We start from the raw sequence: 42,593 nt of genomic DNA on the forward strand, positions 1-42,593 counted from the left end.
TTCGCATGGGCCAGGGACTCTTTCGTCAGGTCGATACCGCCCAGCATCCTTGCGACTTCTTCTATACGTTCATTCTTGCTCAGTTTTGATACAGCGGTGCGCGTGGCCTCGCTGTCGCGGACTTTGTGGACGAACAGATGCTGATGCCCTTGTGCTGCGACTTGCGGCAAGTGCGTCACGGTCATGACCTGCCCGCGGTCACCCAGACGACGCAGTAGCTGGCCGACGATTTCGGCCGTGGGGCCGCCGATCCCGACATCCACTTCGTCGAATACCAGCGTCGGTACTCTGGATGTCTGCGCGGTGATCACCTGAATGGCCAGACTGATCCGGGATAGCTCACCGCCCGAAGCCACTTTTGCCAGTGCTTTGAGCGGCTGGCCCGGGTTGGCGCTGACCAGCAGCTCTACCTGTTCAAGCCCGTTGGGCAGCAATTCTTTCTCGGGGTTGGCCTTCAGCTCGATGCTGAACCGCCCACCCGGCATCCCGAGGCGCTGGATTTCATGTTCCACGGCAGCTGCCAGTTCCGGCGCTGCGCGATGGCGCAAGTCGCTCAGTTCCCGTGCCTTCTCTTTATAGTGGCGTGCGAACGACGACAATTCATTTTCCAGTCGCTCAATCGCTTCGTCGTTGGCATTCAGTGTTTCGATTTCGTCCAGCAGCTTCTGTTGAAGCGTCGCGACTTCAGTCGGCTGGATACGATGCTTGCGCGCCAGGGTATAGATCGCGTCGAGACGCTCTTCGAGTTGCTGCAGACGGGCAGGGTCGGCGTCGAAATGATCGAGGAAGCGATTGAGCTCACCCACGGCTTCTTCCACCTGAATCTGAGCACTGGACAGCAGATTGGTGGCTTCGCTGAGGGCGGTCGGTGAGTCGTTGACGCTGCCCAGGCGATGCAGGCTGGCAGTTAGCGCATTCAGTACGTTGCCGGAATCGTTTTCGCTGCACTGCTCTACAACCTGACGGCAAATGCTCAGCAGGCTTTCGGCATTGGTCAGGGTTTTCTGTTCTTGCTCAAGTTGCTCCAGCTCGTTTTCGCCCAGGCTGAGGCTTTCCAGTTCTTCGAGCTGATAGCTCAGCAACTGATGGCGGGCGCGTTGCTCGTCGCCGGAGTTGGAGAGCCTGTCCAGTTCCTGACGGGTCTGGCGCCAGCGCTGGGCGGCGAGTTGTACCTGACGGGCCAGATCAGTCGCGCCCGCGTATTCGTCCAGCAGGCGGCGATGGGTGTCAGTCTTTAGCAGCGACTGATGCTCGTGCTGGCTATGAATGTCGATCAGCAGTTCGCCCAGTGCCTTCAAGTCCCCTTGGGGGCAGGGCGTACCATTGATATAGGAGCGAGAGCGACCTTCTGCCGTAATAACCCGGCGCAGGATGCACGGACCGTCATTGTCCAGGTCGCGCTCCTTGAGCCAGGTCTGCGCTTCAGGAATGTCGACCAGATCGAATGTCGCGAGGATGTCTGCCTTATCGGCGCCGGGACGAACCACGCCGCTGTCGGCTCTGTCGCCCAGGGTCAGGCCAAGGGCATCGAGCATGATCGATTTGCCTGCCCCGGTCTCACCGGTGATTACGCTCATGCCACGGTCCAGCTCGAGATCGAGATGTTCAACGATGGCGTAGTTATGTACGGAAAGGTGCACCAGCATGGAGTGGCTCCCAGGCGATAAGTCTGGTTATTTATACAGTGTTTTATTTGTCGATGACAATGCCCGGATTTAGCTCGATTCGTTCGGCTACAAGCTTTTTTTAGTCCATTTGGCGATTTGTTCAAGCGCGATAAGGACTTGGCTTTGGCCGGAAGGTTTGTGAGGACTTTTGTCGATTCGCTGAAATCTGCTCTTGAAGCTGAAAATTCCGCTCCCATATAGGTGGGCAGAAGCGCGATTTGAGCTCGCGGACGTACTTGAAAGGAGAAATCTATGGCTGACGAACAGAATCTGGATGCGCAGACCCAGGACCAGGCTGCCGAAGCAGTCTCCGGTGAAGAATTGGTAACCCGCGTGCAAGTGCTCGAAGAGCAACTGGCCGCGGCACAGGACCAGTCCCTGCGTGTGGCTGCGGATTTGCAGAACGTCCGCCGCCGTGCAGAACAGGATGTAGAAAAGGCTCACAAGTTTGCGCTTGAGAAGTTTGCGAGTGACTTGTTGCCGATCGTGGACAGCCTTGAGCGTGGTCTGGACTTGTCCAATCCGGACGATGAAAGCATTCGTCCAATGCGCGAAGGTATCGAGCTGACGCTGAAAATGTTCAGCGACACGCTCAAGCGTTACCACCTCGAAGCGATTGATCCGCATGGCCAGCCATTCAATGCCGAGCATCATCAGGCAATGGCCATGCAGGAAAGCGCCGATGTTGAACCAAACAGTGTTTTGAAAGTGTTCCAGAAGGGCTACCAGCTCAATGGTCGTCTGCTGCGCCCGGCTATGGTCGTGGTCAGCAAGGCACCATCGCCTGTTCAGCCATCAATTGATGAGCAGGCTTGAAATCAGCTGTCTGGCCCCCATTTATAGGCCAAGCGTTTAAGAGCTACCGCAATTTGTAAACGCAGTTGCGGCAACCAAATTCAAAATTTCGGGAGATTCACAGATGGGCAGAATTATCGGTATTGACCTGGGGACCACCAACTCTTGCGTCTCCATTCTGGAAAACGGCAGCGTCAAGGTTCTGGAGAACGCCGAAGGCGCTCGTACCACACCTTCGATCATTGCTTATGCCAACGACGGCGAAATCCTCGTCGGTCAGTCGGCCAAGCGTCAGGCAGTGACCAATCCGCACAATACGCTGTACGCGGTAAAGCGTCTGATCGGTCGTAAGTTCGAAGAAGAAGTCGTACAGAAAGACATTCAGATGGTCCCTTACAAAATCGCCAAAGCTGACAATGGCGATGCGTGGGTTGAAGTCAACGGCAAGAAAATGTCGCCTCCTCAGATTTCTGCTGAAATCCTGAAGAAGATGAAGAAAACCGCTGAAGACTATCTGGGCGAAGCAGTGACCGAGGCGGTGATCACCGTTCCGGCTTACTTCAACGACAGTCAGCGTCAGGCAACCAAAGACGCCGGTCGTATTGCTGGTCTGGACGTAAAACGTATCATCAACGAACCGACCGCAGCCGCTCTGGCTTACGGTATGGACAAAGCGAAGGGCGACCACACTGTCATCGTTTATGACTTGGGTGGCGGTACTTTCGACGTTTCGGTCATCGAAATTGCTGAAGTTGATGGCGAGCACCAGTTTGAAGTTCTGGCAACCAACGGTGACACGTTCCTGGGTGGTGAAGACTTCGACATTCGTCTGATCGACTACCTCGTTGACGAATTCAAGAAAGAAAGCGGCATGAACCTCAAAGGTGACCCGCTGGCCATGCAGCGTCTGAAAGAAGCCGCTGAGAAAGCCAAAATCGAGCTGTCTTCGAGCAATTCGACCGACGTTAACCTGCCGTACATCACTGCAGACGCGACCGGTCCAAAGCACTTGAACGTGAAAATCTCGCGCGCCAAGCTGGAATCGCTGGTTGAAGACCTGGTTCAGCGCACCATCGAACCTTGCCGTATCGCGTTGAAAGATTCCGGTATCGATATCAGCGCAATCAACGACGTGATTCTGGTCGGTGGTCAGACTCGTATGCCGTTGGTACAGCAGAAAGTTACCGAGTTCTTCGGCAAAGAAGCGCGTAAAGACGTTAACCCGGACGAAGCAGTTGCCATGGGTGCCGCTATCCAGGGCGCAGTATTGGCCGGTGATGTCAAAGACGTTTTGCTGCTGGACGTTAGCCCGCTGACCCTGGGTATCGAAACTATGGGCGGCGTAATGACCGCGCTGATCGACAAGAACACCACGATTCCTACCAAGAAATCGCAAGTGTTCTCGACTGCCGACGACAACCAGAACGCCGTGACCATTCACGTGCTGCAAGGTGAGCGTAAGCAGGCTGGTCAGAACAAGTCTCTGGGCAAGTTCGACCTGGCTGAGATTCCACCAGCACCACGTGGCGTTCCACAGATCGAAGTGACCTTCGACATCGACGCCAACGGCATCCTGCACGTAGGCGCCAAAGACAAGGCGACCGGCAAGCAGCAGTCGATCGTGATCAAGGCTAACTCCGGTCTGTCGGACGAAGAAATTCAGCAAATGATCCGTGACGCTGAAGCCAACACCGAAGAAGACCGCAAGTTCGAAGAGCTGGCGACCGCGCGTAACCAGGGCGACGCACTGGTGCACTCGACTCGCAAAATGATCTCCGATGCTGGCGACAAAGTGACCGCTGAAGAGAAGACGGCGATCGAAGCTGCGCTGGTTGCTCTGGAAACCGCTATCAAAGGCGATGACAAAGCTGCCATCGACGCCAAAGTCGAAGAGCTGTCCAAGGTTTCTGCGCCAGTGGCTCAGAAAATGTACGCCGAGCAGGCAGAGCAACCGGAAGCCGGTGCTCAGGCTGCGAAGGAAGAAGCCAAGCCTGCTGACGACGTTGTCGATGCAGAGTTTGAAGAAGTTAAAGAAAACAAGTAAGCGCAGGCTCACTTGCAAGCCAGTTGACCGTTTTCGGGCGGTCGCTGGTAGGATGTCGCCGCGCGGGAGCTTGCTCCCGCGTTGGCGTGTCTGGAACAGACGAATTTTTTTGGCCTGCGGTATTTACCGCAGGCCGCTGTGGCAAGGTCGTCATGCTCCTGCATGCGGCTTGTTCTGCCGCTTTCCCGGTCAGCCTGACCGGTGAAATGAAGACCAGGATCGTTGAATTGACGTGAGTTGGGTCCGGGCCTGTATGGGGCTCAACGAGTTTGGCGAAGCTCAGGAGGGTTTTGCCGGACGTCCTCAAGAGTGCGGAAGAATTTATGGCTAAGCGTGACTATTACGAAGTATTGGGGGTGGAGCGAGGCTCCAGCGAGGCTGATCTGAAGAAAGCTTATCGCCGTCTGGCGATGAAGCATCACCCTGATCGCAATCCTGACGATAAAGCGTCGGAAGAACTCTTCAAAGAGGCCAACGAGGCCTACGAAGTTCTGTCTGATGCCAGCAAGCGCGCGGCTTACGACCAATATGGTCATGCTGGCGTCGACCCAAGCATGGGTGGCGGCGGTTTCGGCGGTGGCGGGGCTGGCGGTGCGAACTTCTCCGACATTTTCGGCGATGTATTCAGCGACTTCTTTGGTGGCGGCCGCGGTGGCGGCGGTGGTCGTGGCGGCGCTCAGCGTGGCAGCGATCTGCGTTACACCCTTGAGCTGAACCTTGAAGAGGCTGTACGCGGCACCTCGGTCAATATCCGGGTTCCGACGCTGGTCAACTGCAAGCCGTGTGACGGTTCGGGTGCCAAGAAAGGCTCCTCACCGGTTACGTGCCCAACCTGTGGCGGTATTGGCCAGGTTCGCATGCAGCAAGGGTTCTTCTCGGTGCAGCAAACCTGCCCGCGTTGCCATGGCAACGGCAAGATCATTTCCGATCCGTGCGATTCCTGCCATGGCGAAGGCCGTGTCGAAGAGTACAAAACCCTCGCTGTGAAAGTGCCGCCTGGGGTTGATACCGGTGATCGCATCCGTCTTTCCGGCGAAGGCGAAGCGGGCACTCAGGGTGGGCCAACAGGCGACCTGTACGTGGTGATCAATGTGCGCGAGCACGCGATCTTCCAGCGTGACGGCAAGCATCTGTTCTGCGAAGTCCCGATCAGCTTCACTGACGCCGCACTGGGCGGTGAGCTGGAAGTGCCAACGCTGGATGGTCGCGTCAAGCTGAAGATTCCTGAGGGTACCCAGACCGGCAAGCAGTTCCGCTTGCGTGGTAAAGGTGTGGCTCCGGTACGTGGCGGCGGTGCGGGTGACTTGATGTGCCGTGTAGCTGTCGAGACTCCGGTCAATCTGGGCCGTCGTCAGCGTGAACTGCTCGAAGAGTTCCGCTCAACGCTTGAAGGCGATAGCTCTCACTCCCCGAAAGCCACTGGCTGGTTTGACGGCGTGAAGCGTTTCTTCGGCGATTTGTAACGGGAGCAGGACATGCGACGTATTGCTGTGATGGGCGCCGCCGGGCGCATGGGTAAAATTCTGATCGAAGCTGTTCAGCAAGCGCCGGGCGCTGGTCTGACGGCGGCGATCGATCGTCCCGACAGCACGCTGGTGGGTGCTGATGCTGGCGAACTGGCTGCATTGGGTCGTATCGGCGTTCCGTTGTCAGGTGATCTGGCCAAGGTGGCTGATGAGTTCGACGTGCTGATCGACTTCACGCACCCTTCAGTGACGCTGAAAAATCTGGCGTTCTGCCGCAAGGCAGGCAAGGCCATGATCATTGGCACCACAGGTTTCACCGCTGAAGAAAAGCAGCGTATCGCCGAGGCGGGCAGAGAGATTCCGATCGTCTTCGCCGCCAACTTCAGCGTCGGTCTGAATCTTTGTCTGAAGCTGCTCGACACCGCTGCTCGCGTATTGGGTGATGATGTCGATATCGAAATCATCGAAGCGCACCACCGTCACAAGGTCGACGCGCCGTCCGGTACTGCGCTGCGCCTGGGTGAGGTGGTTGCCAATGCGCTGGGTCGTGATCTGGAAAAGGTGGCGGTCTACGGTCGTGAAGGTCAGACCGGTGCCCGTGATCGCCAGACCATTGGTTTTGCGACGATTCGTGCGGGTGACGTGGTAGGTGATCACACCGTCTTGTTTGCTTCTGAAGGCGAGCGCGTCGAGATCACGCACAAGGCTTCAAGCCGTATGACGTTCGCCAAGGGTGCCGTCAGGGCTGCAATGTGGCTTGAGGGTCGTGAAGCGGGTCTCTATGACATGCAGGACGTTCTCGATCTGCATTGATTGACCGCTACAAGAGAGGCGCGGCCCGTGATATTCAGGGTTTGCGCCTCTGTTTTATCCTTTCTCGGGAACTTCTGTCGCATTCCCCCGTCATTTCGCCTCATTGGCGGTAGACCAAAAAAGCCTTTTTCTGTAAGCTACAGCTTTAGTGTGTCCACTAAAAGCGCGCAGATGATTCTATAAGAAAGCGGGGTGACGTAACTACGTCATTCCGCTTTTTTGCAACCTGCGAATGCCCTTTCAGGCTTTACTTACGGGAGGTCTTCTTGACTAAGCCAGCCATACTCGCCCTTGCTGATGGCAGCATTTTTCGCGGCGAAGCCATTGGAGCCGACGGTCAAACCGTTGGCGAGGTAGTGTTTAACACTGCCATGACAGGCTATCAGGAAATCCTTACCGATCCTTCCTATGCCCAGCAAATCGTTACTCTGACTTACCCGCATATCGGTAACACCGGCACCACCCCTGAAGACGCCGAGTCGGATCGCGTCTGGTCTGCTGGTCTGGTCATTCGTGATCTGCCGCTGGTTGCCAGCAACTGGCGCAACAAGATGTCACTGGATGATTACCTGAAAGCCAACAACGTTGTGGCAATCGCAGGGATCGACACCCGTCGCCTGACCCGCATTCTGCGTGAGAAAGGTGCACAGAACGGCTGCATCATGGCCGGTGACAACATTTCCGAAGAAGCAGCCATTGCTGCAGCGCGCGGCTTCCCGGGCCTGAAAGGCATGGACCTGGCGAAAGTCGTCAGCGTCAAGGAATCCTACGAGTGGCGCTCCAGCGTCTGGTCGTTGAAGACCGACACTTGCCCTGAAATCGCCGCATCTGAATTGCCATACCACGTCGTGGCGTATGACTACGGCGTCAAGGTCAACATCCTGCGTATGCTGGTGGAGCGCGGCTGCCGCGTGACTGTAGTTCCGGCTCAGACGCCAGCCAGTGAAGTGCTCGCCTACAAGCCTGACGGCGTATTCCTGTCCAACGGTCCTGGCGACCCGGAGCCGTGCGACTACGCCATCAAGGCGATCAAGGAAGTGCTGGAAACCGACATTCCGGTATTCGGTATCTGCCTGGGTCACCAACTGCTGGCGCTGGCATCCGGTGCCAAGACGGTCAAGATGGGCCATGGCCACCACGGTGCCAACCACCCGGTCCAGGATCTGGACACCGGCGTTGTGATGATCACCAGCCAGAACCACGGTTTTGCGGTGGATGAAGCAACACTGCCAGCCAACGTTCGTGCGATCCACAAGTCGCTGTTCGACGGCAGCCTGCAAGGTATTGAGCGTACCGATAAGGACGCGTTCAGCTTCCAGGGTCACCCTGAAGCAAGCCCGGGCCCGGCGGACGTGGCTCCGCTGTTTGATCGCTTCATCGAAACCATGGCCAAGCGACGCTAAACGGTTGCCTTGAGAATGTGACGCGCAGCGCCGGGCTGGACCTGGATGAAACGTCCGGCGAAGACCGCCCGGTGGCTGCAAAGAAGTTCAAGACGGCTTGCCGACTGACCTACGGATTTGAGTGACAAACCCATGCCAAAACGTACAGACATTAAAAGCATCCTGATTCTCGGCGCCGGTCCTATCGTGATCGGTCAGGCCTGTGAATTCGACTACTCCGGCGCGCAGGCCTGTAAAGCCCTGCGCGAAGAGGGTTACCGCGTCATCCTGGTGAACTCCAACCCAGCGACCATCATGACCGACCCGGCAATGGCCGACGCGACCTACATCGAACCGATCAAATGGCAGACCGTTGCCAAGATCATCGAGAAAGAGCGTCCAGACGCCGTGCTGCCAACCATGGGTGGTCAGACTGCTCTGAACTGCGCGCTGGACCTGGAGCGCGAAGGCGTTCTGGCGAAGTTCGGCGTCGAGATGATCGGTGCCAATGCCGACACCATCGACAAGGCAGAAGACCGCTCGCGTTTCGACAAAGCCATGAAATCCATTGGTCTGGACTGCCCGCGTTCGGGTATCGCCCACTCCATGGAAGAAGCCAATGCCGTGCTCGAGAAGCTGGGCTTCCCGTGCATCATCCGTCCGTCGTTCACCATGGGTGGCACGGGTGGCGGTATTGCGTACAACCGTGAAGAGTTCGAAGAAATCTGCACCCGTGGTCTGGACCTGTCGCCAACCAAGGAACTGCTGATCGACGAATCCCTGATCGGCTGGAAAGAATACGAGATGGAAGTTGTCCGCGACAAAAAGGACAACTGCATCATCGTCTGCTCCATCGAAAACTTTGACCCGATGGGCGTTCACACCGGCGACTCGATCACTGTTGCGCCAGCGCAGACGCTGACCGACAAGGAATACCAGATCATGCGTAACGCCTCGTTGGCGGTACTGCGTGAAATCGGTGTTGAAACCGGCGGCTCCAACGTTCAGTTCGGCATCTGCCCGGACACCGGCCGTATGGTTGTGATCGAGATGAACCCGCGTGTGTCGCGTTCCTCGGCACTGGCTTCGAAAGCGACCGGTTTCCCGATTGCCCGCGTTGCCGCCAAACTGGCTATCGGTTACACCCTCGACGAACTGCAAAACGAAATCACCGGCGGCAAGACTCCGGCGTCTTTCGAGCCTTCGATCGACTACGTCGTCACCAAGCTGCCACGTTTTGCTTTTGAGAAGTTCTCCAAGGCTGACGCTCGCCTGACCACGCAAATGAAGTCGGTCGGTGAAGTCATGGCTATCGGCCGGACCTTCCAGGAATCCCTGCAGAAAGCCTTGCGCGGTCTGGAAGTGGGTGTGTGCGGTCTTGATCCAAAGCTGGACCTGAGCAACCCGGAAAGCATGAGCACCCTCAAGCGTGAGCTGACCGTGCCAGGCGCCGAGCGTATCTGGTACGTGGCTGATGCATTCCGCGCGGGCATGACGGTCGAAGAAATCTTCGCCATGAACATGATCGATCCGTGGTTCCTGGTGCAGATCGAAGATCTGATCAAGGAAGAAGAGAAGGTCAAGACCCTGGGGCTGTCGGCTATCGACCGCAACCTGATGTTCCGCCTCAAGCGCAAGGGTTTCTCTGACGCACGTCTGGCCAAGCTGCTGGGTGTGACCGAGAAAAACCTGCGCACGCATCGTCAGAAACTGGAAGTGTTCCCTGTCTACAAGCGTGTGGACACCTGCGCTGCCGAGTTTGCCACTGATACTGCTTACCTGTACTCGACGTATGAAGAAGAGTGCGAAGCCAACCCGACCAATCGTGACAAGATCATGATCCTGGGTGGCGGCCCTAACCGTATCGGCCAGGGCATCGAGTTCGATTATTGCTGTGTGCATGCGGCCCTCGCACTGCGCGAAGACGGGTACGAGACCATCATGGTCAACTGCAACCCGGAAACCGTGTCCACCGACTACGACACCTCTGATCGCCTGTACTTCGAGCCAGTAACCCTGGAAGACGTGCTGGAAATCGTCCGTGTCGAGAAGCCTAAAGGCGTTATCGTTCAGTACGGCGGCCAAACCCCTCTGAAACTGGCTCGCGCCCTTGAAGCGGCTGGCGTGCCAATCATCGGCACCAGCCCTGACGCTATCGACCGTGCGGAAGACCGTGAGCGCTTCCAGCAAATGGTTGAGCGTTTGAACCTGCGTCAGCCGCCTAACGCCACCGTGCGTAGCGAAGACGAAGCGATTCGCGCTGCTGCCAAGATCGGTTATCCGCTGGTTGTTCGCCCGTCCTACGTGTTGGGCGGCCGCGCGATGGAAATCGTTTATCAGGAAGACGAACTCAAGCGCTACCTGCGTGAAGCGGTTCAAGTGTCCAACGACAGCCCGGTGCTGCTGGATCACTTCCTGAATTGCGCCATTGAAATGGACGTCGATGCAGTATGCGACGGTACCGACGTGGTGATCGGCGCGATCATGCAGCACATTGAACAGGCGGGTGTTCACTCCGGTGACTCGGCTTGCTCGCTGCCTCCGTACTCGCTCCCGGCGCATATCCAGGACGAAATGCGCGAGCAGGTCAAGAAGATGGCGCTGGAGTTGGGCGTAGTCGGCCTGATGAACGTGCAGTTGGCATTGCAGGGCGAAGACATCTACGTGATCGAAGTGAACCCGCGTGCCTCTCGTACCGTGCCGTTCGTTTCCAAGTGCATCGGTGTTTCCCTGGCAATGATCGCGGCTCGCGTCATGGCTGGCAAAACCCTGAAAGAGCTGAACTTCACCAAAGAAATCATCCCGAACTTCTACAGCGTGAAAGAGGCGGTGTTCCCATTCGCCAAATTCCCTGGCGTTGACCCGATCCTCGGCCCAGAGATGAAGTCGACCGGTGAAGTGATGGGCGTAGGTGATACATTCGGTGAAGCATTCGCCAAAGCCCAGATGGGTGCCAGCGAAGTACTGCCGACTGGCGGCACTGCGTTCATCAGCGTGCGTGACGACGATAAGCCTTTGGTGGCTGGCGTTGCACGTGATCTGATCAGCCTCGGTTTCGAAATCGTCGCCACTGCCGGTACTGCCAAGCTCATTGAAACGGCGGGCCTGAAGGTTCGTCGCGTCAACAAAGTGACCGAAGGCCGTCCGCACGTTGTCGACATGATCAAGAATGATGAAGTGACGCTGATCATCAACACGACTGAAGGTCGTCAGTCGATCGCTGATTCCTACTCCATTCGTCGCAATGCCCTGCAGCACAAGATCTACTGCACCACTACGATTGCTGCGGGCGAAGCCATCTGCGAAGCGCTGAAATTCGGTCCGGAAAAGACCGTGCGTCGCTTGCAGGATCTACATGCAGGATTGAAGGCATGATCAAATACCCAATGACTGTCCAGGGCGCGAAAGCCCTGGAAGAAGAACACGCTCACCTGACCAAGGTGGTTCGCCCGAAGCTCAGCCAGGACATTGGTACTGCGCGTGAGCTGGGTGACTTGAAGGAAAACGCTGAGTACCACGCTGCTCGTGAGCAGCAGGGTATGGTCGAAGCGCGGATTCGCGACATTGAAGGCCGGATTCAGAATCAGGTCATTATTGATGTCACAACCATCCCGCACACCGGCAAAGTGATTTTCGGCACCACCGTGGAAATCGCCAACGTCGAGACCGATGAGCGCGTTACTTACCACATCGTGGGTGAGGATGAGGCTGACTTCAAACTCGGCAAGATTTCGGTAGGTTCACCATTGGCCCGCGCCTTGATTGCCAAGGAAGAGGGTGACGTGGTGGCCGTGAAAACACCGGGTGGCATTATCGAGTACGAGATTGTTGAAGTCCGCCACATTTGAGGTAAGTCGCCCGTTTTCAGCGGGCGCATTGACCTGGCAGTTGATGAGTTATCTGGCGTTGGGGGTGTCCGGTTTGCTGCTGGTTTTGCAACCGGCGCCGGGAAGCCGCACCAGGGCGCGCTGAAGCGGCCCTGGTGGTTTGCATCAAACTGCGCGGTGGACGTTTGAGAGCTGCTTGTTTACCTTTGGGTTCTTGCGGTAGATCAGCGCCATCTTGCCGATGACCTGTACAAGATCCGCAGATCCGGCCTTGCACAGTTCGGCAATGGCTTGAAGGCGGCTTTCGCGGTCCAGGATGTTGAGTTTGATCTTGATCAGCTCGTGATCGCTCAGTGCGCGCTCCAGTTCGGCGAGCACACCTTCGGTCAAACCATTGTCAGCCACGATCAATACCGGTTTCAGGTGGTGGCCAATGGATTTGTACTGTTTCTTCTGCTCTTGAGTGAGCGGCATAATCTGACCTCTGCGTCTGATCTTGTAAAAAGCGGCGGCCAGTTTACCCGAGCGAGTCCGGGACCGCCCACTTAATCACGACTCGATTATTTTTGAGGTGCCCCGTGGCCCGTTCCAAGACAAGCCATAACTGGCTCAAAGAACACTTCGACGACAAATACGTCAAAATGGCGCAAAAGGACGGCTATCGTTCACGCGCCAGCTACAAGCTGCTCGAGATTCAGGAAAAGGACAAAATCATCCGTCCTGGCATGACCGTAATTGACCTGGGCGCAGCGCCAGGAGGCTGGTCGCAGGTGACCAGTCGTCTGATTGGTGGTCAAGGTCGGCTGATTGCGTCGGATATTCTGGAGATGGACAGCATCCCTGATGTCACCTTTATTCAAGGGGATTTCACTGAAGACGCAGTGCTGGCGCAAATTCTGGAAGCTGTCGGTAATACACAGGTAGACCTTGTGATTTCCGATATGGCCCCCAATATGAGTGGATTGAGCGCTGTCGATATGCCTCGCGCAATGTTTCTTTGCGAGCTGGCACTCGATCTTGCCGGGCGGGTTTTGCGGCCGGGTGGCGATTTCCTGATCAAGGTTTTCCAAGGGGAAGGCTTTGATATGTACCACAAGGACATCCGCAAGCTGTTCGACAAGGTTCAGATGCGTAAGCCTTCTTCGTCACGTGATCGTTCCCGCGAGCAGTATCTGCTGGGGCGTGGTTTCCGCGGAATTGAAGGTTCGGCGAGCGTTGAGCGCCTTTGAGGTGCAGCGATAGATTTTTTTAAATGGCCTTGTCGATGCAGCATCACCGAGCATCGTGTAGTCAAAGTTTCACAAAGGGTTACAGACGGTGCCTGCCACATCTGCGGGTTCTGTAGTAAGTTAGGCCGGTGAATATCATGCGAGGCACGCTCTGCGTGGAGCTTGCTTCAGAGGGTAGCTAATTGAACGATATGGCAAAGAATTTGATCCTGTGGTTGATCATCGCGGCTGTCCTTGTGACGGTGATGAACAACTTCTCCAGCCCTAACGAGCCGCAGACCCTCAACTATTCCGAGTTCATCCAGCAGGTCAAGGATGGCAAAGTCGAGAAAGTTGCAGTGGATGGCTACGTCATTACGGGCAAACGCACCGATGGCGACTCCTTCAAGACCATTCGTCCGGCTATTCAGGACAACGGCCTGATCGGCGACCTGGTCAACAATAACGTGGTTGTCGAAGGCAAGCAGCCTGAGCAGCAGAGCATCTGGACCCAGTTGCTGGTAGCCAGCTTCCCGATTCTCGTCATCATTGCTGTCTTCATGTTCTTCATGCGCCAGATGCAAGGTGGTGCGGGAGGTAAGGGCGGCCCGATGAGCTTCGGCAAGAGCAAGGCACGCCTGCTCTCGGAAGATCAGGTCAAGACAACACTGGCTGATGTCGCAGGTTGCGATGAAGCCAAAGAAGAAGTGGGCGAGCTGGTCGAGTTCCTCCGCGATCCGGGCAAGTTCCAGCGTCTGGGTGGCCGCATTCCTCGCGGCGTGCTGATGGTGGGTCCACCGGGTACCGGTAAAACCCTGTTGGCTAAAGCCATTGCGGGCGAAGCGAAAGTACCGTTCTTCACTATTTCCGGTTCCGACTTCGTTGAAATGTTCGTGGGTGTTGGTGCAAGCCGCGTTCGCGACATGTTTGAACAAGCCAAGAAACACGCGCCTTGCATCATCTTCATCGACGAGATCGACGCTGTAGGTCGCCATCGTGGTGCTGGCATGGGCGGTGGTCACGATGAGCGTGAGCAGACCCTAAACCAGTTGCTGGTAGAGATGGATGGTTTCGAGATGAATGACGGCATCATCGTCATCGCCGCGACCAACCGTCCTGACGTACTGGACCCGGCGTTGCTGCGTCCAGGTCGTTTCGACCGCCAGGTTGTTGTTGGTTTGCCTGACATCCGTGGCCGTGAGCAGATTCTTAAGGTTCACATGCGCAAAGTGCCAATGGGCGACGACGTTAACGCAGGTGTTATCGCACGTGGTACCCCAGGCTTCTCCGGTGCTGACCTTGCCAACCTCGTTAACGAAGCATCGCTGTTCGCTGCCCGTACCGGTAAGCGCATCGTTGAGATGAAAGAGTTTGAGCTTGCCAAGGACAAGATCATGATGGGCGCTGAGCGCAAATCCATGGTTATGTCCGAGAAAGAAAAGCGCAACACTGCTTATCACGAAGCAGGTCACGCAATTGTGGGCCGTGTGGTGCCAGAGCATGATCCGGTTTACAAAGTGTCGATCATCCCTCGTGGCCGTGCGCTGGGTGTCACCATGTTCCTCCCTGAGGAAGATCGTTACAGCCTGTCCAAGCGCGCACTCATCAGTCAGATCTGCTCGCTGTACGGTGGCCGGATTGCTGAAGAAATGACCCTTGGTTTTGATGGTGTTACCACCGGTGCTTCCAACGACATCATGCGGGCCAGTCAGATTGCCCGGAACATGGTGACCAAGTGGGGTCTGTCCGAGAAACTCGGTCCTCTGCTGTACGGTGAAGATGAAGATCAGGGTTACCTGGGTCGTGGCGGCGGTGGCTCCAGCAGTGGTTTGTCGGCTGATACCTCACGCTTGATCGACTCCGAAGTGCGCAGCATCATCGATCAGTGCTACGGCACCGCCAAACAGATCCTCACCGACAATCGTGAGAAGCTCGACGCGATGGCAGATGCGTTGATGAAGTACGAAACGATTGATGCTGAGCAGATCGACGATATTATGGCTGGCCGTACTCCGCGCGAACCGCGCGATTGGGAAGGTGGCTCGGGTACCCCAGGTACTCCGGTGACACCTCCGGATGTTCGTCCGGAAGCCCCGATCGGTGGTCCTGCCGCTGAACACTAAGGCCTGACATGAATTCTGTGCTGTACCCGACCCGGTTGCCTTGCGGCAACCGGGTTCTTGATTTGTCCCGTACGCATGTTATGGGCATCCTCAACGCAACGCCTGATTCCTTCTCCGATGGTGGTCGCTACACCCATCTCGACGCTGCGATACGGCACGCCGAAGCGATGGTTGCTGCGGGGGCTACGTTGATTGATGTGGGGGGCGAGTCAACTCGTCCGGGGGCGCGTGCAGTCTCGCCTACTGAAGAGCTTGAGCGCGTGGCCCCTGTCGTCGAGGCGCTTGGTCGCGAGCTGGACGTCATCATCTCGGTGGATACCTCCACGCCTGCCGTCATTCGTGAAACCGCTCGACTGGGGGCGGGTTTGATCAATGATGTCAGGGCATTGCGCCGTGACGGTGCGCTGGATGCGGCGGCTGCGACCGGGCTCCCGGTGTGCTTGATGCACATGCGTGGCGAGCCGGGTGATATGCAGGATGATCCTCGATATGACGATCTGGTCGCCGAAGTGGGTGCGTTTCTACGCGAGCGGATGGATCAGTGCGTTGCTGCGGGCATTCTTGAAGAGCGCATCATTCTTGATCCGGGTTTTGGTTTTGCCAAAAGCCTCGATCACAATCTGAGCTTGTTCAAGCATATGCATGAATTGCATCTGCTGGGCCGCCCGCTATTGGTGGGTGTCTCGCGCAAGAGCATGATTGGCGGTGCGTTGGGGCGTCCGGTGGGCGAGCGTCTGTTTGGTGGTCTTGCTCTCGCCGCATTGGCGATGACCAAGGGCGCAAGAATTCTACGTGTGCATGATGTGGCCGAAACGGTCGACGTCGTGCGGATGATTGCCGCGGTTGAAGCGGCGCAATAAGAATACGGAGCATCCATGATTACCAAGAAATATTTCGGAACCGACGGCATTCGTGGTCGAGTGGGGCAATTCCCTATCACTCCCGAATTCATGCTGAAACTCGGTTGGGCTGCGGGCATGGCGTTTCGACGTCTTGGCGCCTGCCGCATTCTGGTAGGCAAGGACACGCGTATCTCCGGTTATATGTTCGAATCAGCGCTTGAGGCAGGTCTGTCTGCCGCTGGCGCTGATGTGATGCTGTTGGGGCCAATGCCTACGCCTGCGATCGCGTACCTGACCCGCACTTTTCATGCGGAAGCCGGGATCGTGATAAGCGCTTCGCATAACCCGCACTACGATAACGGCATCAAATTCTTCTCTGGTCAGGGCACCAAGCTGCCCGACGAGATCGAGTTGATGATCGAGGAGTTGCTCGATGCGCCGATGACGGTCGTTGAGTCGGAAAAGCTGGGCAAGGTTTCGCGTATCAACGACGCTGCGGGCCGCTATATCGAATTCTGTAAAAGCAGCGTGCCGACCAGCACCGACTTTGCCGGTCTCAAACTGGTAGTCGATTGCGCTCATGGCGCGACGTACAAAGTGGCGCCAAACGTCTTCCGTGAGCTTGGGGCTCAAGTCACCGTTTTGTCTGCTCAGCCCAATGGTCTGAACATCAACGAAAACTGTGGCTCCACCCACATGGGGGCGTTGCAGGCAGCTGTCCTCGCCGAGCATGCAGACCTCGGCATCGGTTTTGATGGTGATGGCGACCGCGTGTTGATGGTGGATCACACTGGCGCTGTTGTTGATGGTGATGAGTTGTTGTTCATCATCGCCCGTGATCTCCATGCTCGTGGCCGTCTGCAAGGCGGCGTAGTCGGAACGTTGATGAGTAATCTGGGGTTGGAGCTGGCCCTGGCTGACCTGGATATTCCGTTTGTTCGCGCCAACGTGGGCGACCGTTATGTGATTGCGGAGCTTCTGGAACGCAATTGGCAGATCGGTGGCGAGAACTCCGGCCACGTGGTCTGCTTCCAGCACACCACGACCGGGGACGCGATCATCGCTGCGCTGCAAGTGCTCCTTGCGCTGCGTCGCAATGGGGAGAGTCTTGCGCAGTCGCGTCAGGCCCTTCGCAAATGTCCGCAAGTCCTGGTAAACGTCCGGTTCTCGGGCGGTGTTGATCCGGTCACACACCCGGCTGTCAAAGAGGCTTGCGACCGTGTAACGGCAGCCATGGAGGGTCGCGGCCGTGTGTTGCTGCGCAAGTCCGGGACCGAGCCACTGGTCCGTGTGATGGTTGAAGGTGAGGACGAAGTACAGGTTCGCGGTTACGCCGATGAGCTCGCGAAACTGGTTGCTGAAGTTTGCGCCTGATTTCGGCTTGCCAGTGTTGAAAGTGTTGGGTAACATCTGCGCCCACTTTGACCGACGAGGTACAGCATGCGTCGCCCTATGGTAGCTGGTAACTGGAAGATGCACGGTACCCGCGCCAGCGTCGCTGAGCTGATCGAGGGCCTTGCAGAGCAGGTTCTCCCAAGCGGTGTTGATGTGGCGGTGTTTCCGTCGAGCCTGCACGTGATCCCGGTGGTTGAGGGCTTGCAGGGCAAATCAATCTCTGTGGGTGCGCAGAACTGCGCGCACGAAGCAGGGCAGGGTGCATTGACCGGCGAAATTTCGTCGAGTCAGTTGGCTGATGCAGGTTGCAAGCTGGTACTTGTGGGTCACTCGGAGCGTCGCCAGATCATGGGCGAGGGCGATGATGTTCTGATTCGCAAGTTCGCTGCAGCTCAGGCAAGCGGCCTTACGCCGGTGCTGTGTATCGGCGAAACCCTCGAAGAGCGCGAAGCTGGCAAAACGCTTGAAGTGGTCGGGCAGCAGCTCGACAGCGTCATCGTAGCGCTGGGCATCAATGCTCTCGTGAATGCAGTAATCGCTTACGAGCCAGTCTGGGCCATTGGCACCGGGCTGACCGCTTCGCCTCAACAGGCGCAGGACGTGCACGCAGCCATTCGTGCACAGTTGGCGAAAGAGAATGCTGAAGTCGCACAAGGCGTGCGGCTTCTTTATGGCGGCAGCGTGAAGGCGGCCAATGCGGTCGAACTGTTCGGCATGCCGGATATCGATGGGGGGCTCATTGGTGGTGCCTCCCTGAATGCAGCTGAGTTCGGTGCGATTATTCGCGCCGCGGGAAACTGAAAAAATGCTGGAAACAGTCGTAGTCGTTTTTCATCTGTTGGCCGCTCTGGGCGTTGTTGTCCTGGTATTGCTGCAGCAGGGTAAGGGTGCGGACGCTGGCGCGTCTTTCGGAGCAGGTGCATCAAATACTGTCTTCGGAAGCCAAGGTTCCTCTACCTTTCTTAGTAAGTTTACTGGTATACTCGCCGCAGCTTTTTTCATAACCAGCTTGGGGTTAGGTTACTTTGCTAAAGAGAAAGCTCATGAGCTGACTCAGGAAGGTTTGCCAGATCCAGCTGTAATGGAAGTGAAGCAAAAACCGGCAGCAGATGATGTTCCGGTGCTCGAAGGGCAAAAGCCAGCCGTTGTTCCAGCTGACGTACCTCAAGCTCCAGAGCAGAAGTAAGGTTTCAACAGGCAGTGATGTTTGAGGCTGCCAAAGATGTATTGCCGAGGTGGTGGAATTGGTAGACACGCAACCTTGAGGTGGTTGTGCCCATAGGGTGTAGGGGTTCGAGTCCCCTTCTCGGTACCAATTATCAGGAGAGCCCGCTGTTGCGGGCTTTCTTGTAGGTGGAAGGTTACATTGACCCTGAAACGGATCGGTCGTATACTTCCGCCCCAGCTTTGTCGCGGGGTGGAGCAGTCTGGTAGCTCGTCGGGCTCATAACCCGAAGGTCGTCGGTTCAAATCCGGCCCCCGCAACCAGTTTAAGGAGCCCCTTTTAAGGGGCTTTTTGTTAGCTGGACACTTTCAACGCCGCTGTTCGACGGCGTTTCAAGGATGGGCGTTTCGCCCATTTTTTTATTTTGCATAGCATGCACATACATGCACGAGGGGGTTCAGGTGTCGAGCAAGCTAGAAGAGTTGCAGGCCTTGCTGGCCCCGGTGGTCGTGGCCCTGGGCTATGAATGCTGGGGTATTGAGTTTTCGGCTCAAGGTCGCCACTCAATGTTGCGCGTTTATATCGATAAAGAAGGCGGTGTGCTGGTGGACGATTGCGCCATCGTGAGCCGTCAGATCAGCGGTGTTCTTGATGTTGAAGATCCGATCTCCGTTGAATACACCCTTGAAGTTTCCTCGCCTGGCATGGAACGCCCACTGTTCACTATTGAGCAGTTCGCAAAATTTGCCGGTGAACAAGTGAAGATCAAGCTGCGTTCTCCTTTCGAAGGACGACGCAACTTTCAGGGCCTTCTGCGTGGTGTAGAAGAGCAGGACGTTGTGGTGCAGGTAGAAGACCACGAGTTCCTGTTGCCGATCGATATGATCGACAAGGCCAACATTATTCCCACGTTTGACTGATACGTGCCAAATACTGCGGATCCCGCGGATCCAATGGCTTGCGAAAGGCGAGGCGTACGATGAGCAAAGAAGTACTGCTGGTTGTTGAGTCGGTGTCCAATGAAAAGGGCGTTCCGGCAGATGTGATTTTTGAAGCGCTGGAGTTGGCCCTGGCCACCGCGACAAAAAAACGTTTTGAAGATGAAGTTGAGCTGCGTGTAGAGATCAACCGTCAAACAGGTAACTACGAGACTTTCCGTCGCTGGACAGTAGTCGAAGATGAAGATCTTGACGATCCAGCGTACGAGTTGGCTGTCGATCAGGCTCAAGAGAAAAGGCCAGGTGCTGTAGCCGGCGACCTGATCGAAGAAAAAATCGAATCCATCGAGTTCGGCCGTATCGCCGCGCAGACTGCCAAGCAAGTTATTGTGCAGAAAGTTCGCGAAGCCGAGCGTGCGCAAGTGGTTGACGCCTATCGTGAACGATTGGGCGAAATCATTTCCGGCACGGTCAAGAAGGTTACACGTGACAACGTTATCGTTGACCTGGGTAACAACGCCGAAGCGCTGCTGGCTCGTGAAGACATTATTTCCCGCGAAACCTTCCGCGTAGGTGTCCGTCTAAGGGCCCTGTTGAAGGAAATTCGCACAGAAAACCGTGGTCCGCAGCTGATTCTGTCGCGTACAGCGCCAGAGATGCTGATTGAGCTTTTCCGCATTGAAGTGCCGGAAATCGCTGAAGGTCTGATCGAGGTGATGGCTGCCTCTCGTGACCCGGGTTCACGTGCAAAAATCGCTGTTCGCTCCAAGGACAAACGAATCGACCCGCAAGGTGCCTGTATCGGCATGCGTGGTTCGCGAGTTCAGGCTGTTTCGGGCGAACTGGGTGGCGAACGAGTGGATATCGTCCTTTGGGATGACAATCCGGCTCAATTCGTCATCAACGCGATGTCCCCGGCTGAAGTGGCGGCAATCATCGTAGATGAAGACGCCCATGCAATGGACATCGCGGTCGGTGCCGACAACCTGGCTCAGGCCATTGGTCGTGGCGGTCAGAACGTGCGTCTGGCCAGTCAACTGACTGGTTGGACCCTGAACGTAATGACCGAATCGGACATCCAGGCCAAGCAGCAAGCAGAAACCGGCGACATCCTGCGCAACTTCATCGACGAGCTGGAAGTCGACGAAGATCTGGCGCAAGTGCTGGTAGATGAAGGCTTCACCAGCCTGGAAGAGATTGCCTATGTACCGGTGGAGGAGATGCTCAACATCGACGGCTTTGACGAGGAAACCGTCAACGAGCTTCGTGCTCGGGCCAAGGATCGTTTGTTGACCAAAGCCATCGCTACAGAGGAAAAGCTGGCAGACGCCCATCCGGCCGAAGACCTGCTCTCGCTTGAGGGTATGGACAAGGATTTGGCGATGGAACTGGCGGTGCGCGGCGTAATTACCCGCGAAGACCTGGCCGAGCAGTCTATTGACGATCTGCTCGACATCGACGGCATTGATGATATTCGTGCCGGCAAGTTGATCATGGCCGCCCGAGCCCACTGGTTCGAGTAATTAGGCGCGGCCTGAGGAGAGAAGTGCATGACGCAAGTCACGGTGAAACAACTGGCCGATGAGGTCAAAACACCGGTAGAGCGCCTGTTGCAGCAGATGCGTGAGGCAGGTCTGCCGCACACCGCCGCCGAAGAAAAAGTGACTGACAGTGAGAAGCAATCGTTGCTGACTCACTTGAAAAGCAGTCACAAGGCGAAAGTGGAAGAACCACGCAAGATCACGCTGCAGCGTAAAACCACCAGCACCCTGCGTGTTGCTGGCAGCAAAAGCATCAGCGTTGAAGTACGCAAGAAGAAAGTATTCGTGCAGCGCAGCCCGGAAGAAATCGAGGCCGAGCGCAAGCGCGAGCTTGATGAACGTCGCGCCGTAGAAAATGCTGCACGTCAGAAGGCTGAAGAAGAAGCCAAGCGTCGCGCCGAAGAAGAAGCGCGTAATCAGCCTTCAGCGCCAGCACCTGCTGCCTCTGAAGCCGTAGCTGCGCCAGCTCCGGTTGCCCAGCCTGTTCAGGAAGCACCTGCTGCACCTGCTCCGGCACCGGTTGCCGAAGTGCGCAAGCGTGATGAACAGCGTCGCCCGGACAAACCGCGCAGCGATGATCGCAACGCTCGTGGTGGTGACGGCGATCGCAAGAACGCCCCGCATCGCGCCTCTGTTAAAGAGAAAGCGCCAGCGCCACGCGTTGCACCGCGTACCACCGACGAAGAAAGCGATGGCTTCCGTCGTGGTGGTCGTGGCAAGGCCAAGCTGAAGAAGCGTAACGCTCACGGCTTCCAGAGCCCAACCGGTCCTCTGGTTCGTGACGTGAAAATCGGTGAGACCATCTCTGTCGGCGACCTAGCACAACAAATGTCGGTCAAGGCAGCTGAGATCATCAAGTTCATGTTCAAGCTGGGCACTCCGGCCACCATCAACCAGGTTCTGGATCAGGAAACTGCCCAACTGGTTGCTGAAGAGCTGGGCCACAAAGTGACCCTGGTCAGCGACACCGCCCTGGAAGATTCCCTGGCAGAATCGCTGAAGTTCGAAGGCGAGACGTTCTCCCGTGCTCCGGTTGTGACCGTAATGGGTCACGTTGACCACGGTAAGACTTCCCTGCTCGACTATATCCGTCGTGCCAAGGTTGCTGCTGGCGAAGCCGGTGGTATCACCCAGCACATCGGTGCTTACCACGTTGAAACCGAACGCGGCATGGTCACGTTCCTCGATACCCCGGGTCACGCTGCGTTTACCGCAATGCGTGCTCGTGGTGCCAAGGCGACTGACATCGTGATTCTGGTCGTTGCTGCTGACGACGGCGTGATGCCACAGACCATCGAAGCCGTGCAACACGCCAAGGCTGCCGGTGTTCCGCTGGTGGTTGCAGTGAACAAGATCGACAAGCCGGGCGCTGACCTGGACCGCATCCGCAGTGAGCTGTCGGTTCACGGCGTGACGTCCGAAGAGTGGGGCGGTGAAACACCGTTCGTTTCGGTCTCCGCGAAGATGGGTACCGGTGTTGACGAACTGCTCGAAGCGGTACTGTTGCAGGCTGAAGTTCTTGAGCTGACTGCAACGCCTTCGGCTCCTGGCCGTGGTGTGGTTGTTGAATCGCGTCTCGACAAGGGCCGCGGTCCGGTCGCTACTGTTCTGGTTCAGGACGGTACGCTGCGTCAGGGCGACATGGTACTGGTCGGTTCGAACTATGGCCGCGTCCGCGCCATGCTCGACGAGAACGGCAAGCCAATCAAGGAAGCGGGTCCATCCATTCCGGTCGAGATTCTCGGCCTGGACGGTACTCCGGACGCTGGCGACGAGATGAGCGTAGTGGCTGACGAGAAGAAAGCCCGTGAAGTGGCTCTGTTCCGTCAAGGCAAGTTCCGCGAAGTCAAACTGGCCCGTGCTCACGCTGGCAAGCTGGAGAACATCTTCGAGAACATGGGTCAGGAAGAGAAGAAGACGCTTAACATCGTCCTCAAATCTGATGTCCGTGGTTCCCTGGAAGCTCTGCAGGGCGCATTGAACGGCCTGGGTAACGACGAAGTGCAAGTGCGCGTAGTCGGCGGCGGTGTCGGTGGTATCACCGAGAGCGACGCCAACCTGGCGCTGGCTTCCAACGCTGTACTGTTCGGCTTCAACGTGCGTGCCGATGCTGGCGCTCGCAAGATCGTCGAGCAGGAAGGTCTGGATATGCGTTACTACAACGTGATCTACGACATCATCGAAGACGTCAAGAAAGCCCTCACCGGCATGCTTGGCAGCGATGTTCGGGAAAATATCCTGGGTATTGCCGAAGTGCGTGACGTGTTCCGTTCGCCGAAGTTTGGCGCGATCGCTGGTTGCATGGTTGTCGAAGGCGTTGTCTTCCGTAACCGTCCGATTCGCGTACTGCGTGAAGACATCGTTATCTTCGAAGGCGAGCTGGAATCCCTGCGTCGCTTCAAGGATGACGCTTCCGAAGTTCGTGCCGGCATGGAATGCGGTATTGGCGTCAAGAGCTACAACGACGTCAAAGTCGGTGACAAGATCGAAGTCTTCGAGAAGGTCCAAGTGGCTCGCAGCCTCTAAGTCGCGAGCTATAGGAGCCATGGCAGGTCTTCGCATGCAAATGCCGCAGACCCTGTCATGGGCTCAACACGCAACGCCCGGTCCGACATCTGTCAGGCCGGGCGTTTGCCGCTTTCAGACCGCGAGGGTTTCGCCCCCGGTCAGCATCAGGTAGCAAAACATGGCAAAAGAATATAGCCGTACCCAACGCATTGGCGATCAGATGCAGCGCGAGCTGGCTCAACTGATCCGTCGCGAAATCAAGGACCCGCGTGTCGGTCTGGTCACCATCACCGCTGTTGATGTCAGCCGCGACGTGGGTCACGCCAAGATTTTCATGACCGTCATGGGTCAGGACAGCGCAGAAGAAATTTCGCAGACCATCAAGGTGCTGAATTCCGCTGCAGGTTTCCTGCGCATGCAACTGGCCCGTGAAATGAAACTGCGCAGCGTGCCTCAGTTGCACTTCCACTACGACGAAAGCGTCGTGCGTGGTGCGCACCTGTCGGCCCTGATCGAACGTGCTGTTGCCGAATATGGCCAGCATGCCGGTGACGAGCCGCAAAGCACCAAGCCAGCAAGCAACGAGGAATAAGGCGTGGCTCAGGTCAAGCGCATTCGTCGTAACGTCAGCGGGATCATCCTGCTCGACAAACCGCTGGGCTTCACTTCCAACGCAGCCCTGCAAAAGGTGCGTTGGTTGCTCAATGCCGAAAAAGCCGGTCACACTGGCAGCCTCGACCCCTTGGCCAGTGGCGTCCTGCCGCTGTGCTTTGGTGAGGCCACCAAGTTCTCGCAATACCTGCTCGATTCAGACAAGTCCTACGAAACCCTGGCGCAATTAGGTAAAACCACGACCACCGGCGATGCCGAAGGTGAGGTTTTGCAAACGCGCCCGGTGACCGTTGGTCGTGCCGATATCGAAACGGTTTTGCCTGAATTTCGCGGTGAAATCAGTCAGATACCTCCGATGTACTCCGCGCTCAAGCGTGACGGGCAGCCGCTCTACAAGCTCGCTCGTGCCGGGGAAGTAGTGGAGCGTGAAGCGCGTTCTGTTACTATTGCGCGCCTGGAATTGCTCGAAAGTGATGCAGACACTGCACGCTTCTCGGTGGATTGCAGCAAAGGTACATATATACGTACCCTGGTTGAAGACATTGGTGAGAAACTGGGTTGCGGTGCTTATGTCGCGCAACTGCGTCGTACACAAGCCGGACCTTTCAGCTTGACCCAGACGGTCACCCTGGATGAGTTGGAGCAAGTGCACGCCGACGGCGGTAACGAAGCGGTTGATCGCTTCCTGATGCCATCGGACAGCGGTTTGCAGGACTGGCCGTTATTGCAGTTTTCGGAACACAGTTCGTTTTACTGGTTGCATGGTCAGCCGGTAAGAGCACCGGACGCGCCGCAGTTCGGCATGGTTCGCGTGCAGGATCACAATGGTCGCTTCATCGGTATCGGTGAAGTGAGCGAAGACGGGCGGATCGCGCCACGTCGCTTGATTCGGTCAGAATGACCGAACCCCGGGTCATGTGAATGATCCGGGAGAGGATGGCTGTTAACAGGCACGGTCATTCCTCATCTTTTAATACAAGGGTTTGCCCTTGGCCTGTTGAAACCGCTCTTCGGAATGGTTTCCTGATAAAAGGATTGCCCACATGGCACTCAGCGTTGAAGAAAAAGCTCAGATCGTAACCGACTACCAGCAAGCTGTTGGTGACACTGGTTCGCCAGAAGTGCAAGTTGCACTGCTGACCGCCAACATCAACAAACTGCAAGGCCACTTCAAGGCCAACGGTAAAGATCACCACTCGCGTCGTGGTCTGATCCGTATGGTAAACCAGCGTCGTAAGCTGCTGGATTACCTGAAAGGTAAGGACGTTAGCCGTTACAGCGCCCTGATCGGTCGTCTGGGTCTGCGTCGCTAATAACGACTCGGATAGAGGTTGGTTGTCTGTCGTTGTCTTACCGTTTTTCGGTAAGGCTGGCAGGCTCCCAGCCTCTAGTTGTATCTGGACAGTCGTGGGGCCGATTCCCCGCACCGCCCAAGAATTCGCAAGAAACCAGTTCCCCAAGAGCCACAAAGAAGGTAGGAAACCGTGAACCCGGTAATCAAGAAATTTCAATTCGGTCAATCGACCGTAACCCTCGAGACTGGCCGTATTGCCCGTCAAGCTTCGGGTGCTGTATTGGTCACCGTTGACGACGACGTCACCGTACTTGTGACTGTGGTCGGCGCCAAGACAGCAGACCCAAGCAAAGGCTTCTTCCCACTTTCCGTGCACTACCAGGAAAAAACCTACGCTGCAGGTAAAATCCCTGGTGGCTTCTTCAAGCGTGAAGGCCGTCCTTCCGAAAAAGAAACCCTGACTTCCCGTCTGATCGACCGTCCGATCCGTCCGCTCTTCCCGGAAGGCTTCATGAACGAAGTGCAGGTTGTCTGCACCGTCGTTTCCACCAGCAAGAAAACCGATCCGGACGTCGCTGCGATGATCGGTACTTCGGCTGCTCTGGCGATCTCCGGAATTCCTTTTGATGGTCCGATCGGCGCAGCGCGCGTTGCTTTCCACGAAAGCACCGGCTACCTGCTGAACCCGACTTACGAGCAACTCAAGGCTTCGAGCCTGGACATGGTCGTAGCCGGTACCGAAGAAGCCGTTCTGATGGTTGAATCGGAAGCCAAAGAGCTGACCGAAGACCAGATGCTGGGCGCAGTACTGTTCGCCCACGACGAATTCCAGTCGGTGATCAAGGCTGTTAAGGAACTGGCCGCCGAAGCTGCCAAGCCTACCTGGGCCTGGACGCCGAAGCCTGAAGCCACTTCGCTTCTGAGCGCGATCCGCGCCGAGTTCGGCGACGCGATTTCCCAGGCTTACACCATCACTGTCAAAGCTGATCGCTACGCGCGTCTGGGCGAGCTGAAAGATCAGATCGTTGCCAAACTGGCCGTTGAAGAAGGCAGCCCGTCCGCCAGCGAAGTCAAAGCGGCTTTCGGTGAAATCGAATACCGCACCGTTCGCGAAAACATCGTTAACGGCAAGCCACGTATCGACGGTCGCGACACTCGCACTGTACGTCCGCTGAACATCGAAGTAGGCGTTCTGCCGAAGACTCACGGTTCGGCTCTGTTCACGCGTGGCGAAACTCAGGCACTGGTTGTTGCCACTCTGGGTACCGCACGTGACGCGCAGTTGCTCGACACCCTCGAAGGCGAGAAAAAAGACCCGTTCATGCTGCACTACAACTTCCCTCCGTTCTCGGTGGGCGAGTGTGGTCGTATGGGCGGTGCTGGTCGTCGTGAAATCGGTCACGGCCGTCTGGCGCGTCGTTCGGTTCAGGCCATGCTGCCTGCCGCTGACGTGTTCCCGTACACCATCCGTATCGTTTCGGAAATCACCGAGTCCAACGGTTCCAGCTCCATGGCCTCCGTGTGCGGTGCTTCCCTGGCACTGATGGACGCCGGTGTACCGATGAAGGCACCTGTTGCCGGTATCGCCATGGGTCTGGTTAAAGAAGGCGAGAAGTTCGCCATCCTGACCGACATCCTGGGTGACGAAGACCACCTGGGCGACATGGACTTCAAAGTAGCAGGTACCGCTAAAGGTGTTACCGCGCTGCAGATGGACATCAAGATCAAAGGCATCACCGAAGAAATCATGGAAATCGCTCTGGGCCAAGCCCTGGAAGCGCGCCTGAACATCCTCGGTCAGATGAACCAGATCATTGGTCAGTCGCGTACCGAGCTGTCGGAAAATGCTCCGACCATGATCGCGATGAAAATCGACACCGACAAAATCCGTGATGTTATCGGTAAAGGTGGCGCGACCATCCGTGCAATCTGTGAAGAGACCAAAGCTTCGATCGATATCGAAGACGACGGCTCGATCAAGATCTTCGGCGAAACCAAGGAAGCGGCTGAGGCAGCACGTCAGCGCGTTCTGGGTATCACCGCTGAGGCCGAGATCGGCAAGATCTACGTTGGTAAGGTTGAGCGCATCGTCGACTTCGGCGCATTCGTAAACATCCTGCCTGGCAAGGACGGTCTGGTTCACATCTCCATGCTGAGCGATGCTCGCGTTGAGAAAGTGACTGACATCCTGAAAGAAGGCGAGGAAGTCGAAGTGCTGGTACTGGACGTCGACAACCGTGGCCGTATCAAGCTGTCGATCAAAGACGTTGCCGCTGCGAAAGCATCGGGCGTCTGATCTGTAGATTAGCCAGCTACTAAAAAGGGATCCTTCGGGATCCCTTTTTTATGTGTCTAATTAAGTAGTTACTGAACTTTGTTGCAAACTGGGTAAAGCATGCATCTTGCACGCGAAAGTATCGACGAGCGGGCAATCTGCACGATTCTGGAAATCGGCTAATATTGTAAGTTATTGATTTATATAGATATTATCCATCGCTATAAACTGGCACACCGCTTGCGATATATACCAGTAACCCTGCTGCCACTTGCTGGCGCAGTTTCTGAGAAAAACAGGAGTTACTCGTATGAAGAAGTTCGCTATTGCTGCTGCCACCGCTACTGCACTGACTCTGACTATGGCCAACGCTGCCTTCGCTCAGACCGCCGCTACCCCAATGGTCGTAGCTGCTAACACCACTACTCAAGAAGTTAAACAAGACACTTCTGACACCTGGATCACCACCAAGGTTAAAGCTGATCTGCTGACCGAAAAAGGCATCCCAGGTTCGGACATCAAGGTAGAAACCAAGAACGGCGTGGTTTCCCTGTCCTCCGAGGTTAAAGTAACCGAAACTCAAAAAACTACAGCTGTTGCCATCGCCAAGAAAATCAAAGGCGTTAAAGGCGTCACAGCTGAAGCTCTGAAAGCTGAGTAATCAGACATTCATCGCTGAACGAGTAAAGGGATTGGCGGGTAACCTGGATGGGTAACCGCTGATTCTGGAAAGGTTCATGCGAAGGACCACAAGGATGTGGTCATTAAAAGCCCCGGCGGAAACGTCGGGGCTTTTTCTATTGGTGTGGCCCTACTCGACGTGGGACCGGCTTTAGCCGGGAAGGCAGCATTCAGAGCGATACAAATGCGACGGCTGTGCGGGCCTCTTCCCGGCTAAAGCCGGTCCCACGTCTGAACGCGGTATTCCCTAATTCCCCCGCTTGCTGTCGATCCTTACCAGTCGACCGCCCTCAAAGCGCAGGTACTGATACATGCCGTGGTCCGGTCCATAGATCCACTCTTCGATCTTCACCTCTTCAGACCGGCGATAATTGCCGCTGAAGGTCTCCTTGGAGCCTATGACTTCCTGGCTCACGGGAGCGCCGCACTTTTGCTGTACTTCAAACGCACGATCACCGGCGCTGATGAGCTGACTGCCGCAGCGCAAGGTGGAAGCCTGAGCCGAAGCGCAAACCGCGAACAAGACGAAGCATGCAATCAAAGGGGTACGCATAGTTACTCACTGTCCAGATGCAGTGGGCTGATCACGCTGCCATCTTTCTCTGCCTGACCAAGCCTGGCATCGACAAAATAGACGCGCTCGTCTTCGAGCTTACCCTTGTCCACAAGGTAATCCTTGATGCTGCTTGCACGGTTCTGCCCGAGTTCGCGCAACAGTACCTCGTTGCCGCTCCAGAACTGAATAATCTCGGAACGCATCTTGTTGGAACGCTCCTCCTTGCCCAGGTCCGCCCATTGCGCTGGCGGCTGCTTTTTCAGGCGTGCGCGGTAAATGCCTTCCAGCATCGGAGCTTTTTCGCTGTCAGGCACATCAACCATGGCCGCTCTGGCCGGAACCTTGTCGCCGCGGCGCTGAAGGATCTTGTAGTACGTGTATTGGTATTCGCGTTCAAGACGCTGCTGGGCGAGGAACGGGCCATCGCTGCTCGCCGCACTGGTGCCTTCAATCTCAAGACGCAGGGTAGGGCGTTCTTTGAGGGCTGCTGCGAGCTTATCCAGTGCTTTCTGGGTGTCCGGGCTCAGTTCGGTGGCTCCGGGCGCGAACCTTATGCTGCTCAAGTCCTCAGAGCCTCCGCCGCCGACCAATCCGCCAATGAACTTGAACGGCGATGCCGCGGCACGGACAACAAGATTACGCAGGGTCTGCCAGACAATCGGCATGACGCTGAACTGGGGGTTATTCAAATCCCCGGAGACCGGCAGCTCAATGGAAATCTTGCCGTCCACGTCTTTGAGCAGCGCCACTGCCAGTCGCAATGGAAGATTGACGGCGTCTGGGCTATCAACCTTCTCGCCCAGTTCCAGCTGCTCGACCACAACCTTGTTTTGAGCCAGCAGCTGGCCTTTGGTGATCTTGTAATGCAGGTCCAGATTGAGTCGACCCTTGCGGATGCGATACCCGGCGAACTTGCCCGAGTACGGCGTCAGTGTGGTCAGTTCCACGCGTTTGAAGCTGGTGGCGATGTCCAGCGCAGACATCGGGTCAAATGGGTTCAGGCTGCCTTTGATCGTGACCGGCGCATACCTGTCCACTTTGCCGTTGACGTCGACCGTGGCAGGGCTGGATTGGCGATTATCCAGCGTGCCGATACGCCCATTGAGTTGCTGAACCGCGGTGGCGAAGTTCGGTGTAAGGCTGAAGTCAGCAAAGTTGGCTGAACCGTCATTGATATTCACTTCGCCGATACGAATGCCCAGCGGCTTTTCCTTGGGGGCTGAAGCACTGGTCTTGGCGACTGGCTTTTTGTCTGCCGGTTGCGGGATCAGCAGGTCATCGATATTGGTCGTCCGGTCATTATTGATCATGAAGCGCGCATAAGGCTGCTCCAGATTGACCCTGGCAATGTTCAGACTGTCGCCGTGCTCGTAATTGAGGCCTTCCAGCGTGAGCTTTTGCCACTTGAGGAAGTCACGTTTTTTCTGCGTATCCAACGTGTGCAACTGTTCAACTTGCGCCTTGCCATTGATAGTGAACGCCAGTGGTTCGGTGCTTTTAAGGTTGACCGCCAGATTGCTCCCCAGCATGCCGCTGCGCAGTTCAAGCTGAATGAACGGGCTGATGTAAGCCTGAGCCACACGTAGATCGATGTCTTTGGTGGTGACCTGCAGCTTTGCGCTGACCGGGTTCAGATTGACATCGCCCGCAGCGGTAAGCTTGCCCTGCTTGCCCACGCCGGTATCGAGCTTCAGGGTAAACGGTGATTTGTTCAGGCTGTCGAAGTTTTGCATGTCCAGATTCAACGGGCCCACGTCCAGCGCGACCGGCTCTTTCTGGCTGCGGTCTGCAAGGTGGACCTGGTAGTCACGCAGTTGCACGTCTTTGAGCAGCACTTGCCATGGCTTGGAAGCGGCCGCTGGTTTGGCAGCAGTTGGTTGAGCATCGGCCGTGGCGGGTGCCGGTGCAGCCTTGTCGTCCACCGCAGGTTTCGCGTCAGGTGCGGCGGCTGATTTGGCAGCAGGTTTGGTGGGCTGACTCGCGAACAGCTTTTGCCAGTCAAGCTGACCATCTGCTTCCAGCGCTGCCCAGGTTTCCAGCCGGTTACTGCGGACCTTGCCGACCGTGACTAATTGTTTAGCCAGATCGACGGAGCTCTCGGTGACGTCAAGGCGCTGCAAGCGCGCCAGTGGACGTCCATCCGGAGCGTCGATGGCGAACGGCGCAATGCTTAGCGCGGTGTCGGTCAGCTTGAATTCGGTTTCTTTCGAAAGATTGAGCGAATAGGCGGTGCTGAAATTGAGTACGCCGTCTTTCAACACCAGTGGCAGCGCGTCACGCACGTAAGGCCACCAGAGCTTCATCTTGCTGTCAGTGACTTTCAAAGTGCCTTGTGAGGTGATTGGAATCAGGCTTATACGTCCGACCCAATCAATCTGACCGCCATCCGGGCCTGCGGCGACCAGTGTCATATCCGCATTGTCTTCAGGCAATGTGCTGAGGTTTTTCAGCTCAAAGTTCAGTTTGTCGTAAAGGAACTCAATGGGTTCGCCAGGGCGCATGTCTTTAAAATGCACGTAACCGTCGGCCAGCTTGATCTCGTCGATACGCAGCGGGAAAGGCTTGCTGGCCGGTTCATCGGCGGCAGCGGGTTCACTCGGCGGCAGCTTGAAAAGCTGAGTCAGGTTCAGCGCGCCGTTTTTATCGAACAACAGCTCTGTCTTGGGCTTGACCAGCTCAATGGCCTGCAAATGCAGGGCGCGGGTCCATAGGCTATCGATCTGCAGATCGGCGTAAAGCTTTTCAAAAGCAATCTGTTCTTTGCCCGGCGCGCCGATATTCAGGCCCCACAGGGTCAGCTTCAGGCTGTAGGGATTGAACTCAATACGCTCCAGTCGTGCCGGAACGGTGGAATACTTCTCCAGTTGCTGGTTGGCAATGCGCAAACCAACACCGGGCAAAATCAGAAAGCCCAGAACGTTATAGAGTCCGAAAACGACCAGCAGGGTACCAATCGTGCGTATCAATCCTTTGGACATGTGAGGCATCGTCTCTCTTTATCGGACTTTATGGGAGCTCCTTGGAGTATGGCATGCCAATCTGGTTCCGAAGGCACCGCCTCTCCATGTCGTAGGATATTTCCCTAAACTCTGTACGGTGATCAGAGGTGCAAGATCAGGGTCTTCAGCGGTGGCTGATTGTCCATTGAGGGAAAGTCCACAGCGGGCGGCATGACCTGCCAATCGCGGACCGGCCGCCCGCTCTTGGTGGCGCAGCGCAATACCTGCTCGCGCCAATCATCCATGCTGACTTTTGCCAGGTTATTGCAGCAGATCAATACGCCATCTTCGGCGGTGGTCAGCAGCGCAGGCTTGAGCAGGCTTTGATAATCACGCAGCAAGTCCACTGTGCCGAAAGCGCTTTTCGCCCATGCGGGTGGGTCGAGCAGGACCAGATCGTACTGGCGCTGCTCAAGCTTCACGTAATCGGGCAGTTTGTGACCGCGTCGCTGGGTGACGGGCAGACCTGCCAACTGACGGATTGCTGGGAAGTAGTCGGACTGGATGAACGACATACCCGGCAGGTGCGGATTAAGTGCGCCGTTTTCACGACCGACTGCCAGGTTGCCTTCCGCGAAGTCCAGGTTGCACACCTCGCTGGCACCGCCCGCCGCCGCACTCAGGCCAACACCGCAGGTATACGCAAACAGGTTGAGCACGCTTTTGCCTTTACTGTGCTGCTTGACCCAACCCCGAGTGTTGCGCAGGTCAAGAAACAACAACGGATCTTGCCCGGCATGTCGCCCACGCACGCGATAATTGAGGCCCCATTCGTGGCCGATCAAGTCTTCCAGTGCTGCGGGTTCGGCTTTGTAGACGGCGTCTTCGCGATCAATCCGCGAGTTACCTTGGGAGCGGTCGTTGTAAACCAGCAGGAAATCCAGGCCCAGCCGGGCGTTTACGGCAGCGTGCAGCTCAAGCAATACGTCGCGCTCAAGGCGCGTATGGAAACTCTGCACCAGCAATTGCGGACCGTAGCGGTCGATGGTCAGGCCGCTGGCGCCTTCCTGGCTGCCGTGGAACAGCCGATAACAATCCGTACCTTGCTGATGCAGTTCGGCGAGCAGAGGTTGACGGTTATCGAGGGCGACACTAAGCGCCTGAATCAAGGAAGACATGCAAAGCGCCTTGGCTGGATGTAGGCGCGGCAGTTTATCAGGTCAGGCCTGATGTCAGGTTGTGAATGCAATACCAGCGGGATCTGCGCAAGACGTGGGACCTGCTTTAGCCGGGAAGGCGGCATTTGTTTCGATACACATTTGGCGGATGTACCGGCCTCTTCCCGGCTAAAGCCGGTCCCACGTCAGCTAGCAAGGTCTTCCACAGGGATCGCATTCCAATGCAGCCACCTGTGGAGGTTTTGATTACCGCGCCAACGCCAGCGCCACGCCTTGGCCACCACCAATACACAAAGTCGCGAGGCCTTTTTTCGCGTCGCGCTTGATCATCTCGTGCAGCAGGGTGACCAGCACGCGGCAGCCTGATGCGCCAATCGGGTGGCCCAACGCAATGGCTCCGCCGTTGACGTTGACCTTCGCCATGTCCCAACCCAGCTCTTTACCGACGGACAATGCCTGTGCGGCAAAGGCTTCGTTAGCTTCGATAAGCTCCAGTTGCTCAATCGACCAACCGGCTTTATCCAGGCAGCGACGGGTCGCACTGACCGGGCCGATGCCCATGATTGCCGGGTCAACACCGGCATTGGCATAGGCGGCAATGCGCGCCAGTACGGGCAAGCCCAACTCCGCAGCCTTGGCCGCACTCATCAGGATTACCGCAGCCGCGCCGTCGTTCAGCGAAGAGGCGTTACCCGCCGTCACCGAACCGTCCTTCTTGAAAGCGGGTTTGAGTTTGCCCAGTGTTTCAGCGGTGGTGCCTGCGCGCGGTTGCTCGTCGGTTGCGAAGGCCACAGGGTCGCCTTTGCGCTGAGGGATCAGAATCGGCGTGATCTCATCAACGAAGCGTCCACCCTCAATCGCAGCAACGGCTTTCTGCTGAGAGGATGCGGCGAACGCATCCTGAGCTTCGCGGCTGATTTCGTACTTGTCAGCCAGATTTTCCGCCGTGATGCCCATGTGATAGTCGTTGAAGGCATCCCACAAACCATCGCTGATCATCGTATCCACCAGCGTGCTGTGCCCCATGCGCAGACCGGTTCGTGCGCCCGGCATAACGTAGTTGGACAGGCTCATGTTTTCCTGGCCGCCTGCAATGATCACCTCGGCGTCGCCACAGCGAATCGCCTGGGTTGCCAGGTGCAGTGCCTTAAGGCCCGAGCCGCAGACTTTATTGAGGGTCATCGCCGGAACCGCAAAGGGCAGGCCTGCCTTGATCGCTGCCTGGCGCGCCGGGTTCTGACCGGCGCCGGCCGTGAGCACCTGCCCCATGATCACTTCATCGACCTGCGCACCATCGAGTCCAGTCTGCGTCAGAAGCTGGCGAATAACCGCTGCGCCCAGATCGACTGCGTAAACATTCGCCAGTGAACCCTGGAAGCTTCCGACAGCGGTACGAGTAGCGGCAACGATAACGACGTCTTGCATGGCGCAGATCCTCACTTTTATTGGTTTACCTCAGGCACGGAGCAGATGGCCTGACGGGCTGTGATAGAAGGCTTTCGATAGAAGAGAATACATGTTGGCACAGAAGGCGGTTCAGCTTCCAACCGAGAACTGCCCGGTCCGATTCTGCGATTACAGCCCCATCCGCCGCCGCGCTCGATGAATCGACCCGTTGCGAACCGCCCAGCGCAACACCGGCGCGCTGCGCTTTACGCTTGCGCGGATCATGCGTCGCTGGAGCGGGGTTTGCTGCACGCCCAGCATCTCACTCGCCCAGTTCGGTAACAGATCAATGCCCGCCTGCATCATCAGTGCGCCCATGGGCTTGGCCAGCAGGCTTGGCGCGGGTGCGTTCAGCAGGATGCGCAGCACTTCCCGGCTGCGCTCGTCGCACAGTAATTGAGGGCGTATCTGTTGCAGATAATCGGCAATGGCCTGGGCAGAGCGGGGCACGTTCCTGGCGCCGAGACGTTCTGCAATCACGGCGGTTTCGTCGTAGTACTTATCCTGATCGGCGAGGGAAAGTTCGGGATTGAGGTAACGAAGATGCGCCGCGAGGAAGTTGCTGACTTCAGCTACGTGTACCCATGTCAGCAAATCCGGGTCGCTTGCGGCATAAGGTCGGCCGTCCGGCGCGGTGCCGGTGACCTGTAAATGGATGGTCCGGACTTTATCGATCAACCAGTTGGCGTCATGGGTAGAGCCAAACGTTGTGCCCGAAATAAATTGCCCGGTGCGCCGCAGCCGGCCGAGCATGTCCTGGCGAAAGTTGGAGTGATCCCAAACCCCCGCCAACGCCAGGGGATGCAAGGCTTGCAGCATCAGAGCGCTGATACCGCCAATCAACATGGAAGGAAAATCGCCATGGACTTGCCAGCAGATGGCGTCCGGCCCGAACAAACCCGGATCGCCCTTGGGATTTTCCAGATCGAGTTGGCCGAGGGATAAGCCTGTCAGGCTCATGACCTGGGTTTCGATACGACTGCGGATGAATTCCATGGGGTCTCATTAGGCAAAACACAGCAATTCCGGTCGCATGTGGCCTGTAGGAGCCAACTTGTTGGCGAGGCGGTGTGTCAGGTGTATTACCTCGCCAACAAGTTGGCTCCTACAAGTCCGGGATGCGCCATGTATGCCGACCATGCCCCGCTTCGCCCTTTGATTCAAGTCTTGTCAACGATGCAGTAGATATCTGTTACCTAAGCTCACTAAATACCCCGGAGATAGGCCTGTTCCGACAGACTTCTCCCTTTCCTCTGAGTGAAGTTTCCTAGAAAATCCTGACCCCTTGCGTGGGTGGATTTTGCTCTCTAGGCTGCGCCGGTCACTGCTCATCAGTGATCGGGTTTAGCAGCCTGAGAAGAGAAGCCACGCATGAATACCGCTTATGGCGGCTTTGCGTGGGGCACTTTCGAGTGCGCCGGTTCTGGCTATCTTCCCGGTCTGCTAACCCGCGACAAAGCCGCCACCCTCAATCGTTTAGCAGCGATTGTCCGGTGGCCCCATAAGGAAGAAAGCCATGAAAAAAGTAACACCGGATCCACCAGACATTTCCCTCGAACAATCTTTATTGCACATCAGCGAACTCCTGCGTTGCGCTGCCGCGACGGCGTACGAATCAGGCGACAGCCTCAACGGCCCGAAACGTGACCTGGCGTTTTCGGTGGTGCATTTGATTGGCATGGCCAGGACTGAACTGGATCGGTCGTTGGCGCGGGTTGAGGCGCACTGAGCCCGGCGCAGGAAGCAAACTTACGACGTGGGACCGGCTTTAGCCGGGAAGAGGCCAGTACAGTTGACACATTTGTATTGTTAGAAAGACCGCTTTCCCGGCTAAAGCCGGTCCCACGTCGTACATCTGCTTGCAGGCGTAAAAAACAAAACCCGCCGTCTCTTGCGAGAACAGCGGGTCTGGGTATTGCTTGAGGCCAATCAGCCGCGGTGACGGCCGCGGAAGTAGTTGATCAGACCTTGAGTCGAAGCATCATCGGCTGGCTTTTCGGTGCCGCCAGTCAGGCGTTGGTAAACGGCTTTACCCATTTCCTTGCCCAACTCCACGCCCCATTGGTCGAAGGCATTGATGCCCCAGACCACGCTCTGCACGAACACCTTGTGTTCATACATCGCCACCAGCGCACCCAGGCGACGAGGGCTGATGCGCTCGACCACCAGGGTGTTGCTCGGACGGTTGCCCGGAATGACCTTGTGCGGTGCAAGCTTCTGCACGTCTTCTTCGCTCAGGCCTTTGTCGCGCAGTTCGGCTTCGGCTTCGGTGCGGGTCTTGCCGATCATCAGGGCCTGGCTCTGGGACAGGCAGTTGGCGTATAGCCACTGATGGTGATCGGACACCGGGTTGAAGCTGACGATCGGCACAATGAAATCTGCCGGAATCAGCTGGGTGCCTTGATGCAGCAATTGATGATAAGCATGCTGGCCATTGCAACCTACGCCGCCCCAGATCACCGGGCCAGTGTCAGTCAGCGCAGGCGTACCGTCCTGACGGACGCTCTTGCCGTTGGATTCCATGTCCAGCTGTTGCAGGTGCTTGGTGATGTTACGCAGGTAGTGGTCGTAAGGCAGGATCGCGTGGCTCTGCGCGCCCCAGAAATTCCCGTACCAGACGCCCAGCAAACCCAGCAGCACAGGCATGTTCTGCTCGAAATCTGCGTTCAGGAAGTGTTGATCCATGGAGTACGCGCCGGACAACAGTTCCTTGAAGTTGGACATGCCGATGGCCAGCGCAATCGGCAGACCAATAGCCGACCACAGCGAGTAACGACCGCCGACCCAGTCCCACATCGGGAAGATGTTTTCTTCGCGGATGCCAAATGCCACGGCCGCTGCGTTGTTGCTCGACACGGCGATGAAGTGACGATACAGCTCGGCCTCGGAACCGCCTTGTGCCAGATACCAGGCACGCGCCGCAGTGGCGTTCTTGAGGGTTTCCAAGGTGGTGAAGGTCTTCGACGAAACGATAAACAGCGTCGTTTCAGCACGCAGCTTCATGGTCAGCTCGTGGAACTCACTGCCATCGATGTTCGCCAGATAGTGACAGCGCACGCCTTTCTGCGCGTAGGACAGCAGCGCTTCAGACACCAGCTCGGGGCCGAGGAACGAGCCACCGATGCCGATGTTCACCACGTCGGTGATCGGCTTTTCGCTGTAACCGCGCCACAGGCCATCGTGAATACGGCCGACCAGATCAGTCATCTGGTTCAGCACTTTGTGTACTTCAGGCATCACGTTGACGCCGTTGACCTGCAGTTTGTCGCCAACCGGGCGGCGCAGCGCGGTGTGCAACGCCGGGCGACCTTCGGAGGAGTTGACCAGTTCGCCGTCGTATTGCGCCTTGATGGCATCTTTGAGGCCCACTTCGTTGGCCAACTGGACCAGCAAGTCACGGGTCTCTGCGTTGATCAGGTTTTTCGAGTAATCGAGAAACAGTCCGCAGCTGCTGAGGGTGAATTGGTCGAAACGCTGCGGGTCAGCATTGAAGGCTTCGCGCATGCTGAAATCCTGCATGGCTTGGCGGTGTTGGTTGAGCGCCTGCCATGCGGGCAGGGCGGTCACATCAGAAGGGGTGCGGTAGTACGCCATCGCTGCGGGTTTCCTTGTACTTGGAACTGGCTAAACACTGAAAGCGAAGATAAGCAGACTTTTTAATCGTGGCACCAAGACTAAACATTATGTGCGGCTGTGTCTGCGCCTGAACTGCTCGGTGCCCGGTACTATTTCACATGTTGCTGTCTGTTGGATGAACAGACGCAATGAAACCGGTACGAATAGGGCATTGCGGGGGTGGCTAAGTTCATTGCCCCGGCACGTAGCTGTTCAGGGTTGGAATGCAATCTCTTGTGGGAGCGGTGCTTGCCCGCGATAAGGCTGGACGTGATTCACGTGAATCGCGGTGCCCTTATCGCGGGCAAGCACCGCTCCCACAGGACCTTTGTTTCCTGCACGGCGTAGCGGTGTCAGGAAAGCCGACAAGCTCAGTGCTGCTCCCGATTCAAATGCAGGTTATCAATCAATCGGGTCTTGCCCAGAAACGCTGCCGCCAGAATCACCAGATCGCTGTCTTGCTCAGTCGCAGGCTTCAGGCTGGTGGCTTCGCGGATTTCCAGATAATCAGGTCGCAACCCCGCTGCTTCAAGCTGGCGCTTACCGGCGTCCAGCAAGGTAACGAAGTTTTTGTCGCCATTATCAACTGCTGCGCCGATTTGCTGGATGACCTTGTAAAGCACAGGCGCGGTCGCGCGCTGTTCTTCATTGAGATAACCGTTACGCGAGGACAGCGCCAGGCCGTCTTCGGCGCGCACGGTCGGCTCGCCAATGATCTGGATCGGCATGTTCAGGTCGCGAACCAGCGCACGGATGACCGCCAGTTGCTGAAAGTCTTTTTCGCCGAACACGGCCAGATCAGGCTGAACCATGTTGAACAGCTTGCTGACAACCGTCGATACGCCATCGAAATGGCCGGGGCGACTGGCACCGCATAGACCTTCGGAAATAACCGGCACGCTGACCACGGTCTGATCCGCCATGCCATGGGGATACATCTCTTCGACATTGGGCGTGAACAGCAAGTGACAGCCTGCTTCGAGCAGTCTTTCCTGATCGGCAGCCAGGGTACGAGGGTAGGTCGCCAGGTCTTCGTTGGGCCCGAACTGCATCGGATTGACGAAAATGGTCGCCACTACAAAGTCAGCGCGTTGTGCGGCTTTGGTGACCAGTGCCGCATGGCCGCTGTGCAGGTTGCCCATGGTCGGCACCAGGCCGATCCGTTTGCCTTCACTGCGCGCACGAGCGACAGCAGCGCGCAGTTCGCGTACGGTTTTTACTGTGTTCATGCGGAGAATCCGTGTTCAGTGCCGGGGAAGCTGACGTCTTTGACGGCGCTGACATAGGCGCGGAATGCGGCCTGGATGTCAGGTTGGCCGACCATGAAGTTCTTTACGAACTTGGGCACGCGTCCGGTAATGGAAAGGCCAAGCATGTCATGCATGACAAGCACCTGGCCGTCGGTGGCGCTGCCCGCACCGATACCGATGACCGGGATCTTCACGGCATGGCTGATTTCCTGAGCCAGTTCGCTCGGCACGCATTCCAGCAGAAGCATCGCCGCACCGGCCTGTTCAAGGGTAATGGCGTCTGCTCGCATCTGGCGCGCCTGGGTTTCCAGACGCCCCTGGACCTTGTAACCACCGAGCACATTGACCGATTGCGGCGTCAGGCCCATGTGCGCACAGACCGGGATACCACGGTCTGCCAGCAGCCGAATCGACTCGGCCAGCCATGCCGCGCCTTCAATCTTGACTATGTGCGCACCGGCTTGCATCAGCGCAGCGCTGTTGGTGTAGGTTTGCTCAAGGGTGGCGTAGGACATGAAGGGCAGGTCAGCCATGATCAACGCGCCCTGGTTGCCACGTTTGACGCAGGCAACGTGATAAGCCATGTCGGCCGTGGTCACTGGCAGTGTGCTGTCATGTCCCTGCAGGACCATGCCCAACGAGTCGCCGACCAGCAGCACTTCGACGCCTGCTTCGCTGGCGGCATGGGCAAAGGTCGCGTCATAGCATGTCAGCATGGTGATCTTTTCACCTTTCTGCTTGAGAGCCTGCAACGACGTTACGGTGATATCTGGCATGGAAAAGTCCTCTGTCAGGCGCGGTGAATACGACGGCGAGCAGCGCGTGAGATTCATCCGGTTCAAGCAGGTACACCGTCGTGTGCGGTGTTTGAAAGCAGCCTGCTTGCGCCCATAAGCCAGCGATCAGGCTGGCGGGACGCCTATCTTCGTGACGAGGGGGGATTAAGTCAATTGTCGGTTTTAACGATTCAACTGCCGTTTGAGCGGTGTGTTACCGGGCGCTTGGCTATTACGCCTGAGGCACCAAACGCTCAATGCCTTCAAAGGGGCAGCGGGTCAGCAATTTGCTCAGGGAGCGGCCGTCGGCCAGTTGCAAATCGGGCGCAAGTTCGGCCAATGGGTAGAGCACGAAAGCCCGGGCCTGCATGTGGTAATGCGGCACTTTGAGACGGGGTTCGTCGATCAATCGCTCACCGAATACCAGAATGTCCAGGTCCAGTGTCCGCGGCCCCCAGCGCTCGGTGCGTTCACGGCCTTGATCCAGTTCGATAGCCTGTAGCGCGTCAAGCAGGGCAAGCGGTTCGAGGGTGGTGTCCAGCGCTGCAACTGCGTTGGTGTAACGCGGCTGATTGGGCAGCAGCGAGTCGCTTACATAGAAGGAAGAGACGCCGACCCACTGGCTCTGCGGCAACCTGGCCAATGCCCTGATGGCATGGCGCAGTTGCTCGGCGGGGGCAGCCAGGTTACTGCCCATGCCTATATAGACGCGTTCCACGTGTTACTCGCCCGATGCGGCCGGTTCGCCACCGGCACGTTTGCGTTTGGTGCCACTGCTGCGGCGACGTTTGCGCGGGGCACCCGCTTCGGGCTTGCTGCCGAGTTCGCTGATCATGGTGCGACGTTCGCTGTCGTTGGCGTCCTGATAGTCAGTCCACCATTCGCCCAGACCATCGGTTTCTTCGCCTGCACTTTCACGCAACAGCAAGAAATCGTAACCGGCCCGGAAGCGTGGATTGTCGAGCAGCAGGTCGGCGCGCTTGCCGGAGCGGCGCGGCAGACGTTCCTGCATGTCCCAGATTTCCCGGATCGGCATGGTGAAGCGCTTCGGAATCGCAATACGCTGGCACTGCTCGATGATCAGTTCGTTGGCCGCTTCCTGCATGGCAGGGATTGGCGGCATACCGCGTTCCTGCAGGCGCAGCACTTTGGCTGGCAGCGCAGGCCACAGCAGAGCAGCGAACAGGAAGGCCGGTGTCACCGGTTTGTTCTGCTTGATACGCAGGTCAGTGTTGGCCAGTGCCTGGCTGATCAGCGTATGGGTGTAGGTCGGACGGTATTCCAGAGCCTTGGCGCTGGCCGGGAACAGCGGGTCAAACAACTCCAGGTCCACCAGCATTTCGAAGGTGGGTTCCGCGTAACCTGAGAGGAACAGCTTGAGCACTTCTTCGAACAGGCGTGCCGACGGAATATCGCGCAGCATCGGTGCCAGGGGACGAATCGGCGTGGCGCTGTGCTTCTCGATGCCGAAGTCCAGCTTGGCGGCGAAACGCACCGCACGCAGCATGCGCACCGGGTCTTCCTTGTAACGCTGCTCCGGATCGCCAATCAGGCGGATCAGGCGGTTGCGGATGTCGTGTACGCCGTTGGCGTAGTCGAGGATGCGCTCGCTAACCGGGTCGTAATACAGGGCGTTGATCGTGAAGTCGCGGCGCTGGGCGTCGTCTTCAAGGGTGCCGTAAACGTTGTCGCGCAGAATCCGGCCGCTCTCGTTACGCGAAGACTGATTGCTGTCCTCTTCCTCATCATCTTGCGGATGATTGGCACGGAACGTCGCGACTTCGATGATTTCACGACCGAAGTGGATGTGAACCAGCTTGAACCTGCGGCCAATGATGCGGGCATTGCGGAATTCGGCACGCACCTGCTCCGGCGTGGCGCTGGTGGCGACGTCGAAATCCTTGGGCGTGATGTTCAGCATCAGGTCACGAACGCAGCCGCCGACCAGATAAGCCTGATAGCCCGCATTTTGCAGGCGCTCGACGATATTCACCGCATAACGGCTGAATTGGCCGCGTTGCAGCGAGTGTTGGCTGCTGTTGAGCACTTCAGGCGTGCTGCGGATATGTTGCTGCGGTTTACGCAGTGGAGTACGAAATGACTGGAACAGCTTCTTCAGCATGGGATGCACTGTTTGAAGGAATATTCGGCCAAAAACAAAGAATGACCGCATGATGGGCGGGGATTCTAGCATTTAGTCAGGGGATGGTGTAGGAAGCTGCGCGATGGCGTTTTGGCTGGCGCATTACCGGTGGCG

Annotated in this window: 35 protein-coding genes and 2 tRNA genes; 24 read left to right on the top strand and 13 right to left on the bottom strand. The window is 57.0% G+C overall.

Features of this window, described 5'->3' with window-relative positions; all coding sequences use genetic code 11:
- Window positions 1–1,646, bottom strand: a 1,646-nt coding sequence (gene recN / locus H8S59_RS10975) for a DNA repair protein RecN (RefSeq protein ID WP_187521424.1), incomplete at its 3' end; no start/stop codon positions are given.
- Between the two features lie 273 nt (window positions 1,647–1,919).
- On the opposite strand from recN, the gene grpE reads away from it, so the two are divergent.
- From grpE to carA, 5 genes are all read left to right on the top strand, one after another.
- On the top strand, window positions 1,920–2,483 hold the full coding sequence (grpE, locus tag H8S59_RS10980) for a nucleotide exchange factor GrpE (RefSeq protein ID WP_027900309.1): 564 nt from the start codon (window positions 1,920–1,922) through the stop codon (window positions 2,481–2,483).
- A gap of 103 nt (window positions 2,484–2,586) precedes the next feature.
- Entirely contained in the window at window positions 2,587–4,506 is a 1,920-nt protein-coding gene (dnaK, locus tag H8S59_RS10985) for a molecular chaperone DnaK (protein WP_095098324.1), read from the top strand.
- A 323-nt stretch (window positions 4,507–4,829) separates the two neighbouring features.
- A complete protein-coding gene (dnaJ, locus tag H8S59_RS10990) occupies window positions 4,830–5,969 on the top strand; it encodes a molecular chaperone DnaJ (RefSeq protein WP_027900311.1) in 1,140 nt (379 codons plus the stop codon).
- Window positions 5,970–5,981: 12 nt separating this feature from the next.
- Window positions 5,982–6,785 carry a 4-hydroxy-tetrahydrodipicolinate reductase gene (gene dapB / locus H8S59_RS10995; protein WP_187521425.1) on the top strand — a complete coding sequence of 268 codons (804 nt, stop codon included), beginning with the start codon at window positions 5,982–5,984 and terminating at the stop codon, window positions 6,783–6,785.
- A gap of 266 nt (window positions 6,786–7,051) precedes the next feature.
- Window positions 7,052–8,188 (top strand): glutamine-hydrolyzing carbamoyl-phosphate synthase small subunit, encoded by a 1,137-nt coding sequence (gene carA, locus H8S59_RS11000; RefSeq protein WP_095098321.1) that lies wholly within the window; start codon window positions 7,052–7,054, stop codon window positions 8,186–8,188.
- Here carA and H8S59_RS11005 read toward each other — a convergent pair.
- The gene (locus H8S59_RS11005) at window positions 8,185–8,340 is read right to left on the bottom strand and encodes a hypothetical protein (RefSeq protein ID WP_176469917.1); all 156 of its coding nucleotides are present in this window, start codon (window positions 8,338–8,340) and stop codon (window positions 8,185–8,187) included. The genes carA and H8S59_RS11005 overlap by 4 nt on opposite strands.
- Here H8S59_RS11005 and carB point away from each other — a divergent pair.
- Together carB and greA are read left to right on the top strand one after the other, a co-directional pair.
- On the top strand, window positions 8,321–11,542 hold the full coding sequence (carB, locus tag H8S59_RS11010) for a carbamoyl-phosphate synthase large subunit (protein ID WP_187521426.1): 3,222 nt from the start codon (window positions 8,321–8,323) through the stop codon (window positions 11,540–11,542). The two genes, H8S59_RS11005 and carB, sit on opposite strands and share 20 nt — an antisense overlap.
- Window positions 11,539–12,015, top strand: coding sequence for a transcription elongation factor GreA (gene greA, locus H8S59_RS11015; protein WP_027900315.1), 477 nt, complete (start codon window positions 11,539–11,541; stop codon window positions 12,013–12,015). The genes carB and greA overlap by 4 nt, the downstream gene beginning before the upstream one ends.
- A 144-nt stretch (window positions 12,016–12,159) precedes the next feature.
- Here the strand turns inward: greA and H8S59_RS11020 are convergent, their stop codons facing one another.
- Window positions 12,160–12,468: a YhbY family RNA-binding protein gene (locus tag H8S59_RS11020; protein WP_027900317.1), complete on the bottom strand. Its 309-nt coding sequence runs from the start codon at window positions 12,466–12,468 to the stop codon at window positions 12,160–12,162.
- Window positions 12,469–12,572: 104 nt separating this feature from the next.
- Between H8S59_RS11020 and rlmE the strand changes: the two genes are divergently transcribed.
- From rlmE to H8S59_RS11100, 16 genes are all read left to right on the top strand, one after another.
- Window positions 12,573–13,223 carry a 23S rRNA (uridine(2552)-2'-O)-methyltransferase RlmE gene (gene rlmE / locus H8S59_RS11025; protein ID WP_027900318.1) on the top strand — a complete coding sequence of 217 codons (651 nt, stop codon included), beginning with the start codon at window positions 12,573–12,575 and terminating at the stop codon, window positions 13,221–13,223.
- Window positions 13,224–13,414: 191 nt separating this feature from the next.
- A complete protein-coding gene (gene ftsH, locus H8S59_RS11030) occupies window positions 13,415–15,325 on the top strand; it encodes an ATP-dependent zinc metalloprotease FtsH (protein ID WP_027900319.1) in 1,911 nt (636 codons plus the stop codon).
- An 8-nt stretch (window positions 15,326–15,333) separates the two neighbouring features.
- Complete coding sequence (folP, locus tag H8S59_RS11035; RefSeq protein WP_187521427.1) at window positions 15,334–16,185, top strand: dihydropteroate synthase; 852 nt, start codon at window positions 15,334–15,336, stop codon at window positions 16,183–16,185.
- An 18-nt stretch (window positions 16,186–16,203) separates the two neighbouring features.
- A complete protein-coding gene (gene glmM / locus H8S59_RS11040) occupies window positions 16,204–17,541 on the top strand; it encodes a phosphoglucosamine mutase (protein WP_176469921.1) in 1,338 nt (445 codons plus the stop codon).
- 66 nt (window positions 17,542–17,607) lie between these two features.
- Window positions 17,608–18,363: a triose-phosphate isomerase gene (gene tpiA, locus H8S59_RS11045; RefSeq protein WP_187521428.1), complete on the top strand. Its 756-nt coding sequence runs from the start codon at window positions 17,608–17,610 to the stop codon at window positions 18,361–18,363.
- A 4-nt stretch (window positions 18,364–18,367) separates the two neighbouring features.
- Entirely contained in the window at window positions 18,368–18,748 is a 381-nt protein-coding gene (gene secG / locus H8S59_RS11050; protein ID WP_027900323.1) for a preprotein translocase subunit SecG, read from the top strand.
- 43 nt (window positions 18,749–18,791) lie between these two features.
- Window positions 18,792–18,877, top strand: a tRNA-Leu gene (locus H8S59_RS11055).
- A gap of 96 nt (window positions 18,878–18,973) precedes the next feature.
- A tRNA-Met gene (locus tag H8S59_RS11060) sits at window positions 18,974–19,050 on the top strand.
- Window positions 19,051–19,188: 138 nt separating this feature from the next.
- A complete protein-coding gene (gene rimP / locus H8S59_RS11065; protein WP_027900324.1) occupies window positions 19,189–19,647 on the top strand; it encodes a ribosome maturation factor RimP in 459 nt (152 codons plus the stop codon).
- Window positions 19,648–19,706: 59 nt separating this feature from the next.
- The gene (gene nusA / locus H8S59_RS11070) at window positions 19,707–21,188 is read left to right on the top strand and encodes a transcription termination factor NusA (RefSeq protein WP_027900325.1); all 1,482 of its coding nucleotides are present in this window, start codon (window positions 19,707–19,709) and stop codon (window positions 21,186–21,188) included.
- Window positions 21,189–21,215: 27 nt separating this feature from the next.
- The gene (gene infB, locus H8S59_RS11075) at window positions 21,216–23,732 is read left to right on the top strand and encodes a translation initiation factor IF-2 (RefSeq protein WP_095098306.1); all 2,517 of its coding nucleotides are present in this window, start codon (window positions 21,216–21,218) and stop codon (window positions 23,730–23,732) included.
- A gap of 160 nt (window positions 23,733–23,892) precedes the next feature.
- A complete protein-coding gene (gene rbfA, locus H8S59_RS11080; RefSeq protein WP_187521429.1) occupies window positions 23,893–24,306 on the top strand; it encodes a 30S ribosome-binding factor RbfA in 414 nt (137 codons plus the stop codon).
- A 3-nt stretch (window positions 24,307–24,309) separates the two neighbouring features.
- Window positions 24,310–25,227 carry a tRNA pseudouridine(55) synthase TruB gene (truB, locus tag H8S59_RS11085; RefSeq protein WP_187521430.1) on the top strand — a complete coding sequence of 306 codons (918 nt, stop codon included), beginning with the start codon at window positions 24,310–24,312 and terminating at the stop codon, window positions 25,225–25,227.
- A gap of 142 nt (window positions 25,228–25,369) precedes the next feature.
- Window positions 25,370–25,639 carry a 30S ribosomal protein S15 gene (rpsO, locus tag H8S59_RS11090; RefSeq protein WP_002555121.1) on the top strand — a complete coding sequence of 90 codons (270 nt, stop codon included), beginning with the start codon at window positions 25,370–25,372 and terminating at the stop codon, window positions 25,637–25,639.
- A 171-nt stretch (window positions 25,640–25,810) separates the two neighbouring features.
- On the top strand, window positions 25,811–27,916 hold the full coding sequence (pnp, locus tag H8S59_RS11095) for a polyribonucleotide nucleotidyltransferase (RefSeq protein ID WP_027900330.1): 2,106 nt from the start codon (window positions 25,811–25,813) through the stop codon (window positions 27,914–27,916).
- Between the two features lie 289 nt (window positions 27,917–28,205).
- On the top strand, window positions 28,206–28,556 hold the full coding sequence (locus tag H8S59_RS11100; protein WP_095098297.1) for a BON domain-containing protein: 351 nt from the start codon (window positions 28,206–28,208) through the stop codon (window positions 28,554–28,556).
- 267 nt (window positions 28,557–28,823) lie between these two features.
- On the opposite strand, the gene H8S59_RS11105 is transcribed toward H8S59_RS11100, so the two are convergent.
- The 5 genes from H8S59_RS11105 to H8S59_RS11125 all read right to left on the bottom strand — a co-directional run bounded on the left by H8S59_RS11105 (window position 28,824) and on the right by H8S59_RS11125 (window position 35,691).
- Window positions 28,824–29,129 carry a DUF2845 domain-containing protein gene (locus H8S59_RS11105; RefSeq protein ID WP_187521431.1) on the bottom strand — a complete coding sequence of 102 codons (306 nt, stop codon included), beginning with the start codon at window positions 29,127–29,129 and terminating at the stop codon, window positions 28,824–28,826.
- Between the two features lie 2 nt (window positions 29,130–29,131).
- Window positions 29,132–32,110 carry a DUF748 domain-containing protein gene (locus H8S59_RS11110; protein ID WP_187521432.1) on the bottom strand — a complete coding sequence of 993 codons (2,979 nt, stop codon included), beginning with the start codon at window positions 32,108–32,110 and terminating at the stop codon, window positions 29,132–29,134.
- 122 nt (window positions 32,111–32,232) lie between these two features.
- On the bottom strand, window positions 32,233–33,249 hold the full coding sequence (locus tag H8S59_RS11115; RefSeq protein WP_095098291.1) for a class I SAM-dependent rRNA methyltransferase: 1,017 nt from the start codon (window positions 33,247–33,249) through the stop codon (window positions 32,233–32,235).
- A 246-nt stretch (window positions 33,250–33,495) separates the two neighbouring features.
- Window positions 33,496–34,674, bottom strand: coding sequence for an acetyl-CoA C-acetyltransferase (locus tag H8S59_RS11120; RefSeq protein WP_187521433.1), 1,179 nt, complete (start codon window positions 34,672–34,674; stop codon window positions 33,496–33,498).
- A 150-nt stretch (window positions 34,675–34,824) separates the two neighbouring features.
- Window positions 34,825–35,691: an oxygenase MpaB family protein gene (locus H8S59_RS11125; RefSeq protein ID WP_187521434.1), complete on the bottom strand. Its 867-nt coding sequence runs from the start codon at window positions 35,689–35,691 to the stop codon at window positions 34,825–34,827.
- 520 nt (window positions 35,692–36,211) lie between these two features.
- Between H8S59_RS11125 and H8S59_RS11130 the strand changes: the two genes are divergently transcribed.
- Window positions 36,212–36,424, top strand: coding sequence for a DUF6124 family protein (locus H8S59_RS11130; protein ID WP_187521435.1), 213 nt, complete (start codon window positions 36,212–36,214; stop codon window positions 36,422–36,424).
- A gap of 200 nt (window positions 36,425–36,624) precedes the next feature.
- Here H8S59_RS11130 and pgi read toward each other — a convergent pair whose 3' ends face one another.
- The 5 genes from pgi to H8S59_RS11155 all read right to left on the bottom strand — a co-directional run bounded on the left by pgi (window position 36,625) and on the right by H8S59_RS11155 (window position 42,458).
- Entirely contained in the window at window positions 36,625–38,289 is a 1,665-nt protein-coding gene (gene pgi / locus H8S59_RS11135; protein ID WP_187521436.1) for a glucose-6-phosphate isomerase, read from the bottom strand.
- 392 nt (window positions 38,290–38,681) lie between these two features.
- Window positions 38,682–39,539, bottom strand: coding sequence for a pantoate--beta-alanine ligase (gene panC, locus H8S59_RS11140; protein WP_187521437.1), 858 nt, complete (start codon window positions 39,537–39,539; stop codon window positions 38,682–38,684).
- Window positions 39,536–40,336 carry a 3-methyl-2-oxobutanoate hydroxymethyltransferase gene (gene panB / locus H8S59_RS11145; protein WP_187521438.1) on the bottom strand — a complete coding sequence of 267 codons (801 nt, stop codon included), beginning with the start codon at window positions 40,334–40,336 and terminating at the stop codon, window positions 39,536–39,538. The genes panC and panB overlap by 4 nt, the downstream gene beginning before the upstream one ends.
- Before the next feature lie 232 nt (window positions 40,337–40,568).
- Window positions 40,569–41,033: a 2-amino-4-hydroxy-6-hydroxymethyldihydropteridine diphosphokinase gene (gene folK, locus H8S59_RS11150; protein ID WP_080238132.1), complete on the bottom strand. Its 465-nt coding sequence runs from the start codon at window positions 41,031–41,033 to the stop codon at window positions 40,569–40,571.
- A 24-nt stretch (window positions 41,034–41,057) separates the two neighbouring features.
- On the bottom strand, window positions 41,058–42,458 hold the full coding sequence (locus tag H8S59_RS11155) for a polynucleotide adenylyltransferase PcnB (protein WP_095098271.1): 1,401 nt from the start codon (window positions 42,456–42,458) through the stop codon (window positions 41,058–41,060).
- Window positions 42,459–42,593: the final 135 nt, after the last annotated feature.

The sequence above is a fragment of the Pseudomonas folii genome (genome assembly GCF_014357575.1).
In the GTDB taxonomy this organism is placed as follows: domain Bacteria; phylum Pseudomonadota; class Gammaproteobacteria; order Pseudomonadales; family Pseudomonadaceae; genus Aquipseudomonas; species Aquipseudomonas folii.

Bases quoted from the DNA above. Each gene is read 5' to 3' on its own strand.
- H8S59_RS11100 (WP_095098297.1), top strand. From the start codon at position 28,206: ATGAAGAAGTTCGCTATTGCTGCTGCCACCGCTACTGCACTGACTCTG.
- H8S59_RS11020 (WP_027900317.1), bottom strand. From the start codon at position 12,468: ATGCCGCTCACTCAAGAGCAGAAGAAACAGTACAAATCCATTGGCCAC.
- greA (WP_027900315.1), top strand. From the start codon at position 11,539: ATGATCAAATACCCAATGACTGTCCAGGGCGCGAAAGCCCTGGAAGAA.
- H8S59_RS11155 (WP_095098271.1), bottom strand. From the start codon at position 42,458: ATGCTGAAGAAGCTGTTCCAGTCATTTCGTACTCCACTGCGTAAACCG.
- dnaK (WP_095098324.1), top strand. From the start codon at position 2,587: ATGGGCAGAATTATCGGTATTGACCTGGGGACCACCAACTCTTGCGTC.
- H8S59_RS11105 (WP_187521431.1), bottom strand. From the start codon at position 29,129: ATGCGTACCCCTTTGATTGCATGCTTCGTCTTGTTCGCGGTTTGCGCT.
- nusA (WP_027900325.1), top strand. From the start codon at position 19,707: ATGAGCAAAGAAGTACTGCTGGTTGTTGAGTCGGTGTCCAATGAAAAG.
- panB (WP_187521438.1), bottom strand. From the start codon at position 40,336: ATGCCAGATATCACCGTAACGTCGTTGCAGGCTCTCAAGCAGAAAGGT.
- tpiA (WP_187521428.1), top strand. From the start codon at position 17,608: ATGCGTCGCCCTATGGTAGCTGGTAACTGGAAGATGCACGGTACCCGC.
- H8S59_RS11110 (WP_187521432.1), bottom strand. From the start codon at position 32,110: ATGTCCAAAGGATTGATACGCACGATTGGTACCCTGCTGGTCGTTTTC.
- carB (WP_187521426.1), top strand. From the start codon at position 8,321: ATGCCAAAACGTACAGACATTAAAAGCATCCTGATTCTCGGCGCCGGT.
- folK (WP_080238132.1), bottom strand. From the start codon at position 41,033: ATGGGCAGTAACCTGGCTGCCCCCGCCGAGCAACTGCGCCATGCCATC.
- dapB (WP_187521425.1), top strand. From the start codon at position 5,982: ATGCGACGTATTGCTGTGATGGGCGCCGCCGGGCGCATGGGTAAAATT.
- secG (WP_027900323.1), top strand. From the start codon at position 18,368: ATGCTGGAAACAGTCGTAGTCGTTTTTCATCTGTTGGCCGCTCTGGGC.
- folP (WP_187521427.1), top strand. From the start codon at position 15,334: ATGAATTCTGTGCTGTACCCGACCCGGTTGCCTTGCGGCAACCGGGTT.
- pgi (WP_187521436.1), bottom strand. From the start codon at position 38,289: ATGGCGTACTACCGCACCCCTTCTGATGTGACCGCCCTGCCCGCATGG.
- dnaJ (WP_027900311.1), top strand. From the start codon at position 4,830: ATGGCTAAGCGTGACTATTACGAAGTATTGGGGGTGGAGCGAGGCTCC.
- panC (WP_187521437.1), bottom strand. From the start codon at position 39,539: ATGAACACAGTAAAAACCGTACGCGAACTGCGCGCTGCTGTCGCTCGT.
- rpsO (WP_002555121.1), top strand. From the start codon at position 25,370: ATGGCACTCAGCGTTGAAGAAAAAGCTCAGATCGTAACCGACTACCAG.
- H8S59_RS11130 (WP_187521435.1), top strand. From the start codon at position 36,212: ATGAAAAAAGTAACACCGGATCCACCAGACATTTCCCTCGAACAATCT.
- H8S59_RS11115 (WP_095098291.1), bottom strand. From the start codon at position 33,249: ATGTCTTCCTTGATTCAGGCGCTTAGTGTCGCCCTCGATAACCGTCAA.
- H8S59_RS11125 (WP_187521434.1), bottom strand. From the start codon at position 35,691: ATGGAATTCATCCGCAGTCGTATCGAAACCCAGGTCATGAGCCTGACA.
- rbfA (WP_187521429.1), top strand. From the start codon at position 23,893: ATGGCAAAAGAATATAGCCGTACCCAACGCATTGGCGATCAGATGCAG.
- H8S59_RS11005 (WP_176469917.1), bottom strand. From the start codon at position 8,340: ATGTCTGTACGTTTTGGCATGGGTTTGTCACTCAAATCCGTAGGTCAG.
- grpE (WP_027900309.1), top strand. From the start codon at position 1,920: ATGGCTGACGAACAGAATCTGGATGCGCAGACCCAGGACCAGGCTGCC.
- ftsH (WP_027900319.1), top strand. From the start codon at position 13,415: ATGGCAAAGAATTTGATCCTGTGGTTGATCATCGCGGCTGTCCTTGTG.
- infB (WP_095098306.1), top strand. From the start codon at position 21,216: ATGACGCAAGTCACGGTGAAACAACTGGCCGATGAGGTCAAAACACCG.
- H8S59_RS11120 (WP_187521433.1), bottom strand. From the start codon at position 34,674: ATGCAAGACGTCGTTATCGTTGCCGCTACTCGTACCGCTGTCGGAAGC.